This is a genomic window from Clostridium sp. Marseille-QA1073 (assembly GCF_054863625.1).
Map to the genome: position 1 here is coordinate 1 of NZ_JBSVQM010000006.1, position 57671 is coordinate 57671.

Consider the following 57671-nt stretch of genomic DNA (forward strand, 5'->3'; position numbering starts at 1 on the left):
GGTAAGGTGAATTATTATTTACTCAATTCTATCCAGACACAATATAGAATTTTTTCATCAGTACATAGTAATCATTGTGAACATTAGTTAAATAAATATGAATTTTTTCTCTCTAACAAAGTTAGAATAGAAATAATTATTATATTTTCTCATGTCTATAAAATCTTAATAAGCTTTTTCACTTTTAAATAATTTATAAAATTCTAGCAAAGTATTCTTTAATTCATAGTTATTTAGTTACCTTAAAACTTTTACTTATTATTTTATACCAACTGCATCAAATGCTTGACCAACTATTTTATACTCACGGCTATCTTTTCCATAAAGGTCTGAAGCTGCTTGAAGAGTAGATATTCTAGCTTGCGCAAAGTTAGTTGTACTTGTAAAATAGTGGTTAGCTCTATAGAAAAGTCTACCCATTTCTCTCATGCCTATTTGAGAGCCTATATTGTAAGCGGCCTTTAGGATTATACCTGAATATTTATGAACTCCACCATAATCATTGTATTGACTTGGATATCTCACATCACCTGGGTATGCACTAAAATGATCAGGTTGTCCACATCTTGTTGGATCTTGCATATCTCTTAAAGCATCTCCAGGAGTATTAGGTGTATACACGTCTTCTCCAATTTGCCAATCACCAGGTTCATTTTCACATGCAACTCCCATTATATCTGCAAGAGCTTCATTTAATGCGCCAGATTGATTTTGATATAAAAGCTTTGAACTGGAATCTATTACGCCATGAGTAGTTTCATGAGCTGTAACGTCAAGAGCTTCTGCAAGGGAACTGAAAATTCTGCCATCTCCATCCCCAAAAACCATAGCTTTTACGCTTGGATCCCAAAAAGCATTGTTATATTTATTGTCTAGATGAACACCTATCTTTACATCAGAACCACGACCGTCAATACCATCACGGTTAAATTCAGTTTTATAGTAATCAACAACCTTCGCAACATTATTATGAGCACTTACTGCAGCTTTCATTCTTTCAGTATTAAATGCATTATTAGCACTTGAAACTACAGTTCCATTAAAATTACCATATCTTGAAGAGTTAAAATAAGAGTTTTCACTTATATTATTTAAGTCAAAGGTTATTATTGAACCATTTGAAAGTCTTGTAGTATCCTTTAGATAGTATTTTCCATTTTCTTCGTAAGTGTTTATTGATACATTTTTACCTTTTAAATCAACACCAGTTCCTTGCGCTGGAGCTGCATTTTGAATAAAGCTTAACTTATTTACAATTTGTCCATTTTCTGCATTAACGAAAACTTGCCAACTAGTTGGTTCATTTTCTAGAGTAAGCAATTGAACAAGATACACAACATTGAATTTTCCTTCATGTTCATAAATATAAAGTTCAGGCTTAATATTTGCATCCTTTGGTAAATCTTTAATGTTTAAAAGATCTTTAGCTATTTTAAGAGCATCTTCTTGAGATATTTTTACAAGATCTGACCATTCTATATTCATAACATTTTCATTTATAATACCATTAACTGCATATACCTTATTATTTTTATCTACGTGAACAACTACGTCAGAACCATATACAGGTATTCCATCTCCAGTCATTACGCTTCTAAAATGTGTATATCCAAGTTCATCTTTTTCAGTATCTACAACTTCAAAAGTTCCTGTAGTTTTTCCTAAAAGCTCTTTATTGTTCATAAGAAAAGTTTGAGCTTCTATCTCGTTAGCTACTACTTCTTTAAATTCCTTATTTATAAATGTAAACTTATCTTCAGTAGGATTTTCAATTGTAGTAACCTTGTCATTTTGGCTCTCAACAGGCTTAGCTAGTACTGCTGAAGAAGCAGTATTTAATAACATTGAACTTAATATAATAATTGATAGTGTTTTCTTTTTTAACATAATATTTCCCCTCTCATTCAATAGATAAAATTTTTCGAAAATTTCATCTAACCCTGTTGTAAAGGGGATACAAAGGAGAAATAACTATCCCTATTATTTTCCTCTGCTTTACTTAGGTTAAGATTTACTTTTCAACAATAAAAAAAGAAATTTCATTGCGAAATGTAAACCTGATTTTTAAAAATTTATGGAGATTTTATATTATGATGAAAAAAGAAAACTTTAAAGAATGTAAGACGAAATTTTTTAGAAGTTCAAGAAGTATGTTTTAGTAAAAGGAATACTATGTTATAATCCTAATATTTTAAGAGATTATAAGAATTTTAACGAAACATATTGATTAATAGCAATAGCTATTAGAGATATAATACTAAAATTTAAAATATACTCTGGAAAATAACTTAAATCTTTAGAAATTAAGAATTAACATATAAAATATCATTCCTATACTTAAGAGAGTCAATATAAAAACCCTCTGTTTTCTAACAGAGGGTTTTTATCAAAAAGAAGAATGAGCAATTAATTCATTCTTCTTTTTTTAACTTTAAACTTCTAATAAGAATGCTTCATATGCTCTACAAGCTTCATATATATCTGCTTTGCTCGCAATTTCATATGGAGCATGCATATTGTGTAGAGCAACTCCTGAGTCTATAACTTCCATTCCGTATTCAGCTAAAATATAAGCGATTGTACCACCGCCACCTTGATCTACTTTTCCAAGTTCTGAAGTCTGCCATGAAACATTGTGCTTATCCATTACTTTTCTTAATTCAGCAATAAATTCTGGATTAGCGTCGTTACATCCACCTTTACCTCTTGCTCCAGTATATTTATTAAAAACAACTCCTTTTCCAAAGAATGCATTGTTTTGTTTTTCACTTACAGATGGATAATTTGGATCAAATGCAGCACTTACATCCGAAGACAGCATTTTTGAATTAGCTAATGATCTTCTAACTTTAAGATCACTGTAATCTCCCATTAAATTCACCAGTTCTGCAACAGTATTCTCAAAGAATCTTGATTGCATACCTGTAGCACCCATGCTTCCTACTTCTTCTTTATCAACTAAAAGAGTTATACAAGTCTTATCAGTTTCATTTAAATTCATCATAGCTTCAAATGAAGTATAAGCACAGACTCTGTCATCATGGCCATAAGCCATAACCATTGAGCTGTCTAATCCATAGCTTCTAGCTCTTCCTGCTGGAACTACTTCAAGTTCAGCTGATACAAAATCTTCTTCTGTAATTCCATACTTATTATTTAATAATCTTAATACATTTAATTTAACTCTATTTTTAGCTTCTTTATCTTCAACTGGTATACTTCCGATAAATACATTTAGTTGCTCACCTTCAACAGCTTTCGCTAAGGTTTTTTGCATTTGATCTCCAGCTAAATGAATTAATAAATCAGATATTCCTACTACTGGCTCATTATCATTTTCACCTATTACAACATTAATAGTTGAACCATCTTTTTTACAAACAACTCCATGAATAGCTAGTGGAATAGTTGTCCATTGATATTTCTTAACTCCACCATAATAATGAGTTTTTAATAATGCTAAATCAGAATCTTCGTATAGTGGATTTTGTTTTAAGTCTAGCCTTGGTGAATCAACATGTGCTCCTAATATTTTAAAGCCTTTTTCAACTGGTTCTGAACCAATTAAAAATAATGCTAAAGTCTTTCCCATACAATTTGCATAAACCTTATCCCCAGCTTTTAATCTCTTTCCTTCAGCAATATATGTGTTAATATCTTTATATCCTTTTTTTTCAGCAAGAGCTATAAATTCTGTAACACACTCTCTTTCTGTTTTGCATTTTGACATAAAGTCTATATATCTATCAGATAATGCGAAAACTTTTTCTAAATCTTCTTTAGAATACTTGTCCCAAGCTAGCTCATACTTTTTAATTAAATCTGTCATTACACGCTCCCCTTTCAACACTTTATATACTTTACTTATATTCTACATTCTACTAAATAATTCTATAAATTACAAATATATTTTGGTCATTTAAAGCAAAATACATTAAGAAATATTGGCTAATTATTTTGCTTTAAATAAATAATAGGATTTTAAAAAATAATGATAATTTTTTAGTTCTTATTATGTATAATAATATAGGGTATGCCCTGTATATCCCTATATTATAAATTCAGATTATTTAATTCACTCATTCTTTTTTCTATAGTATCTACTGCAGTAATATTTGATGTATAGCTATATCTGTAGTTAGCAGCTGCTGCTTCAATTATTACTGCTATGTTCCTTCCAGGTCTTACAGGTAAAGTTAATTTTTCTACCTCTGTGTTTAAAATTTCTATATAGTCTTTATCTATCCCTAATCTCTCATAATTTTCATTACTACTCCAATTTTCTATTGAAATTACTAAATTGATTTGTTTCTTCGATTTTACTGAACTCATACCATATATTGCAGGTACATCAATGATTCCCATACCCCTAACCTCAAGCATACCTTGAGTTATATACGGACAACTACCATATAAAAATCCATCTATTTCTTTAATATCTACCGCATCATCAGCAATTAATCTATGTCCCCTCTTTATAAGTTCTAATGCTGTTTCACTTTTACCTATACCACTTTCTCCAATAATAAGTATTCCTATACCATATACATCTACTAATACTCCATGAATTCTTGTTTCAGGTGCTAACTCAATATCAAGAAAATTAGTTAATTTACCAACAAAGCGCGTGGCCTTCATATCTGTTCTCAATACCCATGAATTATGTTTTTCAGCAGCTTCTAAAACTTCTTTATGAATTTCTAATGAGCGAGTTATGATGGTACAAGGAGCATCATAAGAAAAAAATTTATTCATTCTTTCTTTTCTGATTTCAGGAGATAAAGATTCTAAATAGCTATATTCTGTCTTCCCTATTATTTGAACTCTTTTTTCATCAAAATAATCATAAAAGCCAGTTAACTGAAGTCCCGGTCTATTAATACCTCCTAATATTATATTTTTATTCGTTTCTCCCTTTAACATTACCTCTAGATTAAAATTATTTATCAGCTTTTCAACAGTTACTATCATAATCTTGCACCCTCACTTTATAACTATTTTAATTTAAATTTTTTGGCGGCACTCTCTTTATTCCATCTAATTGAGCCCTAAAATTTCTCTTTACATTATCTATATATCTTTGTCTTAATTCCTGTTGTTCTACTTTTTCTTCATCAGTTAACCCTTCATTTTGGCTTTTTTTATATAAAAAATTGATTCTTTCAATGATTTTGTCAATATTCATTTTATTATTCCTTCTTTCTAAATAAATATTTTATAATCTGACATTTTTGTATTTTACATTTTATTCCATATACCTATAAATCAACATTTAATTTTATCTTCCAAAAAATGTATATATCATTTAATGGAAATTATTTATGGTTTTATGTATAATTTGTAATAAAATACATAAAAATGGCAAATTAAAATGATTAACATTTCTTGTCTAATTTGTTAAAATTAAAGTATAAATTAAATGATAGTAATTATAGATTATTTAATTGTGTGAGATAAAGTATGTTTGTTAAATCAAAAATTTTAAAACAAAAAATTAATTCTTTTAAGACTTTATTGCATTTACTTCTTATGTTTAAAAAACCTACAGATAAAATTGTTGTAAGTTGTTCTCAACATTTAGACGAATATATAGTTGAATATCAAAAACTTAAAAAATTCGGAGCATAACTTTATTATTAAATTGTACAAGCTTCAGAAACTTGTTAAGTTTCTGAAGTCTTGTATGTTTTATTTTTCATCTAAATATAAGATTATATCATCAATATTATTTATCTCATCTTTAGAAAAAACAACTACGAAATTATTATAATCATATTTTTTCTCTGTAAGTTCATAGGCTATAAACTCATAATTCATATCATATTCTTCAGTACACTCATCTAATATATCTTCTACATTATCTAATGCAAAATCACTTAAATAAGGTAAAAAATATTCATAATACCAATTTTCATCCTTTATTTCTCCCTCATATTCTTCATTGGCATATTCATTAGCAGCTTCAATCTCAATATCATCAAAATAATATTTAAAAGCTATTATTAATTCTTTACTTTTATAAGATACTTCATTTATATCAGATAATTCGTTTTCTTCTAAAAAATTAAGTATTCCTTCCTTGTTCAATATATTACCTCCTTAAAGTATTATAACTATTTATTATTCTACATACAAATAATAAATCCTTTAATATATTATTGACTTAAAATTCTATATTTTATTAATAATTTTAATAATACACTTTTTGAAAAAAGACTTATATTTTGTTGAAATTTGTTATATAATTTAAAATCGCAAAGGATAGAATGCAAAGGAGGAATTAATTATGAATATTAACTTAATCGGAGTACCAATATTTTTTGGTTGTGACAAAAAAGGTGTAGATTTGGCGCCAAATAAATTAAGAGAAAAAAACATAGCTCAAATTATTAAAAATAATAATCACACTGTATATGATTTGGGAAACTTATATGTTCCAGAGAAAAAAGATTGTGACAAGTTCTCAGCTCATAAAAACATGAAATATGTTGACAGTATCATAGATGTAAATACAAATTTAGCTCATACTGTTTACAGTTCATTAAAATCCGAAAGTTTTCCATTAGTTATAGGAGGAGACCATTCTTTAGGATTAGGTAGTATTTCAGGTGCTAGTAAATATTACAATAATCTTGCAGTTATTTGGGTGGATGCTCATGGTGATATTAATACCCATGAAACATCACCATCTGGCAATGTACACGGGATGCCTTTAGCTGCTGCTATGGGTATAGGTCATGATACTTTAACAAAACTTTATTTTGAAGATAGAAAAGTAAACCCTAAGAATGTATTTATAGTAGGTGCTAGAGATTTAGATACTGGAGAACTTCAATTAATAGAGGATCATAAATTAAATGTTTATACCACTGAAGAAGTTCAAAAAAGAGGGGTAGAAGATATTTTAAATGATATTAAAGAAATTTTAATTGAAAATAAAGTTGATGCAGTGCATTTAAGCTTTGATATTGACTCTATAGATCCTAAGTTCCTTCCTGGAACTGGAACTCCAGTTGATAATGGATTAACTATTAATGAGGCTAAATTTATATTAAAATATCTATTAGAAACTAGATTAATAAAATCTATGGATTTTGTGGAACTGAATACAGAACTTGATAAAGGTAATGATACCATTGAGTTTTGTGTTGAACTCATTGATTATATATCTAAATATTTGTAAAAATAAAACCGTGATTAAGTCACGGTTTTTTAATATACTTTTCACAATTTAATTTTGCGATAAAAAACATTAAAATAATTTAATTGTAATAAATCCAAACTTCTTATTAATTCATTATCTTTTATCTTATTATTTAACTAATTGTAAGAAATTATCCACAAAAGATTCTGCTGCTGTAAAATCTTCTTCACTTGGAACAAAATTAAACTTTAGTCCTTCTGGTAACGTTTTAAATTTAAGTTCCTTTAATCTATTATTTAGCATTGGAACTGCTTCTCCACTCCATCCATAGGATCCAAAAGCTGAAGCAACTTTTCCCCTATTTACTATAGCACTTACATGGGATAATAATTTCCATGTTGGTTCTACTGCATCCTGATTAATGGTTGGAGAACCTATAATAATACCACTTGACTTATCTACAAGTTCAATCATTTTATTAAGATCAGTAGTAGTTATTTCATGAGCTTCTACTTTAATTTGCTTATCTTAATAGTCTTAGCTAAAAATTTTGCCATTGACTCAGTATTTCCATAAGCTGAAACATAAAATATTTGAATATTCTTTTCATCTACAGTAGTTTCTTTAGCCCATTCTCTATATAATTTAGTAAATTTCTCTATGTCATCAATATGAACTGGACCATGACTTGGTGCAATCATATTTTTTTCAAGATTCTCTATTTTATCTAATCCTGCATTAACAAACTTTTTAAACGGTCCCATTATCACATCAAAATAATATTTCATTTCTTCAGTGTAATCTCCACTACAACTATCTGTTATACAATTTTCAGGACAATAATGGCATCCCATAACATCACAAGTGAATAGAACCTTATTGATTTTATCATATGTGAATATTGTATCTGGCCAATGTAAATTTGGTGCAGAAATAAATTCTAAAGTTCTGCTACCTATATTTAATTCGCCTTCAGCAACTTGATTATGAAAATTTGAATTTAATATTCCCCCTAAATATTTTATAGCAGCTCTAGATCCAATTATTTTAGCATTAGGATAATGTTCTAATAACTTTATTAAGGAACCACTATGATCAAGTTCCGTATGTTGTACGATTATGTAATCGATATCTCTATTTCCTATAACACTTCTTATATTCTTCAAATATTGATCAAAAAACTTATCTTTAACAGTATCAATAATCACAACCTTTTCATCATCAATTAAATAAGAATTATAGGTTGTTCCTTTTTTAGTTTCCATTATAATATCAAATACTCTTAATTCTGGGTCATTAACACCTATCCAATATAATTTGTCTTTTAATTCAACTGGTTTCATATACAAGACCTCCACTATAAGATATTTTTCCCTTAAATAATACCCTTTATATGGTAACACATAAAATGGTTATTTTCAAGTAATAACAATTATCATCATATGAAATTATAACAATTTTGATAGACTTTTTTTATACATTATATATTCTCTATGTAATGCTCTTGTTAAATTAACATAGAGTAATTTTTTATCAAGATTATTCTCACCATAATTCTCTTCATCACAATTATAAACTATCGTAGCATCAAACTCTAATCCCTTTGTCATATAACTAGGAATTATTATTCTATTCCCTTTAATACCACTATCATTTTCATCAATCATACTCCACTGATATTTACTTTGCTTTTTTAACTCTTTTAAAACCTCTGTACATTGCTTATAAGTCTTACATATAATTGCAACAGTTTTTTTATTTATATCTTCAACTTCTTCAACAATTTTATCTATTTTATTTATTCCATCTAAGGTATTTTCAATTTTTATAATCTTAGGTTTATGCCCATGTCTTAAAACTGGTTTTGCAGGAATTAAATTTAAATCTTGTTTATCTAGCACTATGTTAGCAAAATCTATAATTTCTACCGTAGATCTATAACTTTGTGTTAGAGAAATATAGGTTGCATCACCTTCAAATACAGCTGCTATAAGTCTTTCCCATGAGTCAATACCTTTATGACTATAAATTCCTTGTCCTAAATCTCCTACTATGGTTAAAGAGTTTTGTTTTGATAATAACTTTAATATAAGCATTTCAAAATAACTATAATCTTGAGCTTCATCTACAATTACATGTATATATTTACTATCTATCCCCTCTAATGCTATTTTTAAATAAACCATATGCGGTAAATCTTCACTGTCAACAATTTTGTCTTTAATATTTTTCTGCGCGCTATTAACTATGTATTTTACCAGCTTTGAAGGAATCTTATTATCAGTAATCTCATTAAAAATCTCTTCATTAGAATACAAATTATAATAAATAGAAATCAACTTTTCATTCTGCCACTTATTAAAAAAGTCTTTTAAAGCTTTATTTCCTTTTTGTTTTAATTCTTTGATAAATTTATCCCGTTCATCATAAAGCTCTATAATTACTTTTCTTTTCTCTTCATTATTTAAACTTTCTTCACACTTAATATCTTTTATTTTAAAGCCATAGTTATCTTCAACCTGACTTTGTATATTTTCAAGTCTATCTTTTAATTTTTGTTTAAAATATCGATTAATTTCATTTTTACGTTTTACAATTGATAGATGCTTTAAATCTCTTATATATAATTTTTTAATTTCCTTTGAACTATATAAAATATACTCATCTATCTTTATATCATCAACTTCAACATCTTTTTTCTCTAAATATTTTATATATCTATCTAATATAATTTTAAAATTTAAAGATCCTTTTATTTTACTTACAGCAGCTAAATATTTTTTATCTTCCTCATTACTATCTTCCATTAAATAAGATAACTTTTTATCTTTAGTATAAATTTTACCTTTGTAATTTATTAGTGATGCACATAAACTTTCAAAAGTGTTTTGAGTAACGGTATAGACACCTAAATTAGGTAATACTTCAGAAATATAATCTAAAAATATTTCATTAGGTGCTACCACAAGTATTTCTTCATGCTCTAAAATCTCATTGTATGTATATACTAAAAAAGCTAATCTATGTAGTGCAACAGTGGTTTTTCCGGAACCAGCAGATCCTTGTATTATCATAGCTTTATTTTTATATGCTCTTATTATCTCATTTTGTTCCTTTTGTATAGTAGCAACTACATCTTTAAGCTTACTACTTATACTTTGTTCAAGGTTTATTTTTAAAAATTCATCTATTAATTCATTGCCTTCTACACTATTCTTTAATATAATTTCATTTATTCCTTCATCAAATGCATCTATAAGTTTTTCATCTCTTACTAAAAATTTTCTTTTAAGCTTTAATTCTCCTTCAATTATCCCCTCTGGAGATATATAGTGTGATTCACCATAAGTTCCACTGTAATATAAATTGGCAATAGGTGCTCTCCAATCGATTACAATTTCTTCATTTTTTAATTCGTCATTTAATCCAAATTTTCCAATATAAAAAGTTTCTGTATCATATCGTTTTTCTCTAAAATCGATTCTCGCAAAATATGGTTGCTTACTTGCTTCCTTATATTTATTTAAATTCTTTTCTGCAAATTGAAAAATTCTCTCTGCTAATATTAAATCATTACTAAAACTTCCACCACTAGACTTTTTCAAATCAGAAATCTTTTTTTCATATTCTTTATATTTCTTTGAGGTCTTATGTTCTTCTATAATAACCCAATCTCTAACTTCTTCAAATTTTTTAAGTTCTAAATTCATTTCACTTTTTTCTATAGCCATATTAACACCTCAATTTCTTATAAACCTTATAATAGAAAAAGCATTATAGATTTTTTCTGCACTTTATATGGTATAATGTTATCATTAATTATTGGAGTTGATAATATGATTTATGTTGAAGATAATGCATACAATTACGCATTAGAAAATAACTATTCTTTTGTTATTAAAATCATCAATGTAAATTTATGTTGAGGAAATACCACCTCTAAAACACTTTGGGTAGAGTGTAAAAATTTTCATGATGATATTACTAATTATACATCATTTGAATATAAAAATGTTAAAATTTATGTAGAAAAATCGCTAAAACTTTCCTCTAATATAAAGATATACAAAAATAAAAAGAGCTATTTTAAAAGTAATAGCTTTGGAGTATATGGAATTGAGATTTCTGAAAATAAAAGTTGATTATTTTAGCCTTACCATATTTTATATACAATAAAAAGACGTGAAATAATCACGTCTTTACTCTTCATCGACAAGTTCATACATCTCAGTAGCCTTTGACATATATAATATTCCGTCTAAATGATCTATTTCATGACAAAATGCTCTAGCTAGAAAATCTACTGCTTCATATTGAACTTTCTGTCCATCTACATTCATCCCCTCTACAACTACTGTAGTAGGCCTTACCACTAAGCCTTCATGATCTTCGTAACTTAAGCATCCTTCATAATCTTCTTCACTCCCTGAGCTTTCAATTATCTTAGGATTCAATAGTACTATTGAATCAGATCCATCTCTTAAATCTATCAATATAGCTCTTTTTAATATACCTATTTGTGGTGCTGCTAGACCAACTCCACTACAATTATACAAAGTATCTTTTAAATCCTGCACTAATGCTAGTATTTCTTCATCAATTTTAACAATAGGTTCACATACTTTATTAAGTTTTTCATCACCATACTGAAGTATCTTTCTTACTGCCATAAATATATATTAAGACATGTATTTGTCTTAAATCCTCCTTTCACAAGGTAATCCTTCTTTTTAAATTATATAATAGTTAGTTATATTACTCAAATACTTTTTAAATAAAAATTATTTATCAATTTATTTTTAAAAGCAACCGTTATAATTTTTAAGTATTAAAAAACTGAGACAAATAAGTCTCAGTTTTGTTGTTGTGCTCTTTGTGTTTCTTCCATTATACTTTTAACTTTCATTAATCTAGTTAAAGCTCCTCTTTCATTTTCATCAAGCTTCATCTTTATATATTTTATAGTTTCTTGAAGCTGAGGTATTGTCATATATTCAAGAGCATTAACCCTTCTTCTAGTCTTTTCAATCTCATCAGCCATCAATTGACAAGCTTTTTCTACTTCTGCTAATTCTAGAAGTTTAGGTAATATTAAATACAATTTTTCAATTGCTTCATCTAACTCTATTGTAGTAGATGCAAATCCATAAGGATAAATACTTCCTGGATCACTTTCAAGTTTTCTAATGAAATTCATTACTGGCACATTAACACTCATTACATTTTTAGTTTCAACATCTACAGATATACTTTCTTTAGGGCAAGATAATGCAGCCTCTAAAAATTGAGGTGGCATTGCTGCACTGGCCATAAAGAAATTTTTAAAGACTTCTTGGAGCTTTTCTTCAACTTCACTTCTTAATTTGTTATTATATTTAATTAAATCAATGAATCTTCTCATAAGCTCATCTTGCTTATCTTTTAATAATTTATGTCCTCTAGTAGCGGTGGCCAATCTTTTTTTAAGCCTGGTGAGCTCCATCCTGGTTGGATTAACATTTAGTTTTGCCATAGTTAATCATCCTCTCTTAGAGGTAAATACTTCTCTAAATATTCATCTCTAATTCTTTTAAGCTCCGTTCTAGGTAATATAGTTAATAAATTCCACCCTAATTTTAACGTTTCTTCTACAGTTCTATTTGCTTCAAAACCTTGAGAAACATAATTTTTTTCAAAAGCCTCTGCAAATTTAGCATACTTTTTATCTGCTTCAGAAAGTGCAGATTCTCCCAATATTGCTGCAAGCTCTTTTGCCTGTTTACCTTGTGCATAAGCTGAAAATAATTGATTCATAGTATCTGCATGATCTTCTCTTGTTTTACCTTTTCCTATACCTTTATCTTTAAGTCTTGATAATGATGGTAAAACATCTATTGGAGGCATTATTCCCTTCTTATATAGCTCTCTTGAAAGGATTATTTGTCCCTCTGTTATATATCCAGTAAGGTCTGGGATTGGGTGTGTTTTATCATCTTCTGGCATCGTTAAAATAGGAATTTGAGTAATAGAACCCTCTTTTCCTCTCAATCTTCCAGCTCTTTCATACAATGTTGAAAGGTCGGTATATAAATAACCAGGATATCCTCTTCTACCTGGAACTTCTTTTCTAGCTGCTGAAACTTCACGTAATGCTTCAGCATAGTTAGTTATATCTGTCATTATAACTAATACGTGCATTCCTTTTTCATAAGCAAGATATTCAGCTGTTGTTAGTGCCATTCTTGGAGTAGCTATTCTCTCTACAGCTGGGTCATTAGCTAAGTTCATAAATAGAACTGATCTATCTATAGCTCCTGTTTTTGTAAATTCTTCAACGAAGAATTCCGCTTCTTCAAAAGTAATACCTATAGCTGCAAAAACCACGGCGAATTTTGAATCAGAATTTAAAACCTTTGCCTGTCTTGCTATTTGTGCAGCAAGTTGAGCATGTGGAAGACCTGATCCTGAAAACACAGGAAGTTTTTGTCCTCTAACTAAAGTATTAAGTCCATCTATAGCAGAAATACCTGTCTGAATAAATTCTGATGGATAATTTCTTGCTACAGGATTTATAGGCTCCCCGTTTATATCTAGTCTCTTCTCTGGAATAATTTTAGGACCATTATCCTTTGGTCTACCCATACCATCAAAGACTCTTCCTAACATGTCTTCTGATACTCCAAGTTCTAGAGGTCTTCCTAGAAACTTAACTTTCGTTCCTTTTAAATTTATTCCAGTTGACCCTTCAAAAAGCTGAACCATGGCATTGCTACCATTAATCTCAAGAACCTTACCTCTTCTCTTTTCTCCAGTTTGTAATTCTATATCAACTAATTCGTCGAACTTTACGCCCTCAACACCTTCAACAACCATCAAAGGTCCTACTACCTCTGCAACTGTTCTGTATTCTTTAAGCATCTAGAACACCTCCTTCGCTGATTAGCTTTTGGATTTCATTTTCTAGCTCTTCCTCAATTTCTTTTATCTTATCTATTTCGGTTTCTGATATATACTTACTTCTTGCAATTTTATCTCTTACTGATATATTAAGTATTTTTTCTAAATAAACTCCGGCATCAAGAGCTTTATTTGCTTCTTTCATAAATTTTAAAACAAGTTTTAAAATCTTATATTGTTTATCTAGTGAAGCATAAGTATCAACTTCATGGAAAGCATTTTGCTGTAAATAGTCTTCTCTTATAGATTTAGAAACTTCTAGCTTTAATCTATCTCTTTCAGATAGCGCATCTATACCAACAAGTCTTACTATTTCTTCTAAGTTTGCTTCCTCTTGAAGAAGTGCCATTGCTTCTGTTCTTAACTCAGACCAGTCGGAAGATACATTTTCATTCATCCAATTTCCCATCTTATCTAGATATAAAGAATATGAATCTAACCAATTAATCGCTGGGAAATGTCTTCTATAGGCAAGATTGGCATCTAATCCCCAGAATACCTTAACTATTCTTAAAGTAGCCTGTGTAACTGGTTCTGATAAGTCCCCGCCTGGTGGTGAAACAGCTCCTATTGCAGTTACTGCTCCTTCTCTACCATCTGAACCTAACGCTATAACTTTACCAGCTCTTTCATAATAATCAGCAAGCCTTGAACCTAAATATGCTGGATATCCTTCATCACCTGGCATCTCTTCAAGTCTTCCTGACATTTCTCTTAGAGCTTCAGCCCAACGTGAAGTAGAGTCTGCCATTATTGAAACAGAATATCCCATATCTCTAAAGTATTCTGCAATTGTTATACCAGTATAAATTGAAGCTTCTCTTGCAGCAACGGGCATATTGGAAGTATTAGCTATAAGTACTGTTCTCTTCATTAAACTTTCCCCTGTTTTTGGGTCTTTAAGTTCAGGGAATTCGTTTAGAACGTCAGTCATTTCATTTCCACGCTCTCCACATCCAACATAAACAACTATTTCTGCATCTCCCCATTTTGCTATTTGATGTTGAACAACAGTTTTTCCAGCTCCGAATGGTCCTGGAACTGCCGCTGTTCCACCTTTTGCTACTGGGAAGAAAGTATCAATAACCCTTTGTCCTGTTATCATTGGTTCTACAGGATTCAATTTTCTAGAATATGGTCTACCACGTCTTACAGGCCATTTTTGAATTAAATTTAATTCTTTATCGTCCTTTTCTGAAGAAACTATACAAACAGTTTCTTCTATAGTAAATTCTCCTGATTTTATATCCTTAACTGTTCCTTCTACTCCATAAGGTACCATTATTTTATGAAGTACTACTGGTGTTTCTTGAACAGTTCCTATTATATCTCCAGCTACAATTACATCACCAACTTTAACAGTAGGTTTAAATTCCCATTTTTTATCTCTATTTAGAGATTTTACGGATACACCCTTTGATAAAAAGGATGATTTTGCAGCCTCCATAAATGCATCTAAAGGTCTTTGTATTCCGTCAAACATTGACTCTATAAGTCCAGGTCCAAGCTCAACACTTAAAGGCTCTCCTGTAGTTGTAACAGGATCTCCTGGTCCTAAACCTGAAGTTTCTTCATAAACTTGTATAGAAGCTTTATCGCCTCTCATCTCAATTATTTCACCGATAAGACCTTTTTCACCAACTTTTACAACGTCATATATATTGGCTTCATCCATGTCCTTAGCAAGAACTAAGGGACCTGAAACCTTAACAATTTTACCGTTCTTCAAGTTACATACCTACCTTTCTATAAGATATTCACACCTACAGCCTTCTCAACATTATCACTAATTCTTTTCTTACCAATGTTTAAAGTCCCTTGATTACTTGGAATTAATATAATGGAAGGAAGCAACTTTTTATTATATCTTTCTATAGTTTCATCTAAGTGCTGTGCTAATTGCTCAGTTACAAATATTACCGCATAATCGTTATAAGCCATTTTATCTATTGCTTTTCTAGCTTCTTCTATTTCTACTACTGGAAAAACGTCTATACCTATGGCTTTAAATGCTAATACAGAATCCTTATCTCCTACAACGCCAATTTTATGCATATATATCACGCAACCTTTCTCTAATAACATTACTATCAACTTTATTAAGTTTACCAGCTAATATTATTCTAATTATTTTTATTTCGGTTTCTTTGGCCATTATATATGCAATTATAGGTTCTGGACCAAAATTAATTTTCTTAGCATTTTTTATAAAACTCATTAAATAATTATCTGAATAAACTTCAAGAGAATTATATTTACCACTGCTTGAATATTCTTCCATTAGAGCTTTTAAGACAGTTTCATATCCATATTTAGATATTCTATTGCTGAAACTTTCCAAATTATCATTTAGTCCTTGTGTAAAAAACTCTTTAGGTATATTGCCATTATCCAGCAATACACCTTCTAAAAATCTAATATCTTTATTTTGTGTTTTAACTCTTATCATTGTTTTTATATTAGTTAAATCTATTGATTTTCTTATAAAATCTACAATGAAATCAAAGTTGGATTCCTTAGCTTTTTCAATTGTAGCTTTATACATATAATTATCTAAAATTATATCTACACTTTGAGAATCCTTATTTTCTTCGTAGTTCTTTTGAACTTCTACAATAGCTTCCCTCATTATAGGTTCCAACTCTTTTAACTCATTAGTAACTATAGAATTTCTTAATTTATCAAATTCCACAGTACCAATAGGAATTAATAAAGAAGATAAATCTCCTCCTAAAATCTTAGATTTCTTTAAAACTTTAATATTATGATAGTCATACTTAATACTCATAATATCAACAATTAATTTTTCAGGAGAAATTTCATACATAAGAGAGTAAAGCCTTTTTAACTCCTCACTTAATAATAGCTCATAGTCCTCATTTCTTTTCAATAAGGCTATATTATCTCCATATTGAGTTTCTTGAAGAATTTTTATAGCTTCTTCTAAAGAACTACTTTCTATCATTCTTTCTATTTTCATTTTATCAAGGAGCTTTTTTTCTATAACTCTTAGCCTAGCCACAGCATGAGTAAAGTTCATTCTATCCATATGGCTATCCTCCTTAAAAATTAATCAAATAACATCATTGCTACTTCATTTTCTATTTCATATCTTAAAGAATTTACTAAAGCCTCATAGGAATAGTTAAATTCTATACCACTTCTTGCTAAAATAAATCCTCCATTCATTTGTCTAGTATTTTTACTTAATATGATATTTGCCTTTTCAACATCTTTAGCAATGGTTCCATTTAATTCCTTTATAAATTCTTCACCTATTTTATCTTTATCATTTTCAGAAACTATTATTTCTTCATGTCCTTGAAGTTTAATTGATTTAAGATTATTTCTTATATAATTTAAATAATCCTGAGAGTTCATATTATTAAGTTCTTTTATAGCTTCATCAAAAACTTTATCAATTACTTGTTGTTTTGCAAATAATTTTTCATTTCTTACTTTTAATTCACTTTTTGATATAGCTCTGTCAAAAAGATTCTTACCTTCTAAGTTTGCTTTTTCTATTATACTTTTTGCAAGTTTTTCAGCTTCTTCTTTCTTTTTAGCTATTAACTCTTTTTCTTTTACTTTAGCATCATTGATTATACCAGTAGCCTTTTCATTAGCATCAGTTATAATTTTTGAAGTTAAATTTTCTAAATTTGACATTATCATCACTTCCTTAATTAAAAGTTAGCGTTGATTATTAATAATAGTGACATAACAAAGCCTAATAATGCATATGTCTCAACCATAACTGTTAAGATGATACCTTTTGTGTTATGTTCTGGCTTTTTAGCTAATATTTGAATTGCTGCTGCTGCTGTTCTTGCCTGTGCTATTGCTGATTTCCATCCTGCGAAAGCTATTGGTAAACAAGCAGCGAATAAATATAAACCATTTGCTAAAGTAATATCTGGGTTTATTTGGAATAGCACCATAAGAGCTATAACGAAACCATAAAGTCCTTGCGTACCTGGTAATAATTCTAATATAAGTGCCTTACCGAACTTTTCTGGTTCTTCTGTAATTAATCCTGAAGCAGCTTCTCCAACCATTCCAACACCTCTAGCTGAACCTATTCCTGGCATAATTGCAGCTAATGCAACACCTATTGCTGCAAAAACTATTCCTCCATTGTCTACTAAAAATCCCATTAAGTTTGTCATAAAAATTCCTCCTTAATCCTTAACAACTTTTACATATTTTGAACTAAATTTTAATGGTCTAAATGTTTTACCTCCGCCTTCATAGAACTTATTAAAATACTCAAGATATTGTAACCTACAAGTATGAACATAAGCTCCTAAGGCATTTATGAATAAATTAAATATATGGCCTACTACAAATATTAGTGATCCAGCTAAAATTTTTGCTATTGGATTTCCTAACATTCCTATCATTAAGTTAAATGCTGATCCAATAAATCCTGTTGCAAGTCCAAGAGCTGCAAGTCTAGTATAAGATACTAAATCCCCTACATAACCTGTTATTCCATATAATGAATATAAACCTGCACCAAGTTTTGCACCTATTCCCTTCTCGCTTCTTCCATGAGTTAATAAAATTAATATCATGCCAGTAAATGTAGCATATTTTGCAATTGTAGAAATATTCCCACTTGTAGATAGACTACTTACTGCGCCTGAAGCTGATAATAACCATAGAATACTTCCTGTTAAAGTCAGATACCATAAACCTACATCTAATAATGCATCTAATGGTTTTCCATCTCTAATCAGCATATACCCTTTAATTCCTAAACCAACATATATTTGAATTAATCCGAAAGCTACTGAAACTATCATCAATAAAATTACATTACTATCTGGTTTCATCCATATTGGGTTAATTTTAATTGCATCTCCGAAGTAACTACCATACATTACTCCCCAAAAAATTGTGGATATACTTAAATAGAAGAACATTTTGATGGATTTTCTTTTATCTTCATCTAGATTGAAGAATTTTAACGCTACCAAAGAACCGATGAACATAACTAATCCATATCCAGCATCTGATAACATCATACCGAAGAAGATAAAATAGAAAGGCATAAATAATGGTGTTGGGTCTATCTCATTGTATCTAGGCATACTATACATTTCTGTAATTGGTTCAAAAGCCTCTGATACTGTTCCATTTTTTAACAATATAGGAACATCTTCACCCTTTGCATCTTCTAACTCTAAATAGTATTCATTATTTAGGCTTTTCCTTATTGTTTCTTCAAATTTATCTATAGTTTCTTCTGGTAACCATCCTTCTATTGTTAGAATATTTTTGCTTCTTAAGAAATTGTTACAACTCTCTAATCTAAGCAAATGATTTTCATTATACTCATATATAAGCTTAAAATCATTTATATATTTCACATGTTCTTCAATCTCTTTTTTTATGTTTTTTAGCTCATTTTTTAGCTCTTTTATTTTAGTTTTAAAGTTTCTAATAACTTCCTTTGGTGGTACTTCATAATCATAATTTACCTTGCTAAAACTATATCTCTTTAGTAAAGTTTCTATTTCACTTTGTAACTCTTTATGGAAGATTATTAGAATATTACTGTCTCTACTATCTTCATTTACAACCTCAATATAACAATTATTATATTGAAAACTTATATCTTCCCTTAAATTATCTATGAAATTTTTTGGAACTACTCCTAAATAAGCAATGCAATTTTTAAAATTATTTACTTCATTCATGGATATATCCAAATTGCTCCATTTACCTATTTCTTCAATTTCACTAGATAGTTTTGAGATATGCTGTTTTTTCTTGTTGATAGTGTTTTCTTTTTCTTTTAAATAATTATATTGTTTTTCCCATTGTAAATCTTCGACTGCTTTTTCAAGTTCATAATAGGTAACAGTGTTTTTTCCCTCTTTTAAGCTCTGAATCGTCCCCTTTTTTTCTTCATACTGGCTTAAAAAATCAATAGCAAACTTGATCTTTGCTTGCTCTTCTTCAATTTCTGATATTTCAATATGAGCGGAGTCTTTTTGTAAATATTCTTCAAGTTCTTCTCGTATTAAAACCTCAGAAAATTGAACACTTTCTAACCTTTGTAGATCTTGTAATAGCTTTTGCTTTTGTGACTCAAAGGCTAAAAGCGTAAACTTCTTCATTTTAACTATTGCCATTGAAATTCACTATCCTCTCAATTACTAATTTAACAGCACTATTAAATTTATTAGCATCTACATTTAGTATATGATCTACTTCTTCCCTACCTTTTTTCAATATCGGTTCAGATTCAGTCTCACTTTCACTTATAAACTTAGATTTTATTTGCTCTGCTTCTTTATAAGCTTCAGTAAGTCTAGCTTCATATTGCTTATCTGCCTCTTTTTCTGCATTTTTAATTATATCTTTACTTTCTTTCAATGCTTTTTCTAATATTTGTGCTGCTTGATCTTCTGCTGTTTTAACTTTGTTTATAGCTTCTAATGCCAAAATATCACCACCTTTTAAAATATAATTATATGGAAAGAGAGGAATAATCTCCTCTCCAACACAATATCATATACTTTATAAAACATCACAAAATACTTATAAAAGGTTTATGTTTACCACTTATTATATATAGCTAAAATTTATTGTACAAGATGTGAAAACGTGCTAAGTGATAAAGTTAACTAATTATTAACCTTTTGTTCATTATTTGTTCATCATTTAGGATTTTTTTTCTATTTTTTTAAGTATATTCCTAGATCTATTAAAACATTATTGCTATTATTAGAGAACCCTACATAGAAATCCTTCCTTGTTATCAATTTATTTACAAAATATTGATTTAAGTCATAATTGAACTTTTCAATATGTATATCATTAACAGAACCTATTAAATTATTGTCAATCAGTTTCTCTTTAATTTGCTTTTCTACGTTTTTATCACTTTCTCTATAGATAAAATCTGGAATTCCTCTTTTTTTATTATAGGTTAAATAGTCAAACTTAATTATGTCACATAATAATCCGCTATCCATTCTTAATATTTCATTATTGAAGTCAAAAAATACCTTATAATATTCACTTGAAGAAATATTTCTTTTAAAATATCCCTTTTCTTTGTAAAATAATGATAGCTGTTCATAAAAATCAAATGGAGTATCAAAAAAATTACTTTCTACAAAATAATTTAATATATTATTAAATTTTCCGCTGTTTAAATATTTATCGACCATATGTTCAATATGCTTTAGTCTAATTAATTCATTATAACTTATATTTTTAGTTTTCAATATTTCGTAAGGAGGATATGGACTATAATACATATCCCACTTTTCTGCTTCTTCTCTCATACTTGATCCCTTTAAAAGTTTTAGAAAACCTAATTGAAGTTCATCTGGCTCTATTGCGTATACATCATTAAAAGATTTTTTAAAAGAATTAAAATCTTCTCCTGGAAGTCCTGCTATAAGATCTAAGTGCTGCATGATATTTTTTAAACATTTTAATTCTTCCACTTTTTCTTTTATTGTAGAAAAATTAACATTTCTATTTATATTCTTAAGGACTTCATCATTAGTGGTTTGTACACCTATTTCAAATTGAAATAATCCTTTTTTGGCTTTGGATAGTGTATCTATAGATTTACTGCTTAATAAATCAGCAGATATTTCAAAGTGAAATCTAGTATCTCCACCTAATTCAATTAAATAATTCCAAATTTTATTTGCAAAACTTTCGTTACAGTTAAATGTCCTATCTACAAATTTCACTAATCTAACTTTATTATCAATAAAATATTTTAAGTCTTTCTTCACCTTTTCAATGTCTATGAATCTAACTCCATGAAAAGTTGAAGATAGACAATATTTACAGTTAAATGGACATCCTCTAGAGGCTTCATAATATACTATTTTATGAGCTAGATCTTCATTTTCTTCATAAGGAAAGACTATTTTATTCATGTTCATTAAGGGACGATTTCCGCCATAGTAAATTTGTCCACTCTTTTTAGAATAAAGTCCTCTGATATTGCTATAATCTATTTCTTCATTTTTATATTCTTTTATTTTAGTATAAATAAACTCTCTGTAAGTTTCTTCTCCTTCGCCTTCTATAACATACTCACCATAGTTAGATTTTAGAAAATTCTCCGAATCATAACTTACTTCTGGTCCACCATAAAATATTTGTATACTATTATCTATTGACTTTATTAAGGTTGTTATTCTTGTTATATATTCAATATTCCATATATAACAGGAAAAACCTAGTAATCTAGGTTTTCTCTCCATTATTTCCTCTACAATTCTCTCAACCCTATCATTTACAGAAAACTCCATAATATCACAATTATAATCCATATCTTTAGTGTAAGCCTTTAAATATCTCACTGCTAAATTACTATGAATATACTTAGCATTTACCCCTATTAATAAAACATTCATCCATTATTTCTCCTCTTTCTACAAATTATATTGTATACTCCATTGTTACTTTTAAAGTTCATAACTTCAAATCTTTTATCAACTAAATCTAATATTTTTTCTTTAGAATTATCTTTTAAAATATTATAATCTTTAATTTGAAATTCCTTTAAGCTTTTATCTGGCATATATACTTTTATATTATTTTCATAAGTTTTTAAAAATTTTTTATCTATATCCCATATATATAAAATTCCATCGTTTTTTAGATAGTTACCGACTTCATCAATAAGTCTCCTTTTTTCAATATTTTTAAATATTGAATTCAAACTAAAAAAAAGTATACAACTATCATAACTCTCTTTCTCAATATTCCTTCGTGCTCTTTTTTCAAAATATTGAATGTCACATTCTTCATCATAATACTTGAACAGATTATATATTACTCCATAATTATCATGGCCTATATCCAACAAGTTTCCATGTAAAATATTATTTTCTAAATTAATAAATACAGAATTATTCATAAACTCTTCACCTCATTTAATATCTATATAAGATTATTATAGATACTATTCAACGAAGAATTTACATTTCCTTCCATAAGTTTTAATTAATTATTTACATCATTATAAAACATTAATAATAATCCTGCTGTACTTTGATTTGCTTTTAATAATACTTTATCTAGAATTTTAGCATATCTTTCATTTTTATTTCTAACATTCCTATACATACTATCAATCCTATTAGAGTATTTAGCATTTTCTTTAATATATTCCTCAACTGTATTATAATTTATAGCTCCTTGTTTAATAGGATGAGTATATCCATTTTGTATAAGTTTAATAGCCCATGTTTCAAAACTCTTATGATTCCTCAAATTTACATTGGCATGCGCAGGTACCGTTGTATCTTGAATTAAATGGCATGCTGCTCCTAAATAAAATATAGCTTTAGGAATATTATTACAGTGGATATTCTTTAAAGCTTTATTATAATAAATTTCACATTCAATTAATGCATTAGAACAGCCATATAAACCTCTTCCACCTTCATGATGATAAAAATGATTAGCACTTTTAAAATCTGAATCTGCCCATATTACACCTTTGTTTAAAATTTTAATATATTTTTTAAAAAATTTGTACTGTTTTTCATATCCATCATTTCTTAAAATTTCCAAAGCTTCTTTATTTATGAATTGATGAACAATACATTCTGTCTTTTTAACCTTTTTCTTTATGGGGTTAAAAGCATATAATAAAAATTTTAATGTATAGCCATAAGTATTTTCAATCTTTCGCTTAATTATATTACCACCTTCTACTGTAAAATTTAATACAGTATTATTATAAACAAAGTTTTCAAAAAAGATAGCTAGATTTTAAATTTAATTTATTTACTTCTAGAAAATAACCTTAAATCTTAATTTCCCTTCTTTTTCTAAAAAAATCTTAAGACTTTAAGATAATTTTAAAATTTCTAATTTAAATTTAAATAAGTTTTAAAAAAATTTTTAATTTATTACTATATAAATAATATAATAATCATAACAATAAGAGTTAGTGCAATAAATAATAAATATCTGAACAATTCCTTTAATGATATTACATTATTTTTATTTTCGCAAGTCTTTAATTCATATAATACACCTTGATTATTTTCTAAAATATTAAGTTTATTATCTAATATTTTTATACTTTCAACTTGTGCTTTATCACCAAAAGCTATATATTCTTTAGATGTTTTAAATTTATTATAATTATATATTTTTTTATCTAACTGATCATAAAAATATATATCATCCCTTTCCCCCAAATTTCCTTGTGAATCAACTGCAATGGTTCCTAATGCTGATACTTTATTATATTGATATACTGGTCCTGGTGGAGTTTGGGTTGGATGTTTTTCTAAAATAAATTCTGTAGTTTTGTTATCTTTATCCAAAAATCTTAAAGAAGTTACAGGATCTCCTCCAGAAAAATCTGGAAACCCATGCCATACTCCCTTTTGAATTTCGTAGATATAATCACTATCATTACTTATTGGTCTTAATCCCCTATACTCCATTCCCCCTACTGTAGCAACTAATTTTCCCTCACTTGAAAAATCCATCCCCATTATATTTCTAATTCCCCAAGCAAATGTTTCATAGACCTTTGTGTTTATATTATAAATAACTACTGTAGAATTTCCTATTTCACTTTTTTCTATTATATGCCCAACTAAATTTGACTTACCATACTCTACAAATGCCCCAGCGTTTTCTTCTCCAAAGTTATTTCCTTTTAAAATTATGGAGTTAGGACTATAATCATGTTCTGTAGGATAATTTTTCTTCCAGAGGTTATCTTCACCTACTACACCTGAATTGGTAGCTGATCCTATAGCAATAAATAGGTATTCTCCTCTTAATTTTAACAATACCTTATTATAATCTCCTATGTTAGGTATTCCTTTAATACATTCACTATGTTCTTTAGTTTTTAGATCATAACAAAAAATTGAAGAATCTGAAGCATAATAAATTTTTTCCTTATCATACACAATGCTAGTTATATTTAGTGAATTTTTTGAGAATAAACTGTAACTTTTACCACTCTCTTCTATTATTATAATTCTATCTTTAAAAGCTATATAATAATTTCCTTTTTCATCTTTATCAAAATCTCTTGAATTAGATAACCCTTTATATTTAATCTCTAAAGCAACATTATTTTCTTTACAAGATATTCCATAGTCATTCTTATTTCTATTAACAAAAATAAAGATTGAAATTGAAAATATTATCAATAAAATCCACCCATAAATCTTTTTCATAACCTCACTCCATTATTTATATATTTATTAATATATATTTTTACAATTTACATTAAATTACTAATCCTTTTCTTTATTTACTAAATTGAAAAATGGTTGTTAAAAATAACACATAAAAATCTGTAAAGTGTTAATTAGTATATATAAAATTGTTATTATATTCACTATCTTAACTATAAGTATATTTATTAAAGTTTAGATTGAGAAGTAAGTTTATGAATAAACTATCTAGAAGTTAGTATATAGTTAATATCTATGCTATTAATTATTTTAATTTACAACTTAAAAGTTAGTTTTGATTAACTTAACTTCTTTAACTAATAAAAAAGCTATAGAATTTCAATGGTTAATTCCTAGAAATTTTAAATATTAAAATAAGAATATAAGTCTGCTCGTCTACATATAAGTATTAATATATTACTTTAGTGGGGGTTTTTATGGGTAATGATACATTTTATAAAGATACCTTTGTTTTAACCATATCTAATTTAGCTATGGCTATAATAAGATTTGTTTTTTCTATTATCCTTTCGGACAAACTAGGTCCAGAGGGAGTTGGCTTATATGGACTTATAATGCCTATATATGATCTATTTTGTTGTCTAGTATGTGGTGGTTTGGTTGCTGCCATATCTAAAGAAGTTTCTTCTTATTATGGGACAAGTCATTATAAAAATTTAAATAAAAGCATTCATGTAGTACTTACCTTCTCATTAATTTGGTCTGTTTTTGTTACAATAATAATATTCATACTATCACCAATTATTAGTAGTCATATAATAAAAGATAGTAGAACTCTATATTCATTGTGGGTATTATGTCCTGCATTGATTTTTGTTGCTATTTCTTCTGTATATAAAGGTTATTTTTATGGTGTATTAGAAGTTAAGACACCAGCAATTATTGATATCGTTGAAAAAGCAATAAGAATGTTTATTACATTATCTGTAATTAATTATTTTTTATTAGAAGATATAACCTCTACAGTTACTGCTACTTATACCTCTTTTACCATAGGTGAATTTGTGAGCCTTATACTTTTATGTTTATTTTATAAAAGAAGTAGGGTTAAATTTATGGACATACCATTAAATAAAGAAAGGACCGAAAACAGTGCTCAACTATTATTTAATATATTAGTAGTGGCGGCACCTTTAGCTATTAATGGCTTATTGACTACAGCGATTTCAGGATTTTCTACATTATTAGTGCCTAGAAGATTAGTATTAGCTGGATTAGAATATACTGCTGCACTAGAAATTATAGGGAAGTTTAGTGGTATGTCTTTAACCATTATATATTTTCCAATTGTGATTGTAGTATCTATGGCTACAATATTAGTACCTGATATATCAAAAAATTTAACTAGAAAAGATTTTACTGGATTAGAAATAAGAATTAATGAAGTTATTAAAATGTGCTTTTTATTGGGTGTTTCTACTATGATAATATGTCTTACAATTCCAAATAATCTTGGAATGTTATTCTACAAAAGAAATGATCTTTCATTATATATTAGAGCTGTATCTATTTGTGCACCTTTTCTATATGCCTCATCTTGTACCTATGGTATTTTAAATGGCTTAGGAAAGCAAAAGACTATATTGATAAGTTCCTTAATTACATCTTTAATCCAATTACTACTGATATATATATTGATAGTAATTCCTGAAATTAATATATTAGGATACGCTATTGCATTAATTGCATCTTCTATTATTGGCTTAATAATTAATATGATTGAAATTAATAAAGTGGTATCTATATCTATGAATTTAGGTGAGTTCTTAATAATTATATGTTTAACTATCTTAACAGCATTAACTTTAAAAATATTGAACATAATAATTCCAAATGATATATTTATTATTAAGAATGTTATTTTAATAATAATTGGATTTTCACTATTCATAACCTCTACCTTTATGATAAGAAAATCATCATAAAAAATCGTGACTAATAGTCACGATTTTTTATATTATAATTTACAGTTTACAGTAAAAAATAATTTAAACAAATTTCACTTTATTTCTCACCTATTTTATTATAAATAAATACAATATTAAAATATTGTTCCTACCTTATCTTTAGTAATAATTTCTTAGGAATAAATTTTATTAATTTTCTAGGTAGCACTTGAAGGTCTCTTTTTCTAATCCCACCTATATATATTAATGATACAAAATACACTATAACAGCAACAAATATAGTAGTAGCTATAGATAATGCATTTGCTATATATCCTTTTGATAACATTAAAAACACTTTATATACTAGGTTGTACCATATTAATCCTACAGTAGCCATAACTGCCGATGCAATAAAAGGTTTAATTATTGGTCTTACAATACTAACTTTAATTTTAAGACTTTGATTTATTAATAATTGATTTAAAATAAGCATTATTAAAAATGAAATAGCATTTCCTATTATTGCTCCTAATATATTAATTTCTGGAATAGCTACAAATACATAATTAGCAATAATTTTTCCTATAAGCCCTATTACTGAAAATATTGTTACTGCTTTAACCTTTCCTAGTCCCTGTAATATAGATGTTTGTAAATACACTATTGTCATTAATATTATTACATAAGATCCATAAAATAACAGGTTAGATATATTTAAATCAAGTTTTAATAGTTGAAGTATCTGTAAACTAAATACAGAAAGACCTACAGCAGAGGGAACTGTGATTAAATAAGTTGCTTTTACACTAGTATTAACACTGTTTCTTAAAGATTTCTTATCTTTAGTTGCACTATGAGCTGAAATTATAGGAACTATTGAAATTGATAGTGAACTTACTAAGGCTAAAGGTACATTTATTAATACAGTATATTGGCTTAATATTCCCCATAATATTTCTATATTTGACTTATCAAAACCAGCTATATCTAATCTGCCTTTCACCAATTTTAAATCTACCAAAGTTCCTGCTTGTTGTATGGCTATACCAATAGTTATAGGTATAGCATAAAATAGAATTTTCTTTGCAATTTCTTCATTTGAAGCTCGTTCTATACCTTTATGACTATAACCTAATGGTATATTATTAGCTCTATTTTTTTCATAGAATCTAAAAAAATATATTGCTGCTACTAGAGCCCCTAAGGTTGTACCAACAGTACCACCTGCTGCTCCATATTCATTTCCATATCCAATTAATAAATAAGCAAAAATCAAACTAAAACCTGTATTGAATACCTGTTCAATAACCTGTGAAATTGCTGTAGGAGTCATATTTCCTCTACCTTGAAAATAGCCCTTATAAGCACATAATATAGTAGTAATTAATATAGTTGGTGATAATGCCCTAATTGCATATGTAGATTGCTCACTATTCATACTTTTTGCTAAAGGTTCAGCAAATAAAAATAGTAACAATGTTAGTGCAAGCCCTAATATAAAGGCCATAGCTCTTGTCATTTTAAAGGTTTTAACTGCATCTTTATAGTTACCAAGAGCTACAAATTCTGAAACTATTTTAGAAATAGCCACTGGTAGCCCAGCATTAGCTATTATATAAAAATATTGAAATATTTGATAAGAAGAATAATATACACCTATACCCTCTTCCTTTAAAATAGCTCGTAATACTGGAACATAGAAAAGAGACATTAGCTTTACAAAAAGCATTGCCATACTTAATATAGCAACACCTTTAGCCGCAGATTGTGTGTTTAACTTCGAACTATTTCCCATAATACACCTCCGTTAGAATTTAAAAACATCATTTTTTATCTTCTTAAGTATTGGAGGTAAAGATTCTGCAATTGTTTTATTTTCTAAATATGACAACGTATCAGGAGTATTCTTAAATATAACTTTATAGGCATATAAGAATTGATAGTTTAATCCATATCTGTTAATAAAAAAACTATTTAATTTTTTATCACCGTATTTGATATCTCCTACTATTGGATTTCCTAAAAAGGATAAGTGAGCTCTAAGTTGATGGCTTCTTCCTGTCAATAGATCTATTTCTATTAGTGAAAAAGTTCCACAGCTTTGTATTGTTTTAACTTTCATAGCTATCTTTTTTGTGTTTGGCATTGGTTTATCATAAACTTTAGATATGTTTGCATCTTCATTTTTAGAAATATATGCTTCATACAATCCATCCTTAATTCTATTTTTCACTAATGCCATATAATATTTTTCGATTTTTCTCTCTCTAATCATCTCATTTAATTGTTTTAATGCATTAAAGTTCTTACCAAATAATACAATACCAGAAGTATTTCTATCTAATCTATTACAAGGTGCAGGAGTAAAGGTTACTTCCTTCTCCGGTTGGTAATCCCCTTTATCATATAGATAGGAAAGTACATAATCTGTTAATGTAGCTTCTCCATTTTTTTTATCACTATGTACTAGGACTCCTGGCCATTTTTCTACTAATATCATATTTTCATCTTCGTAAGTTATTTTTAGTTTATTATCAATTCTGTCAAATTGTTTTTTCTTATTAGTATTTGCTTCAGTTTTAATTTCTCTAATTTCAACTATATCCCCTTCTTCTAAGGAATATTTTTCTTTTACCTTTTTACCATTTACTTTAATGTCTCCCTTTCTAAAAGCTTTGTATATTGCACTTAAAGGGACATCCTTTAGTAATTTCCTTGCAAATTTATCACATCTTTGCCCTGCTTCATTTGGTCCTATATCTATCCTCATATTTTCCTCCTAAGGTAAAACTTATTTTTTATAATTATTTATTTAAAAAGTCCAAAGCCATTTTACAATGCATAGCTACTCCTATAGCTAAGCAATTTTCATCTATATCAAATAAACTACTATGAGCAGGATGTACAACTCCCTTTTCTAAATTGCCACATCCAAGCCAATAAAACATTGAAGGCTTTTCTAAGGAAAAATAAGCAAAACTTTCAACTCCCATAGTCGGTTCATTATAGACTTTAATTTTATCCCGTCCCAATAAGCTTATAGCACTATTTTCAAATATATTATACATATTGTCATCATTTAAAAGACATGGATAACTTTCATCAATTTTTATTTCACAATTTCCTCTCATAGATCTAACTATACCATTTACTATTTCTGACAATCGTTCTTTTACATATTTTCTATGACTTATTTCCATAGTTCTAAGTATTCCTGATATTTCAACTTCTTCAGGTATAATATTTTTTGCTGTGCCACCTTTAATTGTTCCTACTGTTACTACCGCTGGAGAAGTAGGAGAGATTTCTCTACTTACAATAGTTTGGAGTGCTAAAACTATATGGCTTGCAATGACAATTGGATCTACTCCTTTATGAGGACTTGCACCATGTGCACCTCTTCCATATATCTTTATAGTAAAAGGATTTGAGGCTGCATAAGCGGTTCCTCTTTTAATTCCAATTTTTCCACATTCTAAATTTTCATCTACATGAAGACCTATAACTCCATCCACAGAAGGATTTTTAAGGACACCTTCTTCAATCATTAATTGAGCTCCTCCTACAGTTTCTTCAGCAGGCTCAAAGAAAAATTTTATATTACCACTAAATTCATCTTTAATAGAATTCAATACTTTTGCAGCACCTAGAGCTATAGTTGTATGAGCATCATGACCACATGCATGCATTCTTCCCTTTATATTAGAAGTATATACCGTAGTTTTCTTATCCTCTAGCGGCAAAGCATCCATATCTGCTCTTATAGCTATAGTCTTAAAATTCTTTTCTTCTGAGTGTTTTCTTCCCTTTATAGTAGCCACTACTCCTGTTTTAGCCACTTCAGTATAAGAAATATTTTCACTCTTTAAAAAAGCTTTAATCTTTCCTGAAGTTTGAGGCAAATCGAAACCTAACTCAGGATTTCTATGTAAATCTCTTCTAATTTCAATTAATTCATCTTCTATATTCTTTGCCATATTAAGAAAATCCATAACTATGCCTCCATAAAAAAATAATAGACCTTCTTGCCTATTATTTTTAAGCTTAATCTTTTTTACCGTACTTTAAACTTATTTAAGATTATATACTATTATTAAAAATACTTCAACAAATCCTTAATTATTGTTATTTATTAATTCTATTAAATTATACGACATTATAGTTAGAACTTCACCGTCAAAGTCTTTGGAATTTTTTAGAATAAATTTTATTTTAAGAAATTCTTTAATCTTAATTTTTTAAAGATTTAAGCTATTTTTATAGGAAATTTATTTTCCAGAGTATATCTTAAGTTTTCACATTGTATCCCTATATGTAGTTATACGGGAACCTTATTTAAATACATTTTTTTATATTTTTATCTCTTATTTTAGTTTACTTTAAATTATAAAGTTCATAATTGTGATTATGTAAACTATTGAACTGCTCATTATTAAATAAATACTAGCTTTTTAATTTTATATAAAATTATTTACCACATCTATAACAGATTAAAAGACCAACGGTATAATTAATCTGTTGATCTTTATTTTTAAGTGTATGAATATATATTTATACATCATGCTTGTTTTTATAAGTATAATTTTAATTTTTTATAAAAACGTATATAACACTCTAATCCTTTCAAATTTATATGCCACCATAAGTTGTGAAGTTATCTAAATATTTTCCATACGTCTCTAAATTAAGAATATCTACTATGAAGTATATCATATAATCTTTTTTTCATTTTAGAGTTCCATTTGTTGATATATATGTGTCTTATATCTTCTTCAATATTTACATGTATGGAAAGAATTAAACTATTTATCTACTAATTCTATTAAGTTATAATCACATACTATATTTAAGTCAAATCTCTTAGTTATATTATTAAACTCAATTTCTATTGTACTTTCATCTATATATGTAATCTTACCCCTACCGTGACTTTTATGAACTACAAGATTATTCAATTTAAATGGAAGTGAATTTTTGTATTCACACTCCTTTATAAATTGAGAAGGTCTATAACTTTGACTTTGTATTTTCTTAGGTATAAATAGAAAGAGATTTTCAATACTACGAGTCATAGCTACATAAAATAATCTTCTTTCTTCTTCTATACTATTTTCTATATTGTTTTCATGAGGAATATATCCCTGTACCATGTTAATTATAAAAACATTTTTAAATTCCATTCCCTTTACTCCGTGTATAGTACTTAATATTACTGCATCATCTTTTTTATTTTCATTTTTATTTGTTATATGATTTTTATATTCTTCTATATAGGCCAAAAAAGAAATAATAGTTCTATGTTCATAAGCAGAAGACTTAAATTCTTCTAAAATATTTTCTAAATCCTTAAGGCTACCTTTAAACTTTGAAGAATAATCTTTTAAGTAATCATAATAACCTAAATCTTGAATAATAAAAGCAATTGCAGTATTTAATGACATTTTATTCAAACTATGTATATCGTTTTTTAATTTATCTATATTTTTTATTTGAAAGGCCTTAATATCATTACTAGATTTTAATATTTCAAAACAGTCTTCATCTGAAGTACTGTATCTAATTTTCTCCAATAAAATTTTGCTAACATATCTATAAGGTTTATTTATAATTCTTAAAAAACTTTCTTTATCTCTATTATTGATGCTTAATCTTAAATAGGATATTATATCTTGACAAATAAAATGTTCAAAAAAATTATATTCTTTATCTAAAAGCCTAAAAAGTATTCCTTTTCTAATGAAAGTATCAATTATATTTCTACTTTCAATATTAGTTCTATAGATTACAGCAAAGTCACTGAGTTTCTCTTTATTAGTTATTATTTTCTTTTCTATATACGAAGCAATGTAATCAGCCTCTAAATTTTCGTTGTCGCTATTTACAATTTTTATTTCACCATTATATTTTTTATGGGCTATTATATTTTTTTTACTTCTTAAAAAATTCTTTTTTATAACTGTCATAGAAGTTTCTACAATATTATTAGTACATCTATAATTAGTAGAGAGAAATATTTCTTTTGCATTTGGAAAATACTTGTTAAAATTCACCATGTAATCTGGTCTAGATCCCCTAAAACTATATATACATTGATCTTCATCTCCTACTGCAAAGATTTGATTATTTCCTTTAAGTAATTTTAAGATATCTATTTGAATTTCATCACAGTCTTGAAATTCATCAATTAATATATATTTAAATAAATCTCTATAGTTCTGAAGTAACCTAGGATTCTTGATAAATAAATTCTTACACATTATTTGTAAATCATCAAAATCATATATGTTTTTTTCATTTTTATAGCTCTCATATATTTCATAACAGTTTTTAAATATATCCTTATCTAATGTTGTCTCAAATTCATTAATTTGTAAGTTGCTACTTTTAAATAAGGATATGTTATTTATATATTCTTTTACTTTCTCATCCCCTACCTCATCCATATAGGTTGATAAAAAACTTCTAATTATTTTATAGGTTTCTTGTGATTCTATGATATCTATTTTCCCATAATAAGAATTTAATATTTTATAAAATAGTCCATGAAATGTACCAAAAAAAGGACTGACTTTTTCTTTACTTAAATACTTATATCTATTTCTCATATTATTTGCAGCAGCTTTAGTAAAAGTTATAACTATAACATTTTTAGGATTAACATTCTTATATTTTATCAAATGATGAACTTTATTAACTATTACAACAGTTTTACCACTACCTGGCCCAGCACTAACTAATATATTCTCTTCCTCACAAACTATTGCTTTTAATTGCTCATCACTAAGCTTTTCATATTCTTTATAACACATATTATTACCTCATAATTTAAATAGATTTTATTCTTTAGCAAAATTGCATATAATATACTTTATAGTCCAATAACTTTATAGATTATATACTATGATTATGTTATAATATAACACACAATTTATAAAACAGTAAGGGGATAAAAAATGAGTACTTCACAAAGTTTTAATGTAAAAAATCATAGAAATTTAACCATGCTAGTAGATTTTTATGAATTTACCATGATTAATGGATATTTAAATAATGATGTTCAAGATACCATTGCTTATTTTGACATGTTCTTTAGAAGAATTCCTGATGGCGGTGGGTATTGCATCATGGCCGGTGTACAACAGGTAATAGAATTTCTTTCAAGTTTAAAATTTACAAATGATGATATAGAATATCTTAGAAGTAAAAATATCTTTAGTGAAAGCTTTTTAAAATATTTAGAGGATTTTGAATTTGCTTGTGATGTTTGGGCTATACCTGAAGGTACACCTGTATTTCCTGGTGAACCTTTACTAACAGTAAGAGGTCCAGTAATGCAAGCACAGTTTATTGAAACAATGATACTTCTTACTATAAACCATCAAACATTAATCGCTACCAAAGCAGCAAGAATTTGCGAAGCAGCAAAAGGCCGTGTTGTCATGGAATTTGGTTCTAGGCGTGCACAAGGATACGATGGTGCTATATATGGAGCTAGAGCAGCTGTTATTGGAGGTTGTAGTTCTACAGCATGTACTATAGCAGAGGAAATGTTTGGTATTCCTGCTGTAGGTACAATGGCTCACTCTTGGATACAATTATTTGACAGTGAATATGAAGCCTTTAAAGCTTGGGCCCTTACTTACCCAGACAACACCGTTTTACTTATAGATACCTATAATGTTTTAAAATCTGGAGTGCCTAATGCAATAAAAGTTTTTGATGATGTACTAAAACCAATGGGTAAAAGACCTAAAGCAGTAAGAATTGATAGTGGAGATATAACTTATCTTACAAAAGAAGTAAGAAAAATGCTAGATGAAGCCGGTTATGAAGATGTGGGAATTACAGTTTCTAACTCTTTAGATGAGTTTATAATTAGAGCTGTTCTAGAAAATGGTGCTGCCATTGATAGCTTTGGAGTAGGAGAAAGATTGATAACTGCTAGAAGTGAACCTGTATTTGGCGGTGTTTATAAGCTTGTTGCAATAGAGAAAGATAATGTAATTATTCCTAGAATTAAAATCAGTGAAAATATCGAAAAGATTACAAATCCTGCTTTTAAAAAATTATATAGAATCTTTGATAAAAAAACAGATATGGCTATAGCTGATTTAATTTGTCTTAATGATGAGGAAATAAATATTGATGAACCTCTAGAAATTTTCAATCCAACTTTTACATGGAAACGAAAGAGACTAAAAAACTATTATGTAAAAGAATTAATGGTTAAAATTTTTGATAAAGGCAAACCTATATATAATAGTCCTTCTGTAATGGATATAAAAGAATATTCTAAAGTTGAAACTCAGAAACTTTGGCCTGAAGTTCTAAGACTTCAAAATCCACATAATTATTATGTAGATTTATCTAAAAAACTTTGGGAACTTAAGGAATCATTATTATATGAATATTCTTCTAAATATCATGAATAATATAAAGATTTAGGTGATTAATATGTATGATAAACCTAAAATAAAAATATCTAATAAAGCCTATGATAGTTTAATTTCTTTATTACAAAATCATATTGAATATGACTTTGTTAGATTTAAATATGTCAATGGCTGTTGTAGATCATCAAAAGTGGAAATTTTATTAGATAATGAAAATCATAATGATATTAGAGATAATATAGAAGATCTTAATATACTTTATGATAATGAAGTTATAAATTATATTAAAGAAATTATTTTAACCTATAAAAATAACTCTTTTATGGTTAAAACTATTCTTAAGGATGGAGTTAAAAATAATTGTAATAAAAAACTCCAAGGAAATTGCAGTGGTTGTAGTAAAGGATGTAACTTAACATTAAAAAAATAGCACCTAATAGTGCTATTTTTTTATACCCTTTATATCTTTATAAATTTATACAGAAAATCCAATTAAATATATCTATTTTCTTAACCCATTTAAAAAATATAATATTTTCAATTTATAAATTTATAATGCTTTTATATTTTACAATTTATATTCAGGCGAAGTAAGTTAATCATGTATCTATAAGTAACTTTCATTATAAAGTATGCTTATAGGAGAAGTTTTATCATCTTTAAACAAATCATACTCATATATATTTTTAATTACCAAAGGTTTAAAATTTTTCAATTCCGCAAAGGGACATTTATTTTCATTTTCCGACCATTTATATAGTGCACATTCTTTAAAACATTCAACTTCTTCTTCAAAAGTAGTCAATAAAGGACATTTTGACATTATATCACCCCATCCTGAATTATTAAAGTCCTGTCTATATTATAAGCTATAATAGCAATAAGATAAAGTATTTTTAGAAAATTATATTATTTTAGAATATTAAACTTAATTTAATATAAAAAATCGTGACTAAACTATCACGATTTTTTATAATCATATTTAAAATTTTAATTTAAAATCCCATTTCTTCGCCAATAATTATAACACTTATATCACTTAGCATAGGTTTTCTCTTTAATATGGAATAAGCTCTACAAATTCTATTTTTACTATTACAATCCATACAACTTCCTGTAATAGTGCAAGGGTTACTATAAGCTAATCTCTTATTATTCTGAGGTGATGCTATATTTTTAATTCTCTCAAAAGCAGCTTTTTCATCTTTTACTATTTTATTTACTCCTACTACCATTATAACTTTCTTCGGACCAAAAGTTATAGCTGCAACTCTGTTTCCAACACCATCAACATTTACTATTTCTCCATTTAATGTAACTGCATTGCTACTACAAAGAAATAAATCACTTACTAACTCTTTTCTCATTATATCCATTTTTTCATCTTGAGTAAGTCCTGGTTCTCCATGGTCTATAATAGTTCCTCCAATTTTCGTAATCTTCTTTTTAAGATCCATAGATTTTATTGTCACTGATCCCCCAAAAGCGACTACATCTCCAGATTTTACATGATACATTATAAAATTTTCTGCCTGCTCCTTTGTTTCAAAATAAATAGCATGAAATTGATTTTTTTCTAAGGCTTTCACTACTCTTTCACCTATAGCTTGATTATGCCATTTATATACATGCTCCATATAATCACACCCCTAAAATCATCATTATTTATACCATAATATAAATAAAATTTTAAATAAAATATTATGTTAATTTTAATTAATTATTATATATTCCCTATTATAGCATAATATTACTATTACTCTTAACAATATCTATAAAAGACTTTATAATTTGCGCTGTAAATCCCCATATTACATAATTATCATATTCATAAAAATATTCTTTCAATTTACCCTCTCTGAATTTATATTCTTCACCACCATTTATAAGATGAAAAGGAAATCCTTCTTTATTTATTGCTCCAATTTCTAGTTCATATAATAATGGAGTACTTTCCATAAAAAATTTTAGTGGCACTGTAAAGATGTGATCTACCTCTTCTTTACTTGGTATAATTTTTTCTAATTTAGTTTTTGATATAAATGGATACATAAACATTCCATAGGGACTTATGAAATAATCCATATCACCTATATACTCTATATCCTTTTTGCTTAAGTTAAGTTCTTCCATAGTTTCTCTAATGGCTGCTTCTTTAGGAGTTTCTCCTTCTTCAATCATGCCACCAGGTAAACATATATCACCGGGCTGAGTTTTTAACTTATTAGATCTAACCTCAAATATTATATTTAAATCATGATTTTCCTCATCTTCACAAAGTAAAATCATAACTGCACTATTTTTATATTTACCAATTGGTTTTGCTTCTCTATCTTTAAAAATATATTTTATGTTATTTATCAAAATTCACACCTCACTAGGTTTATTATATCATAAAAATTATAAAAAATAATAATAATCTCCATTTACCTTGTCCATTTAATCTTAAAATGCTATACTAATTTTATGTTTTAACATAAATTATGTAAAGGAGAAGTGTAAAGTGAAAAAAATAACTAAATTTATAGCATCTACACTAATATTTACTTCAGTATTTTCCACCATTGCCTTTGCAAAAGCACCAGAGCCAGAGCTTATAGGTACCTCTGCATTAGCTGTGGATTTGGAAACTAATGAAATAATATACGCAAAGAATATTGATAAAAAAATGTATCCTGCAAGTATTACAAAGCTTATGACTGCATTACTTTTAGCAGAAAATAAAAGTCCAGGAGATCTGTTAACATACCCTGAAGCTGCTAAAAATGAGGCTCCTTACTCCTACGGCTTAAATGTTCATCCAGTTAACGCTGGTGATACTTTTACTGCTTCAAATGCAATGGATATTCTTTTATTATATTCTGGTAATGATATAGCTTATATGATTGCTGAAAATGTAGGTGGAAGCGTAAATAATTTTGTTAAAATGATGAATGAAAAAGCAAAAGAGCTAAAAATGACTAACACTCATTTTGTAACACCTAATGGATTAGACGACAATACTCCAGACCATTTAACTACTGCTTACGACTTAAGTATACTTCTTAAAGCAATAATGTCAAATGATTGGACTAAATCCGTTATAAATAAGAAAGAAGCATCAGTTCAATCTACTAAAGGTCCAATAGCTAAAATTGAAAATAGAAATAAATTACTTGGAGTTAATGGAAATATAGGTGGAAAAACCGGATATACAGATAAATCTGGGCGTTGTTTAGTTTCCGTTTATGAAAGAGAAAATCGTAAAATAGCTACAGTGGTTCTAAATTCTGAATATGATTTTCCTAAGGACACAAAAGTATTTGAAGATATGGAAAAATTAGCAGATTATAGTTATAGTGCAGAAAAAGAACTCCTTCTTGAAAAGGACAGTGATCTTAACACTATTACATTAAAATATAATGCTATTCCATTAATAGGACCAGAAAGAGCAATTAGAGTTCCTGTAACTATTCATGAGGATATTACATATTATGATACAGAAGTAAAGCCTGAAATTAACTATAATGTTAATAACTTAAGCGCTTGGAAATTAAACAAAGACAAGTCAGTTGGACAAGTATCTGTAAAAATTAAAGACTCTGAATCTAAATATGATTTATATCCTACAATTTCAAAACTTGATATAATTAAAGAAAATATTTTAATATACTCAATTATGTTAATTGTAATAATTTCGTTGATAGTTCTTACAATTTACTTAATTAATAAGAGAAAACGTAGTAAAAGAAGATATACCCGTTATTACTAGTATATAAGCCTATAGGTTAAAACCTATAGGCTTATAATATTCTATAAATAGCTTAAAATGTCTATTTATTTATTAACATATTTTATTTTTAAATTTCTTTGTCAAATACTAAGGTTTATTGAGTATTATATAAATTATTGATTTATATAAAATTCTATCACCGCACCTCCATTTTCATCATTATGTGCCAAAATCTTGCCATTATGCTTTTCAACTATAATTTTACACATATATAGTCCTAATCCTGAATGCCCTTTCTCTAAAGACCTAGAACTATCACCTTGATAAAAACTTTTAAATAAATTATTCATATCTTTTGTAGAAAAGCCTATTCCATCATCTTTAATAGTAAATTTTATTTTGCCATCATATATAGATAGAATTAGATTAATATTTCCACCACTTTCAGTAAAACGTAGTGAATTTATAATCAAATTATCCAGTACTTGTGAAACCTTATCTTTATCAAAAATTGCTATATTATTATTTTTGTTATTATAAATTTTACAAATAAAATTTATATTCTTTTCTTTGCAGAGCAATTTAAATTCAGTTTTCTTTTCAATAACAAAATCTTTTATGTTCACTTCTTCTAAAATTAAATTAAAGTCTGCTCTATTTATTTTAGAAATATAATTCATATTTTCGATCAATTTAGTTGTTCTATCAGTATTTTGTCTTATAACTTTCAAATGTTTTTTTGTTTTTTCTAGATTTTTTAAATCCATTTCTTCTAAAATTTCCACATGACCTCTAATTATAGTAAGAGGAGTTTTTATATCGTGGGCAATAGCTGATATTATATTGTTTCTCTCCTCCTCCATATTCCAGTTTTTAATTAAAGTATTCTTTAATTCATCTTTCATGTTATTAAAGGATGAAATTAAATCTCCTAACTCATCATCACCTTTATAATTAATAGTAAAATCTAAATTCTTATTTTTAATATTATTAGAAGCGTTTATTAACTCATTGATAGGCTTATTAATCCTTTTATTTAATTTACCTATGAATATTATAGTAAATATTATTAAATAGACAAATGGACAAATAAACAAGTAAAGATTTATAACTTTCATTAAGTTATTATTTATAAATAATGATGAAATTCTATAATTGTATTTTATAACAGCAACAGCTTTTAATTCTCCATTATGTTCTACAGGTATATATTTTATACTTGCATAATTAATAGGTATATTATTTGTATATCCCTTCTCTATATTCCAATTTTTTCTATGATCAATGGTATTAATCTTATACAATATGTCATTAGGCTCCATTTTTAGAAAGTGTGACGTGCCGTGAATATAATTTCCTCTCAAATCTAAAATCTCATACTCCATTCCATCTTCATCTATAAGCTTCAATATATCCTCTTTTTTTTCTACCTCCAATACATTATATCCATTATTTTTTATATATTGTTCAAATTGAGGTACTAATTGTTCATAGTGATTTTCTGGATTTATAAGTTTTAAATTAATTGCTGTAAAAAGTATTAATACTGTTATAACAGTAGCAACTATACTAAAAAATAATATGATGAAAAAATTAAAAACAAACTGTTTTTTTAAAGAACTTCTTTTCATTATCTTATTTTCTCCCATCTATATCCTACACCCCAAACTGTAGAGATATATTCAATTTTATTATCTATCTCTTTAAATTTAGCTCTAATATTTTTAACATGCTCTGTAATAGTACTACTATCACCTTCAGCATCATATCCCCATAGTGATTCATATATTCTTTCTTTAGAAAAGATTTGCCCACTATTCATAGCTAATAATTCAACAATTTCAAATTCTTTTTTAGTAAGGTTAATTAATATATCCTTTATAGTTATTTTATGATTAGCTATGTCTAAGCATAAATCTCCAAATCTCATTTTACTTTCTCTAATGTTATTTTTATTATGTCTTTCTTCTCTCCTTAAATGAGCTGCAACTCTTGCTCTTAATTCTTTTAAACTAAACGGTTTAGTTATATAATCATCTCCACCAATTGAGAAAGCTTTTATTTTGTCTAACTCCCCTTGCTTTGCGCTTAAAAACAAAATAGGGCATTGAATTTCTTCTCTAATTTTTCTACAAAATTCATATCCATCTATACTAGGCATCATTATATCTAATAATATTAAATCTGGATTACTTGTTATTTTAGTTAGTGCCTCATTTCCATCATAAGCAGCTATGATATAATATCCTTCCATTTCTAAAGCTTCTTTAATAAAAGAGACTATTTCCTTCTCATCATCTATAACTAATATTTTATGCATATCTATCTCTCCACTAAACTCTTAATATTTATAGTAATTATAATATAAAATTGTTAACTAAATTAACTTAACACTGATAATTAATAAGTTAATTTATTAATTATTACATATTTATATTAAAATGAAATTATAAAGATTGTATAAAGAAAAAAGACATCTCAAAATAAAAGATGCCTATATGTACAAACTCAATTTTTATTCAATTTATTTAGATTTTGAAGCTATTTCAATATTTTTTTGATGCTCTGGATCAGAAACTGCTTCCACGCTACCATCTTTATGTCTAGTACTATTTAAAAAATGGATATCACAAACACCATCCATATTATTATCTTTAACTACGTCTAAATTCTGTCCTGTGCCATATCCATCTGATAAATCAGGAGCCTGGGAAAGTGCAGGATAGGCATCATTCCCAGCATGAGGCATTCCTGCCATAGATGCTGCAATTCTTCTGCCATTAATTTTTACAACTATCGGTCTTCTCTCCCAAGAAAACCCTCCCCATATACTTTTAATTACTTCTGTATCATTAGAAGTCAATGCTTCAACATCTGCATGATTTGTACCAAAGGTTCTTTTCATCTTAAAGGTCTTACCAGTATAAATATCCTCAATTTCTGCTACTGATCCAATAGGATATAAGTATTGTGCTTCACCCCACCAATCCAAATTTTCTATTTTCGGTTTAGAAGGCTTCTGAATCATCTTCTCTGTTGATATAGTAGCACCTTTAGGTAATATTTGCTTTCCATCAATATCCTCCATATTACCACCTCTTGAAAATGCTATCCTTTCCTCTTCATTATATGTATTACCACTAGGCTCAATTTTTTTTGTTCCTTTAGGAATTTGATCTTCTATACTATTATTTTTTACTGGAATGGATTTTTCCAAAGTAGATTGTTCTTCTATCGTTGAACTAATTGCACTATTCATAAATCTATCATATATATTAAAATCCTTATTACTTTCTATTTTTACAAGGCTAGTTAAAATCACAGTGCTAATTAATAAACTCGACGATAAAATAATCTTTTTTACTTTGTTCATACTCAATTATTCTCCTTTTGTTCATAAGATACTCAATATTTTTCTTCAGGTCTTATGAATTTTTTAAATATATTTTGGATTAAATTTCTATAATTATTCTTATTAATTATAATGTAATGTTTTTGTAATCAAATCTTAATAAATTTGCTTATTTATTATTATATAATAGAATTGGGTAAATTTTAAGTAGAAATTTTATGTAAATTAAGTCAAAAGCACAGAATTTATAAATTTATATATATTCTGTGCTTTTAATTATTGGCGAGTATCGCAAATTAAATCTGCTCTATGATTCTTAATTTTAATTACGCCGTCTTTAGTAAATTTATATATGTAATTCAAAAACTTATCTCTACTAGCTTTTCCTTTTTCCATATCAGCCAGTGCTTTTTCCATTCTTCCAGTATAGTCAGTATCTAATAATTCTTTTATTGGAAAAGTCTCTATAAGTTTTTTGCCTTTTTCAGTAATTAACAATGATTTTCCTTTTGGTTTTATATACCCTGCAAATTTAAGCTTATTTATAATTTCAGCTCTAGTTGCAGCAGTACCAATAGAGTATCCACTTAACACTGATGAATTATCTTCTTCCTCTTCACTATTACTATTTACACTTTTACCACAAGTTTCCATAGCTTTAAGTAAAGTTTTTTCTGTATGATGGGCAGGTGGTTTTGTTTTCTTACATTCTATTTTTAACTCTACTGTCTGAACTATATCATTTTTGTTAACCTTAGGCAACAATTCATCTTTTCCCGTATAGTTTTCTACTTTTAAATACCCTTCTTTTATTAAAATTTTACCTTTTGTACTAAACAATCTATCATATTTTTCACCTTTAATACAAGTTATAATTTCAGTATGCTCAAATTCAGCAGGGTCCATAAATTGAGCTATAAACCTATTTTTTATAGCTTCATAAACTTGCTTTTCATCTAGGGACAAATCTTTAGGTAGTACATATGTAGGTATTATGGCACTATGACTTTCTACTTTATCATTATTAAATACCTTTTTTGAAGTATTAAATTTAATTTCTTCCTCAAAGGGTAACCCCTTTTTTACCACTTCTAATACCTTTTTAGCTTTATCTTTCAAACTCTCTTCTAGCGCAATACTAGAGGTTCTTGGATAAGTTATATGTTTTTTTTCATATAGACTTTGTGCGATTTTAAGTACTTTATCTGCAGTATATCCTTTGTATTTACTTGTAATATATCCTTGTAGATTAGTTAAATTAAAAAGTGGTCCTATATAATCCTTTTTAACTTCAACTTTTTTTTCTATTATAGTACCTTCTTTGTTTTCAATCTCTTTTTTTAGTTTTTCTACACTTTCTTTATTAGTAAATTTGTCTAATTTATTATGAAAAAATTTTCCTTTATAGCTTCCTGCCTCATTCTCAAATTCACCATAAAGCTCATAATATTTTTCTGCTTTAAAGCTTTCTATCTTTATATCTCTATCATATACCATTTTAAGAGTAGGCATTAGTACTCTACCTATATTTAGTAGATTTCCCTTTCCCCTACAATATTTCATTGTAGCTACAGAAGTAAAATTTATACCTATGACCCAATCAGTAAGCTGTCTACTAACGCCTGCATCTTGAAGAAATCTCATTTCCTCATTAGATTTTAAGTTAATAAGCCCTTTCTTTACTTCTTCTTCAGTCCACTCATTTAATAATAATCTATAAATAGGTTTTTTCACATTAATATAATTAAATATTAATAATGCTATTACCTCTCCTTCTCTATCATAATCGGTAGAAGATATAATTTTTTCTACATCCTCTCTTTCTATTAAAGACTTTATTATATTTAACTGTTTTTTAGCTCCACTATCTTCTTTGTTTCTATTTTTATCATCAGGCTTTACTTTATATTTAAACCTTTCTGGTATATAGGGAAAATTTTCAAAACTCCATAGTGCCAACTTGCTATCATAGTCCTTACAATCGTATAAAGTCAATAAATGACCAAAAGCCCATGTTATTATATACTCTTCTCCCTCTATATATCCATCTTTTCTAATTTTACAATTTAATGCCTCTGCTATATTTCTAGCTACAGAAGGCTTTTCTGCTAATATAAGACTTTTCATTTAAATCACCACTTGTAAATTTATATATTATTTTTTATTATACCATATTTGGGATTTAATATTTTCTAATATAATGAAATAAATTATAATAGATGTTATAACTATAATATTTAGGGGGAAAACGTATGAGATTTATAGATTTAAGAAGTGATACTGTAACAGAACCTACTGACAATATGAGAAAAGCTATGTTTGAAGCTATAGTAGGAGATGATGTTTATGAAGATGATCCTACTGTTAAAGAACTAGAACAATATGCTGCTAACCTAGTAAACAAAGAGGCTGCATTATTTGTTCCTAGTGGAACCTTTGGAAATCAACTTGCACTTTTTACTCATTGTAATAGAGGTGAAGAAGTAATTTTAGGAGATAATTGTCATATTGTAGCTCATGAAGTAGGAGGCGCTTCTGTAATTGCAGGCGTTCAGTTAAGAACTATTGATAATCCTAAAGGTATATTAAGCACATCTGAAATTGAAAGAAGAATTAGAAAAGAAGAGGACATTCATTTTCCTAATACTAGTCTTATTTGTATTGAGAATGCTCATTCTAGCGGTGTAGTTGTACCTTTAGATAATATGAGAGATATTTATAATCTAGCAAAAAAATATAATCTTAAAGTACATTTAGATGGAGCAAGATTATTTAATGCTGCTACTTATTTAAATATTCCTCCTTCAGAAATTACAAAATATACAGACTCAGTAATGTTTTGCTTATCTAAAGCATTATGTGCTCCCATAGGTTCTATATTAGCAGGTTCTAAAGAATTTATTGATAAAGCTAGAAAAAAAAGAAAACTACTAGGTGGAGGATTAAGACAAAGTGGATTTTTAGCTGCAGCTGGCTTAGTAGCTTTAAAAGAAATGATAAATCCTTTAAAATTTGATCATGAAAATGCATTGTTATTAGCTAATGAACTTGAAAAAATTCCTGGCATCGAAGTTAATAAAAAAGATATACACATAAATATGGTATTTTTTAGCTTAAAGAATACTGGAATTGATGGACAAACAATTGTAGATGAATTATACAAAAAAGGAATTAAAGTCAATGAGGAAGAAGATGGCTTAATGAGATTTGTTACCCATCATTGGATTACTAAAGAGGATATTTATTATACTTGTAACTTGTTAAAGGATATTATTAATAAAAACAAGTAGTTTTCTTAATTGTTAACAGAAAATTAAGAATACGAAAAGTTCTTTTGGTAACTATATTAGTATACAAAGGATGTAAAGTGGTTGAGCCAAGAGTGTTTGTAGGCTGGAAATGGCTTTATAACATTCGGTCAAAGGTGTATATAGGAGTGAAAATTCTTATATAGGCTGGAGAGAAGACTATTGTAGGTGGTGAAGTGCTGTGTATGTGCATAACTGTATATACAGGGTTTTAAACTATGTATAATGGTCGAGCTAAGATAACTTAGGTTGCCGCAGGCAGTAAGGTATCTCTTCTAAAAAATAATGAACCAATATTTTAGACTATTTTTATCATACTGTGTTGTCAGTACCGCCCATAGCTTCACTATGAGCCAAATCTGACACTTTGTTTGATATGAGAGACATATTGAAAAAATAACTAGCAAATATACTCATAGATTTTGTATCATACTCTATCGTCAGAACTTAATAATAGATACCATCACAAAACCCTGTCGATCTGCCTGGTGCAAAATGTATGACCTATCTTTAACTAGATATTTTATATGCTTAAAATATGCTAACATCTTTGGTTTACTATTTTCTTTTAGATGCCTAATTAAAAGCTAAGGGTGTTACTTAGTCGAAAGATTAATTAATGCTCTACAGGTATTCTATTTTGTCGAGTAAAGATGTGTGTAGGTTGTGTAATGTTTGTATGTAGTCGAAAGATTATATATGGATATGTAATGATGTACACATGTTGTAGCGTAGACTACTTTAGGTTCTCAAAAATCCCTAGGGTAAAGACAGGCACCTGTTAATAGCCTGTCTTTTAAACCTTTATAATAATCTTAGCTTAAATATAATTATTATTTCTTCATTACTAATTAGAGTATATTTAATAATTCTCTCATATCATCAATAGTATAATCAGGTTCATGTTTTAAGACCTCTTCTAAAGGAATAAATGTATATTTAACTAAACAAGTTTTTGCATTAGCAGCCTTTCCAGATAAAATATCATTATGACTATCTCCTATCATTATTGCTTCCTCTGATTTTACACCTAAAAGCTCTAGAGCCTTTAACACTGGTTCTGGATTAGGTTTATGCTTTTTAGTATCTTCTGGTGTTACTATTACATCAAAATATTTTTCTAGCTCAAACAATCTCAATCCTCTCAAGGCAGTGTTACGCCTTTTTGATGTTACTACCGCTAATTTATACCCTCTATTTTTTAACTCTATAAGTGCTTCTTCTACACCATCATAACCTTCTGTATAATCATCATGTATAGTTGCACAGTACTCTATATATGCATTTACAAGTTCTTCAGTTTTTTCTTCACAGTATTTAGACATAGTATATGAAAGTGGTTCTCCAAAATATCTAATAAGTTCATCATCCTCAACTTTTAAGTCTAAACTATTATTTAAAACATACTTAAAACTTTCTAATATTAATCTGTTCGTATTAATTAAAGTTCCATCCAAATCAAACAATATAGCTTTAATCACAACATTTCTCCTCCTTCTAGATTATTTTTTATTTTATCTAGTGGTACATAATACTTAGAATATCTATTATTATATTTATCACTATACATCCCTTTATTGTCACTAACCATCACTACAGCATTCTTATTTATTTTATAAAGTATTCCTTTTAATAAAAGTCCATTATGCTTAAAGGTCACAATACTTCCTAAGGTAATGTTAGAATTCTCCATAAATATCTCACTCTCAGTAGGTAATCTATGATAAATATCGCTATGACCAAAAAGATCTCTGCTTAAAGATTTAAATCTTGCAGTTTTACAACTTGACTTTTTATATTTGTAAAACTCGATTAAATGACAGATTTCATGTTCAAAGACTATTATCATTGCCTCAATTACATCTTTCGTTACAATTCCTGAAACTATTTTTTCTCTATTAGTTTTATTATAATTCTTTAAAAAGTTTAAGCTTAATTTTATCTCAAAGCTTTCACTTATTGAGCTTCTTTTATATATGGTTTTTCCTGCTGCCTTTGTCATTTTATTTGATAGTGAAAAACTAATATTTTTAATAAAATCTTCACTAAATAATTTGATAAGAAATTACTATTGTAAAGCTCAAACAAAACTCTTAAATATAATGGTTTTATGCTTACAATATTGCTACTATTTAAACCTGTGACTTCTTTAAATATACTATATGTTTTATATCTTAAATCATTAATTTCTTCTTTCTTCATTTTAATTACCCAAATGCATTCTCTCTTAAATAAGTTATAATTTATAGTATATCACAGTATGCACTTATTGGTCTAATAGGGCATCTTCAAAAATAAAAAGTCAGTATGCTAGAATATTTTGTGACATACTGCGTTGTCAGACCCTAGTGATAGCATAACTATCGCTGGAACCTAACGCCTTGTCTGCCACAAAATATTCCTACATCTTTGACTAATTATTTTATTTCAGATACCTAAAATAAAACTGCTGAATTTTCAGCAGTTTTATTTACTAGCTTTTTAATATTGCTTTATCAATTAATGAGCTTAAAGAATGATCTTTATTTTCAGCTTTTTCTATAAAGCTTATAAAACGATTTTCTATATCTTCTATATTAATATCTCTAAGCTTAATGATTTCTTCTAAAGATTTAATTTTTCTTTCAAACTCCTCTTTCTTTTCAGATTTTATGATTCCCCTATTTAATGAGGACTTCAATGCTAAATATAAAAAGCATATAATATTATCATCATAATCATTCTTTGATTCTTCAAAATTATTTACAATAAAATTTAAAGATTTATTTAATAAATTTTTATATATAGAAATATCCTCTTTACCTAATGTAAAAGCTAATATACCTTTTATTGTAGATATCACTTTATTAATTTGATCTTCTTGTAAGGAGTTTGCGAAGGCTCCACTAGCAAATTGATGTGATGCTAAAATTCTTAATAATTCTCCCCTTAATGCTTTTGATAATTCTGATTCATCAAATTGAGGCTCATCAAAATAGTGCCTGTAATAAAAGTTAGATGCTAACTGTGTACCATCTCCCTCATCATACTTAATTTTTACTGGTAAAAACTTTTTAAATCCTATTCCTAATACAGGATCATAAAGTTGTTCCATTAATATAAATGATGTTTCACTGCTCAATACTCCTATACGTTTTGATATCTCTATAAGCTTATTTTTCATAGCATTATAAGTTTCTCCACGTTCAAATCTTATCCTATTCTGTAAAGACTGTATCCTCTTTTTATACCATACTTTTTCAATTAAATTCATATTTTCTTCAAGTTCTAAATTACTCAAACTTATTCGTCTCTGAACTCTTCTATTTCCGACTTTTCCTCTTAAAGTTACAATTCCTTCTACCTGTCCTTGCACTTTAGCAAAAATAGAAAATAGTTCCCCATCATACATATATTCAATGGTTCTTGGATAAGTTCTTTCAACTTCAACCAAACCCCAATCAATTTCAATATCCGTAATTTGTAATCCTCTAATTCTATTAAATTGTTTTAAAATACTATCTTCAATTCTTTCATTGCTATTAATAAATTCAGCTTTACCATAAGTAATTTGAGCTAATTTATTAATAAAATAAGTATTAACAGAGGCATCTATGCCAAATGGGAAAATTCTACTTTCAATGCAATGTTCATCTACATAATCTAATATTTCTTTCTCATTATCTACAATGTCATCAGTAAATAATAAAATAGTATTTTCTTCTTCTAAAGCTTCATTTTTTAAAGCGTATTTAATTCCTTCAAAGATAACTGCATCATCTTCACACTGTAATTCATCTATCCACATAGAGGCTTTGATTAAATTTTCTTCATTATATTCTACCCTTCTATCTTCTGAGAAATAATTAAGCTTATCTCCCATTGCAACTATATTAAAAGTATCTTCTTTAGATAAATTTCTTAAGCAAAGTTGAAGTGCATTTTTAGCTTCTAGAAGCTTTTTCCCTTCCATTGAGCTTGATATATCTACCATAAATATATAATTATTAATTTTCCTTTCCTTGGAAGGCTCTATATCAGGTATGAATCTTAAATAAATTATGCTATTATTTTCCTTAGAATTTTCATATATCATTCCAGTAGTTTCTTCAAAAGTCTTTTCCTTTAAATAAATTATCATATCTTTATCTAGATTTTCCTTAGATGAAGCTAAAGTAATTTTATATAAATAATCATTACCTTCTTCTACTTTTATTTTATGAGTATTGCTTATAAACTCCATATCAGTAAAAGACTCAACTAATAAATTTAAGTATAATTTATAATTATTCTTTTTAACTAAATTTTCATTTGAGTCTACATTGGTTGGTGGTATTATTCTAGGAATAGTTAATTTTAATTGTTCATTATCATAAGCCAATTCTTCAATATATGATATCTTTATATTAATACTTTCTCCAGCTAATATTTTTCCCATAGAAATTCTAAAATCATTAGCATTAAACTCCTCTAATAAAAAATTAGAATTGTCATCCTTTATATTATTATAGATTTTATCAACTTCTTTTTTATCTTCTATAATACCTTTTATACTTCTTCCTCCAATATTTGCTTCAAAGCCTGACAATACTGATGTTTCTGGTATAGGAAAAGTGTAGATTGCCTCTACATCACTCTTACCTTTATTTTCATATATATGATCTATAGTAAATTCTACAAACTCGCCACATACATTACCAGTAATGTTTACCTTTCTAAGTACTATATTGCTTTCAATCCTGTCATATGAAAATTTTGGATATTCCATTCAAACCTCTCCTTTTTTAAACTGGAAACTCTATTAAAAATAATTATATATATTTAATTCTACCAAATAAATAATGAATTGCATTAAGACTTTTGTGAATTTTCTTTAAATTTTAATAAAAATAGAGCAAAGTTTCTTGCTCTATTCTCAATCTATTATATATTATACTAATTTTTCATATAAATATGCTATTTCATTACTTCTTTAATAACCCTAAGGGCATTTTTATAAAAGATTTTTTCTATTATATCGTCACTAAACCCTTCATTATTTAGTGCAACCAATAGTTTATCCATATCACCAATATTATCTATCTCTAGCCCTTTAGCATCTATTCCATCAAAATCAGTGCCTAGAGCTACAACTTCACTTCCACCTATATTAATTATATGCTTTATATGCTTTACTATATCTTCAACAAAGCTCCTGCCTTTATTGTTTAAAAAACTTTTTTCGAAATTTATTCCTGTGACTCCGCCTTTTTCCGCAAGTACTCTAATCATATCATCATTTAAATTTCTAGTATGATGACATATCTGTCTAGAATTAGAGTGAGATGCTACAAATGGTTTATTAGAGTATTTAGCAACATCATAAAATCCGCCATCAGATAGATGAGAAACATCTATTATCATTCCTAAATTGTTCATTTCTCTTACACAATCTATACCAAACTCAGTTAATCCTTTGTTTTGTAATTCACTTTTGCAATTTGGAAATCCAATTTCATTAGTATAGTTCCAAGTTAATGTTATAAGTCTAACACCTAATCTATAGAAATTTCTTAGATTGCTAAGTTTACCTTGTATTACTCCGCCTTCTTCAATTGTTAAAAAAGCTGATATTTTATTATTATTAATATTTTCTATAAGTTCTTGATAATTAGTTGCTAATCTTAACTTATCACTATTAGCTTGAATCTCATTATAAAATCTATCTAACATATCTAGAGCATATTTTAAAGGGTCATCTACCTCTTGTGCGTCTACAAACAAAGCAAAAAATTGAGCCATTGAATCACTTTTAACCAGTTTTTCAACATCTACAGAAAAATTATTTCTTCTTAAATTAACTTTATCCCCAGTATACATAAGCCTTCCTATAGTATCGCAATGTAGATCAATCATCTTCATATCATTCATCTCCCATTATAATCATTTATTTAATTGTATCATAAAAACTATTTTCACAGTATTATCCAAATTATATTGATTACAAATTTAAAGGCTACTATTCTTAAAGTATACTTCCGTCTTTTTTAATATACTGAGGTATTTCATTAACTATAACTTTAGCAATTCCATTGTAGAAGTTTTCAACTTCATCAAAAATAGGTTCTATAGCAATATGATTATTTATATCTATATAACCCCATTTTTCATGAATTTGAACAGAAAATAATCCTTCACTATAATCAAAAACATTGTCATACTCTATGGGAATTACAACATTTCCGCTTTTATTTATAAATCCATATTTTTCACCAATTGAAACTACTGCATATTCTCCAGTGAAATTATCACTCCAATCATATTTAGGTTTTATAATAAAGTTTCCACTTTTATCTATAAATCCATATTGATCTTTGAAACAAACAGCTGACAATTCCTCATTAAAACTATTTGCAAATTCAAAGTCTTTATCAAAAATCTTTTCTCCATTTTTATCTATGTAAAAAAACTTATCACTTATAGCTACTGCTGCTAAACCTTCATCGAAATCACTACCATAATCAAAGTGAAAATCTATGGCTACATTACCATCTTTATCAATGTACCCAAATTTTTCACCTTTTTTAACTAGTGCTAATCCATTTTCAAATTCATTTGCATCGTCAAAAGATGGACTTATTATCATTTTTCCTTCGTTATTTATATATCCAAATTTCCCTAGAATTTTAACAGCTGCTAACCCTTCAGTAAAGCCTTTTGCTTCTTCAAATTTTGTTTTAATAACCAAATTCCCATTTTTATTTATGTATCCATATTTATGATTTATTTCAACTACTGCCATATCTTCATTAAAATAGTTTACATCATCATATTTAGGCTCAATAACCATTTTTCCATCTTTATTTATAAAACCGCATTTACCATCCAATTCTACTAGAGCTATATCATCTTCAAACTCATCTGCAAAATCGAACTTAAAATCTATAATTGTTTTACCATTTTCATCTACATATCCATACATATCATTATTTTCTTTAGGATATAATCTATTTTCCATAACCTACACTCCTTCTATAATTATATATAGATGTACTACTTCCAGATTTAATCTATATACTTATATACTTATATACTTATGTTATTAATTATTTGGATTTCTACTCTACATAATTGAGAATTGACTATTGACAATGGAGAATTAAGGATACTTCTCTTTTATAAGAGAAGTTTTAAATTGATTTCTTCTTGAAGTTACACAATAGCTTCTTAGTAAAGGACTATATATCTAGTCTTTTCATAGTATTAGTTAGACTTATTTGTATTGTTCAAAACTATACTGCACCTCAGGGGAACCCTAAAGGGTTTCACTACTGTTCCCCAGAGGTGGGAAACTAACAATTATATTATTAGTAAAAAATCTATTAAAGAAATTAATTTGTAAAAATTAATTTCAACCATAATTGTCAATTGTCCATTTTCAACTCTCAATTGAATAAAGTAGTTCATCTAAATATACATATTAAACTATTGTTATCATAATACAATATTCGTTATTTTACTACACAATATGATAATATAATTGTAGCTACCACTATTATATATTATAATAAAATATGGTGTATATAATAGTGAGAGGAGATAGTTAATATGAAAAATTGTTTAGTGGCCCAGTCCGGTGGTCCTACTTCTGTTATCAATTCAAGTGCTATCGGAATATTTGAAAAAAATTTAGAGTGTAAATATTATGATAATGTTTATGCTGGATTAAATGGTATTGAAGGTATTTTAAATAAAAATTTACTCAACTTGTCAAAAATGCCAAAGGAAGCGGTAAGTGGGCTTAAATACACTCCTTCTTCTGGACTTGGTTCTTGTAGGTACAAGCTCAAAAATTATGAAAATCATAAGGATGAATACGTAAAATTATTTGAAATATTAAAAGAATATGAAATTAGCACTTTTTTCTATATAGGTGGAAATGATTCAATGGACACAGTACATAAACTTAGTAATTATGCTAAAGAGCATAATATCAACATTAAATTTATAGGTGTTCCAAAAACTATTGATAATGATTTACCTATTATGGACCATACCCCTGGATTTGGTAGTGCTGCTAAATTCATTGCTACCATAGCTTTAGAAAACAGTATAGACGCTAATGTCTATAACACTAAAAATGTATTTATAATTGAAACAATGGGAAGGGATACTGGTTGGCTAGCTGCTAGTTCTTGTATTGCCACTATAAACGGAAAATCTGTAGTGGATTATATATATCTTCCCGAAATTCCTTTTAACATTGAAAAATTTGTGAAAGATGTTACTGCAAAACTTGAGGAAAAAAATACTGTTGTAATAGTTGTATCTGAAGGTATTAGAACTGCCGATGGAACTTTTTTAGGAGAAATGTCTTCAACTGGATTAGATAAATTTGGTCACGCCCAACTTGGTGGAGTATGTAATTATCTTAAAAATTTATTAAAAGAAAACGGAGTTAAAAAAGTAAGAGCTATAGAGCTTTCTACAATGCAAAGATCAGCTATGCATTTTGCATCAGAAACTGACATTCAAGAGGCTTATAATATTGGAGCATTCGCACTAGAATATTCTAAAGAAGGCGAAAGTGGAAATATGGTTGCTATAAAAAGAATTTCTAACAGTCCTTATAAATCAGAACCTTTTGCACTTCACACATCGGAAGTTGCAAATAAAATTAAATATTTCCCTAAAGAGTGGATAAATCTAGAAGGTAATAATGTTACTATAGAAGCTTACAATTATACCTTACCACTTATTTTAGGAGAAGCAAAAATTGAATATGAAAATGGACTTCCAAAATATTATACTATAAGATAATACTGAAAAATTTTAAATTATTTATTTATTAAGTAATATAGTCATTTCTTACTATAATGTAAAATTGAAAAATAATAATGAGCAATTATAGTAAATTGTTAACAAAACACGAGATTTTTTTAACTGATTTATTTTAAAAAAGATTTAATATAATAACTATCAATAAAATTTCTAATAAAAATCGTTATATAAAATTTAAATTGAACATACAATAACCGCTTTTAATTATTTAATGATAAAATAATTAAAAGCGGTTTATTCTTGATTTTCATATTATTATTAAATTAATAATTTATCTAATTTTGATCCTTAATAAATTAAAGTTTTGCTGTTTCTTTTTGATTTTTTATCTTTAAGTAAACATAAATTGGCATTCCTGCTACTGCTAATAAAACTACATAAAATGCTACTTTCAATCCTGAGCCATAAATTGCCCATACTGTATATATTAGTCCTATTAATGGTATTATACTCTTTTTTACTATCTGTTTTTTTGTTAAAGTTCCCTGTTTTCTCATAATAACTAAATCTGCCATTATTGTTATCCCATATATAGGTAGATATGTCAATGTTGCAATTAAAGTTATTATATTTAATGCTCCTACAAAGCCATTAGAAAAATTAAGAAGTAAAACTAAATTTGTAATTACTGAACTCAATATTAATGCTTTATATGGAGTCCCATATTTCTCATGACTAGATGAAAATACTTTAGGGAATATTCCATCACTACCAGCAGCATAAGCAATTCTTGCTGAAGAGAATATCCATCCTATAGCTGTTCCTATTATGGATATAACTATTGATATATTAATAAAATATATAATTCCTTGTCCAAAATATTGAGTTAATATGTCTGATATTGGAGCTGTACTTTTAGCTATTTCACTTTGTGGCATTGCTCCCATTGCAAAAAAGCTTAGTGCTAAATAAAATAAACAAGCTAATAATATTCCGAAAATTGTACTTTTAGCTACATTCTTTCCTGGATTTTCAATATCTCCTGCCGCAATACTTGAAGATTCAAGCCCTATAAATGCCCATAGTGTTACTGTTGCCGCTGTTGATATTGTATTTACCCCTTCACCACTTGGGAACATTGGTGTTATATTATTTACATCAAAATGAGTTCCAGCTACTACTATAAATATTAATAATATAGAAAGTTTAAATACAGTTATTATGCTCGCTATATTACCTGTTAGTTTTACACCTTTTATATTTATAAGAGTTAATCCCCAAAGTATAGCTGAACAGAATAAAAATCCAACTAAATGATTATTAGCTATAATTGGGAAAACGGCACCAGAATAGCTTCCTATTGCTATAATTACTGCTGCGTTTCCTATAACTGAACCAGTCCAGTATAACCATGCATTTGTAAATCCAACAAATTCACCAAAAGCTTCTTTTGAGTATTCATAAGGTCCTCCAGTCTTTGGAATAACACTTCCCAATCTTGCAAAGCTTAATGCTATAAAGACTGAACCTATTCCAGTCAAAAGCCATGCTATTAACGTTGAACCTGGCCCTGCCGCGTTTGCTAAAGTAGTTGGCAGCATAAATATTCCTGAACCAATCATATTTCCTACAACTAGTGCAGTTGCTGCAAAAAGGCCCATTTTCTTCTTTTGCGACGTGCTTGAGTTTTTCATCTTTTGTCCTCCTCGTTAATTTTCATTAGTTAATTATAGCTAAATAGTACTACTTAATTTACACTATGAGTTTTTTAGCACATGTAGCTATTTTCTTAGTATTAAAATCTATAATTTCATATGGAATAATTAAATTAATGTCAGTTGCATTAAATATAGAACGGTTCACTAAAATCTATATGTGGATTAGTAATTAGATAATTTCTTTAATTAATCCTAATTTAAAATTGAATCTATTATTAATCTCTAATATTAAAAATCTTTATTTCTAAACCTGTCTAGAATCTAATAAAATTTAAATTATAATACTCGTTGTGCTAGTTAATCATTAGCAATATTTACAAATAGAAAAACTCTAGCATTTTTGCTAATCTATCATCAAAAGAACCAACAATCAATGATAGGAGGAAAGCAATATGCTAGAGCTTAATAAAAATTCTACCATAACAATAAACAACTTAAAAGATTTTATTACTGTCATTTATGTTATAATTGATGATATTTACCAAAAAGTAACTCCAGCATACATAAAGTATCGCCGCAACATTGATAAAGCAATAATGTCAGATAGTGAAATTATAACTCTATCCTTAGTGGGTGAACTTTTAACTATTGATTCTGAAAAAGCATGGTTTGGATTTTCTCGAAAAAATCTAAGAGATTTATTTCTAAATTTTGTACTAGAACAAGATTTCATAGAACTAGAAAATCTCTTTTTAAAGTAGTTGAAGTTATTCAGTAAGGAACTAACAAGTTTCCTTAACTATCAACATGATCAGGTTAGAATCATAGATAGTATGCCTATACCAGTATGCGCTTTTGGTAGGGCACACTTTCACAGATCTTTTAAGCCGGAGGCTGCCTACGGTAAATGTGCTTCCAGAAACAAACTTACTATGGGTTTAAATTACATGCTATCATAGCTCTAGATGGATATATATCAGATTTCATCTTAACCAGCTGATACGACGATAGAGTCGCAATATAGGACTTAACAGCTACCGCTCCATTTACAACAGTTATTGGAGATAAAGGCTATATTGGAGAAAGCCTAGCTTTACATTTGAAATCTGAAAATCACATAAACCTATTAACTATAAAACGTACTAATTCTAAAGTTAAAGTTTCAAAACAGTTCAGAAGAATGATTTTTAAAGCTCGTCGGAGAGTTGAAACTTCTTTTCTCAGCTTTCTGGACAATTAAATATCCAAAGAGTTTTAGCAAAATCTATGTGGGGACTAATTTCTAGAATAACAAATAAAATTTTAGCCCATAATCTTT

Annotated in this window: 45 protein-coding genes and 2 pseudogenes (1 of these 47 running past the window's edge); 9 read left to right on the forward strand and 38 right to left on the reverse strand. The window is 27.7% G+C overall.

Annotated elements, in window-relative coordinates:
* Window positions 1-258 precede the first annotated feature (258 nt).
* The 4 genes from ACY1IQ_RS06900 to ACY1IQ_RS06915 all read right to left on the reverse strand — a co-directional run bounded on the left by ACY1IQ_RS06900 (window position 259) and on the right by ACY1IQ_RS06915 (window position 5185).
* Entirely contained in the window at window positions 259-1887 is a 1629-nt protein-coding gene (locus tag ACY1IQ_RS06900) for a M4 family metallopeptidase (RefSeq protein ID WP_461613256.1), read from the reverse strand.
* Between the two features lie 544 nt (window positions 1888-2431).
* Window positions 2432-3829: an aminopeptidase gene (locus ACY1IQ_RS06905; protein ID WP_461613257.1), complete on the reverse strand. Its 1398-nt coding sequence runs from the start codon at window positions 3827-3829 to the stop codon at window positions 2432-2434.
* 224 nt (window positions 3830-4053) lie between these two features.
* On the reverse strand, window positions 4054-4971 hold the full coding sequence (gene hprK, locus ACY1IQ_RS06910) for an HPr(Ser) kinase/phosphatase (protein ID WP_461613258.1): 918 nt from the start codon (window positions 4969-4971) through the stop codon (window positions 4054-4056).
* Window positions 4972-4999: 28 nt separating this feature from the next.
* Entirely contained in the window at window positions 5000-5185 is a 186-nt protein-coding gene (locus tag ACY1IQ_RS06915; RefSeq protein WP_291584327.1) for a DUF896 domain-containing protein, read from the reverse strand.
* A 275-nt stretch (window positions 5186-5460) separates the two neighbouring features.
* Between ACY1IQ_RS06915 and ACY1IQ_RS06920 the strand changes: the two genes are divergently transcribed.
* Window positions 5461-5628 carry a Spo0E family sporulation regulatory protein-aspartic acid phosphatase gene (locus ACY1IQ_RS06920; protein WP_461613259.1) on the forward strand — a complete coding sequence of 56 codons (168 nt, stop codon included), beginning with the start codon at window positions 5461-5463 and terminating at the stop codon, window positions 5626-5628.
* A gap of 60 nt (window positions 5629-5688) precedes the next feature.
* Here ACY1IQ_RS06920 and ACY1IQ_RS06925 read toward each other — a convergent pair whose 3' ends face one another.
* On the reverse strand, window positions 5689-6087 hold the full coding sequence (locus ACY1IQ_RS06925) for a hypothetical protein (RefSeq protein ID WP_461613260.1): 399 nt from the start codon (window positions 6085-6087) through the stop codon (window positions 5689-5691).
* Between the two features lie 199 nt (window positions 6088-6286).
* Between ACY1IQ_RS06925 and rocF the strand changes: the two genes are divergently transcribed.
* Window positions 6287-7183, forward strand: a complete 897-nt coding sequence (gene rocF / locus ACY1IQ_RS06930; protein ID WP_461613261.1) for an arginase — start codon at window positions 6287-6289, stop codon at window positions 7181-7183.
* A 129-nt stretch (window positions 7184-7312) separates the two neighbouring features.
* Here the strand turns inward: rocF and ACY1IQ_RS06935 are convergent.
* The 16 genes and pseudogenes from ACY1IQ_RS06935 to ACY1IQ_RS07010 all read right to left on the reverse strand — a co-directional run bounded on the left by ACY1IQ_RS06935 (window position 7313) and on the right by ACY1IQ_RS07010 (window position 25281).
* Window positions 7313-8487 (reverse strand): annotated as a pseudogene (locus ACY1IQ_RS06935) (FprA family A-type flavoprotein).
* 105 nt (window positions 8488-8592) lie between these two features.
* Window positions 8593-10875 carry an RNA polymerase recycling motor HelD gene (helD, locus tag ACY1IQ_RS06940; RefSeq protein WP_461613262.1) on the reverse strand — a complete coding sequence of 761 codons (2283 nt, stop codon included), beginning with the start codon at window positions 10873-10875 and terminating at the stop codon, window positions 8593-8595.
* A gap of 468 nt (window positions 10876-11343) precedes the next feature.
* Window positions 11344-11814, reverse strand: coding sequence for a peptide deformylase (def, locus tag ACY1IQ_RS06945; protein WP_461613263.1), 471 nt, complete (start codon window positions 11812-11814; stop codon window positions 11344-11346).
* 182 nt (window positions 11815-11996) lie between these two features.
* Window positions 11997-12656, reverse strand: coding sequence for a V-type ATP synthase subunit D (locus ACY1IQ_RS06950; RefSeq protein ID WP_461613264.1), 660 nt, complete (start codon window positions 12654-12656; stop codon window positions 11997-11999).
* Window positions 12657-12658: 2 nt separating this feature from the next.
* On the reverse strand, window positions 12659-14041 hold the full coding sequence (locus ACY1IQ_RS06955; protein WP_461613265.1) for a V-type ATP synthase subunit B: 1383 nt from the start codon (window positions 14039-14041) through the stop codon (window positions 12659-12661).
* Window positions 14034-15809: a V-type ATP synthase subunit A gene (locus tag ACY1IQ_RS06960; protein WP_461613266.1), complete on the reverse strand. Its 1776-nt coding sequence runs from the start codon at window positions 15807-15809 to the stop codon at window positions 14034-14036. Before ACY1IQ_RS06960 ends, ACY1IQ_RS06955 begins: the two co-directional genes overlap by 8 nt.
* A 17-nt stretch (window positions 15810-15826) precedes the next feature.
* A complete protein-coding gene (locus ACY1IQ_RS06965; RefSeq protein WP_191739589.1) occupies window positions 15827-16135 on the reverse strand; it encodes a V-type ATP synthase subunit F in 309 nt (102 codons plus the stop codon).
* The gene (locus ACY1IQ_RS06970; protein ID WP_461613267.1) at window positions 16128-17129 is read right to left on the reverse strand and encodes a V-type ATP synthase subunit C; all 1002 of its coding nucleotides are present in this window, start codon (window positions 17127-17129) and stop codon (window positions 16128-16130) included. Before ACY1IQ_RS06970 ends, ACY1IQ_RS06965 begins: the two co-directional genes overlap by 8 nt.
* Before the next feature lie 20 nt (window positions 17130-17149).
* Complete coding sequence (locus ACY1IQ_RS06975) at window positions 17150-17749, reverse strand: V-type ATP synthase subunit E (RefSeq protein WP_461613268.1); 600 nt, start codon at window positions 17747-17749, stop codon at window positions 17150-17152.
* 17 nt (window positions 17750-17766) lie between these two features.
* Window positions 17767-18249: a V-type ATP synthase subunit K gene (locus tag ACY1IQ_RS06980; protein ID WP_461613269.1), complete on the reverse strand. Its 483-nt coding sequence runs from the start codon at window positions 18247-18249 to the stop codon at window positions 17767-17769.
* A 12-nt stretch (window positions 18250-18261) separates the two neighbouring features.
* Window positions 18262-20208, reverse strand: a complete 1947-nt coding sequence (locus ACY1IQ_RS06985) for a V-type ATP synthase subunit I (protein ID WP_461613270.1) — start codon at window positions 20206-20208, stop codon at window positions 18262-18264.
* Between the two features lies 1 nt (window position 20209).
* Window positions 20210-20536: an ATPase gene (locus ACY1IQ_RS06990; RefSeq protein WP_461613271.1), complete on the reverse strand. Its 327-nt coding sequence runs from the start codon at window positions 20534-20536 to the stop codon at window positions 20210-20212.
* Window positions 20537-20769: 233 nt separating this feature from the next.
* Complete coding sequence (locus tag ACY1IQ_RS06995) at window positions 20770-22479, reverse strand: B12-binding domain-containing radical SAM protein (RefSeq protein WP_461613272.1); 1710 nt, start codon at window positions 22477-22479, stop codon at window positions 20770-20772.
* Window positions 22476-22985, reverse strand: coding sequence for a class I SAM-dependent methyltransferase (locus ACY1IQ_RS07000; RefSeq protein ID WP_461613273.1), 510 nt, complete (start codon window positions 22983-22985; stop codon window positions 22476-22478). The genes ACY1IQ_RS06995 and ACY1IQ_RS07000 overlap by 4 nt, the downstream gene beginning before the upstream one ends.
* 86 nt (window positions 22986-23071) lie before the next feature.
* Window positions 23072-23773 (reverse strand): zinc dependent phospholipase C family protein, encoded by a 702-nt coding sequence (locus tag ACY1IQ_RS07005; protein ID WP_461613436.1) that lies wholly within the window; start codon window positions 23771-23773, stop codon window positions 23072-23074.
* A gap of 215 nt (window positions 23774-23988) precedes the next feature.
* Window positions 23989-25281 (reverse strand): hypothetical protein, encoded by a 1293-nt coding sequence (locus ACY1IQ_RS07010; RefSeq protein WP_461613274.1) that lies wholly within the window; start codon window positions 25279-25281, stop codon window positions 23989-23991.
* Window positions 25282-25718: 437 nt separating this feature from the next.
* Between ACY1IQ_RS07010 and spoVB the strand changes: the two genes are divergently transcribed.
* Window positions 25719-27227, forward strand: a complete 1509-nt coding sequence (spoVB, locus tag ACY1IQ_RS07015; protein WP_461613275.1) for a stage V sporulation protein B — start codon at window positions 25719-25721, stop codon at window positions 27225-27227.
* A gap of 130 nt (window positions 27228-27357) precedes the next feature.
* Here spoVB and ACY1IQ_RS07020 read toward each other — a convergent pair whose 3' ends face one another.
* From ACY1IQ_RS07020 to ACY1IQ_RS07035, 4 genes are all read right to left on the reverse strand, one after another.
* On the reverse strand, window positions 27358-28986 hold the full coding sequence (locus ACY1IQ_RS07020) for a putative polysaccharide biosynthesis protein (RefSeq protein WP_461613276.1): 1629 nt from the start codon (window positions 28984-28986) through the stop codon (window positions 27358-27360).
* 12 nt (window positions 28987-28998) lie between these two features.
* The gene (locus tag ACY1IQ_RS07025; RefSeq protein WP_461613277.1) at window positions 28999-29961 is read right to left on the reverse strand and encodes an RluA family pseudouridine synthase; all 963 of its coding nucleotides are present in this window, start codon (window positions 29959-29961) and stop codon (window positions 28999-29001) included.
* A 34-nt stretch (window positions 29962-29995) separates the two neighbouring features.
* On the reverse strand, window positions 29996-31183 hold the full coding sequence (locus ACY1IQ_RS07030) for a M20 metallopeptidase family protein (RefSeq protein WP_461613278.1): 1188 nt from the start codon (window positions 31181-31183) through the stop codon (window positions 29996-29998).
* Between the two features lie 810 nt (window positions 31184-31993).
* Window positions 31994-34000 carry an ATP-dependent helicase gene (locus ACY1IQ_RS07035; protein WP_461613279.1) on the reverse strand — a complete coding sequence of 669 codons (2007 nt, stop codon included), beginning with the start codon at window positions 33998-34000 and terminating at the stop codon, window positions 31994-31996.
* Window positions 34001-34144: 144 nt separating this feature from the next.
* Here ACY1IQ_RS07035 and ACY1IQ_RS07040 point away from each other — a divergent pair, with 144 nt between their 5' ends.
* Both ACY1IQ_RS07040 and ACY1IQ_RS07045 read left to right on the forward strand, forming a co-directional pair.
* Window positions 34145-35623 (forward strand): nicotinate phosphoribosyltransferase, encoded by a 1479-nt coding sequence (locus ACY1IQ_RS07040; protein ID WP_461613280.1) that lies wholly within the window; start codon window positions 34145-34147, stop codon window positions 35621-35623.
* A gap of 22 nt (window positions 35624-35645) precedes the next feature.
* Window positions 35646-36014, forward strand: a complete 369-nt coding sequence (locus ACY1IQ_RS07045; protein ID WP_461613281.1) for a hypothetical protein — start codon at window positions 35646-35648, stop codon at window positions 36012-36014.
* A 177-nt stretch (window positions 36015-36191) separates the two neighbouring features.
* Here ACY1IQ_RS07045 and ACY1IQ_RS07050 read toward each other — a convergent pair whose 3' ends face one another.
* The 3 genes from ACY1IQ_RS07050 to ACY1IQ_RS07060 all read right to left on the reverse strand — a co-directional run bounded on the left by ACY1IQ_RS07050 (window position 36192) and on the right by ACY1IQ_RS07060 (window position 37948).
* On the reverse strand, window positions 36192-36407 hold the full coding sequence (locus ACY1IQ_RS07050; protein WP_461613282.1) for a hypothetical protein: 216 nt from the start codon (window positions 36405-36407) through the stop codon (window positions 36192-36194).
* Window positions 36408-36579: 172 nt separating this feature from the next.
* Window positions 36580-37221 carry a lactate utilization protein gene (locus tag ACY1IQ_RS07055; protein ID WP_461613283.1) on the reverse strand — a complete coding sequence of 214 codons (642 nt, stop codon included), beginning with the start codon at window positions 37219-37221 and terminating at the stop codon, window positions 36580-36582.
* Between the two features lie 100 nt (window positions 37222-37321).
* Window positions 37322-37948, reverse strand: coding sequence for an NUDIX hydrolase (locus ACY1IQ_RS07060; protein ID WP_461613284.1), 627 nt, complete (start codon window positions 37946-37948; stop codon window positions 37322-37324).
* Window positions 37949-38087: 139 nt separating this feature from the next.
* On the opposite strand from ACY1IQ_RS07060, the gene ACY1IQ_RS07065 reads away from it, so the two are divergent.
* Entirely contained in the window at window positions 38088-39335 is a 1248-nt protein-coding gene (locus tag ACY1IQ_RS07065; RefSeq protein ID WP_461613285.1) for a D-alanyl-D-alanine carboxypeptidase family protein, read from the forward strand.
* A gap of 134 nt (window positions 39336-39469) precedes the next feature.
* Here ACY1IQ_RS07065 and ACY1IQ_RS07070 read toward each other — a convergent pair whose 3' ends face one another.
* The 4 genes from ACY1IQ_RS07070 to ACY1IQ_RS07085 form a co-directional block, all read right to left on the reverse strand.
* Window positions 39470-40945, reverse strand: coding sequence for a HAMP domain-containing sensor histidine kinase (locus ACY1IQ_RS07070; RefSeq protein ID WP_461613286.1), 1476 nt, complete (start codon window positions 40943-40945; stop codon window positions 39470-39472).
* On the reverse strand, window positions 40927-41616 hold the full coding sequence (locus ACY1IQ_RS07075; protein ID WP_461613287.1) for a response regulator transcription factor: 690 nt from the start codon (window positions 41614-41616) through the stop codon (window positions 40927-40929). The genes ACY1IQ_RS07070 and ACY1IQ_RS07075 overlap by 19 nt, the downstream gene beginning before the upstream one ends.
* Before the next feature lie 204 nt (window positions 41617-41820).
* The gene (locus ACY1IQ_RS07080; RefSeq protein WP_461613288.1) at window positions 41821-42669 is read right to left on the reverse strand and encodes a hypothetical protein; all 849 of its coding nucleotides are present in this window, start codon (window positions 42667-42669) and stop codon (window positions 41821-41823) included.
* A 255-nt stretch (window positions 42670-42924) separates the two neighbouring features.
* Window positions 42925-44775 (reverse strand): type IA DNA topoisomerase, encoded by a 1851-nt coding sequence (locus ACY1IQ_RS07085; RefSeq protein WP_461613289.1) that lies wholly within the window; start codon window positions 44773-44775, stop codon window positions 42925-42927.
* 125 nt (window positions 44776-44900) lie between these two features.
* Between ACY1IQ_RS07085 and ltaE the strand changes: the two genes are divergently transcribed.
* Window positions 44901-45938, forward strand: a complete 1038-nt coding sequence (gene ltaE / locus ACY1IQ_RS07090; RefSeq protein WP_461613290.1) for a low-specificity L-threonine aldolase — start codon at window positions 44901-44903, stop codon at window positions 45936-45938.
* A gap of 869 nt (window positions 45939-46807) precedes the next feature.
* On the opposite strand, the gene ppaX is transcribed toward ltaE, so the two are convergent.
* From ppaX to ACY1IQ_RS07115, 5 genes are all read right to left on the reverse strand, one after another.
* Window positions 46808-47437, reverse strand: coding sequence for a pyrophosphatase PpaX (gene ppaX, locus ACY1IQ_RS07095; RefSeq protein WP_461613291.1), 630 nt, complete (start codon window positions 47435-47437; stop codon window positions 46808-46810).
* Window positions 47434-47958, reverse strand: a complete 525-nt coding sequence (locus tag ACY1IQ_RS07100; RefSeq protein WP_461613292.1) for a hypothetical protein — start codon at window positions 47956-47958, stop codon at window positions 47434-47436. Before ACY1IQ_RS07100 ends, ppaX begins: the two co-directional genes overlap by 4 nt.
* Window positions 47959-48429: 471 nt before the next feature.
* Entirely contained in the window at window positions 48430-50703 is a 2274-nt protein-coding gene (locus tag ACY1IQ_RS07105; RefSeq protein WP_461613293.1) for a VIT and vWA domain-containing protein, read from the reverse strand.
* Between the two features lie 188 nt (window positions 50704-50891).
* Window positions 50892-51836, reverse strand: coding sequence for a dipeptidase (locus ACY1IQ_RS07110; RefSeq protein ID WP_461613294.1), 945 nt, complete (start codon window positions 51834-51836; stop codon window positions 50892-50894).
* Window positions 51837-51939: 103 nt separating this feature from the next.
* Window positions 51940-52932, reverse strand: coding sequence for a WG repeat-containing protein (locus ACY1IQ_RS07115; protein ID WP_461613295.1), 993 nt, complete (start codon window positions 52930-52932; stop codon window positions 51940-51942).
* Window positions 52933-53522: 590 nt separating this feature from the next.
* Here ACY1IQ_RS07115 and ACY1IQ_RS07120 point away from each other — a divergent pair.
* Window positions 53523-54734 (forward strand): 6-phosphofructokinase, encoded by a 1212-nt coding sequence (locus ACY1IQ_RS07120; RefSeq protein ID WP_461613296.1) that lies wholly within the window; start codon window positions 53523-53525, stop codon window positions 54732-54734.
* Between the two features lie 317 nt (window positions 54735-55051).
* Here the strand turns inward: ACY1IQ_RS07120 and ACY1IQ_RS07125 are convergent, their stop codons facing one another.
* Entirely contained in the window at window positions 55052-56389 is a 1338-nt protein-coding gene (locus ACY1IQ_RS07125) for an APC family permease (RefSeq protein ID WP_461613297.1), read from the reverse strand.
* 416 nt (window positions 56390-56805) lie between these two features.
* Here ACY1IQ_RS07125 and ACY1IQ_RS07130 point away from each other — a divergent pair.
* Window positions 56806-57671, forward strand: a pseudogene (locus tag ACY1IQ_RS07130) (IS982 family transposase); it runs 70 nt beyond the window's last position.

What these genes read in the sequence shown, in the direction of transcription:
- ACY1IQ_RS06900 (WP_461613256.1), bottom strand. Translation starts at nt 1,887, where the DNA reads ATGTTAAAAAAGAAAACACTATCAATTATTATATTAAGTTCAATGTTA.
- ACY1IQ_RS06905 (WP_461613257.1), bottom strand. Translation starts at nt 3,829, where the DNA reads ATGACAGATTTAATTAAAAAGTATGAGCTAGCTTGGGACAAGTATTCT.
- hprK (WP_461613258.1), bottom strand. Translation starts at nt 4,971, where the DNA reads ATGATAGTAACTGTTGAAAAGCTGATAAATAATTTTAATCTAGAGGTA.
- ACY1IQ_RS06915 (WP_291584327.1), bottom strand. Translation starts at nt 5,185, where the DNA reads ATGAATATTGACAAAATCATTGAAAGAATCAATTTTTTATATAAAAAA.
- ACY1IQ_RS06920 (WP_461613259.1), top strand. Translation starts at nt 5,461, where the DNA reads ATGTTTGTTAAATCAAAAATTTTAAAACAAAAAATTAATTCTTTTAAG.
- rocF (WP_461613261.1), top strand. Translation starts at nt 6,287, where the DNA reads ATGAATATTAACTTAATCGGAGTACCAATATTTTTTGGTTGTGACAAA.
- helD (WP_461613262.1), bottom strand. Translation starts at nt 10,875, where the DNA reads ATGGCTATAGAAAAAAGTGAAATGAATTTAGAACTTAAAAAATTTGAA.
- def (WP_461613263.1), bottom strand. Translation starts at nt 11,814, where the DNA reads ATGGCAGTAAGAAAGATACTTCAGTATGGTGATGAAAAACTTAATAAA.
- ACY1IQ_RS06950 (WP_461613264.1), bottom strand. Translation starts at nt 12,656, where the DNA reads ATGGCAAAACTAAATGTTAATCCAACCAGGATGGAGCTCACCAGGCTT.
- ACY1IQ_RS06955 (WP_461613265.1), bottom strand. Translation starts at nt 14,041, where the DNA reads ATGCTTAAAGAATACAGAACAGTTGCAGAGGTAGTAGGACCTTTGATG.
- ACY1IQ_RS06965 (WP_191739589.1), bottom strand. Translation starts at nt 16,135, where the DNA reads ATGCATAAAATTGGCGTTGTAGGAGATAAGGATTCTGTATTAGCATTT.
- ACY1IQ_RS06970 (WP_461613267.1), bottom strand. Translation starts at nt 17,129, where the DNA reads ATGGATAGAATGAACTTTACTCATGCTGTGGCTAGGCTAAGAGTTATA.
- ACY1IQ_RS06975 (WP_461613268.1), bottom strand. Translation starts at nt 17,749, where the DNA reads ATGTCAAATTTAGAAAATTTAACTTCAAAAATTATAACTGATGCTAAT.
- ACY1IQ_RS06980 (WP_461613269.1), bottom strand. Translation starts at nt 18,249, where the DNA reads ATGACAAACTTAATGGGATTTTTAGTAGACAATGGAGGAATAGTTTTT.
- ACY1IQ_RS06985 (WP_461613270.1), bottom strand. Translation starts at nt 20,208, where the DNA reads ATGAAGAAGTTTACGCTTTTAGCCTTTGAGTCACAAAAGCAAAAGCTA.
- ACY1IQ_RS06995 (WP_461613272.1), bottom strand. Translation starts at nt 22,479, where the DNA reads ATGAATGTTTTATTAATAGGGGTAAATGCTAAGTATATTCATAGTAAT.
- ACY1IQ_RS07000 (WP_461613273.1), bottom strand. Translation starts at nt 22,985, where the DNA reads ATGAATAATTCTGTATTTATTAATTTAGAAAATAATATTTTACATGGA.
- ACY1IQ_RS07010 (WP_461613274.1), bottom strand. Translation starts at nt 25,281, where the DNA reads ATGAAAAAGATTTATGGGTGGATTTTATTGATAATATTTTCAATTTCA.
- spoVB (WP_461613275.1), top strand. Translation starts at nt 25,719, where the DNA reads ATGGGTAATGATACATTTTATAAAGATACCTTTGTTTTAACCATATCT.
- ACY1IQ_RS07020 (WP_461613276.1), bottom strand. Translation starts at nt 28,986, where the DNA reads ATGGGAAATAGTTCGAAGTTAAACACACAATCTGCGGCTAAAGGTGTT.
- ACY1IQ_RS07025 (WP_461613277.1), bottom strand. Translation starts at nt 29,961, where the DNA reads ATGAGGATAGATATAGGACCAAATGAAGCAGGGCAAAGATGTGATAAA.
- ACY1IQ_RS07030 (WP_461613278.1), bottom strand. Translation starts at nt 31,183, where the DNA reads ATGGATTTTCTTAATATGGCAAAGAATATAGAAGATGAATTAATTGAA.
- ACY1IQ_RS07035 (WP_461613279.1), bottom strand. Translation starts at nt 34,000, where the DNA reads ATGTGTTATAAAGAATATGAAAAGCTTAGTGATGAGCAATTAAAAGCA.
- ACY1IQ_RS07040 (WP_461613280.1), top strand. Translation starts at nt 34,145, where the DNA reads ATGAGTACTTCACAAAGTTTTAATGTAAAAAATCATAGAAATTTAACC.
- ACY1IQ_RS07045 (WP_461613281.1), top strand. Translation starts at nt 35,646, where the DNA reads ATGTATGATAAACCTAAAATAAAAATATCTAATAAAGCCTATGATAGT.
- ACY1IQ_RS07050 (WP_461613282.1), bottom strand. Translation starts at nt 36,407, where the DNA reads ATGTCAAAATGTCCTTTATTGACTACTTTTGAAGAAGAAGTTGAATGT.
- ACY1IQ_RS07055 (WP_461613283.1), bottom strand. Translation starts at nt 37,221, where the DNA reads ATGGAGCATGTATATAAATGGCATAATCAAGCTATAGGTGAAAGAGTA.
- ACY1IQ_RS07070 (WP_461613286.1), bottom strand. Translation starts at nt 40,945, where the DNA reads ATGGGAGAAAATAAGATAATGAAAAGAAGTTCTTTAAAAAAACAGTTT.
- ACY1IQ_RS07075 (WP_461613287.1), bottom strand. Translation starts at nt 41,616, where the DNA reads ATGCATAAAATATTAGTTATAGATGATGAGAAGGAAATAGTCTCTTTT.
- ACY1IQ_RS07080 (WP_461613288.1), bottom strand. Translation starts at nt 42,669, where the DNA reads ATGAACAAAGTAAAAAAGATTATTTTATCGTCGAGTTTATTAATTAGC.
- ACY1IQ_RS07085 (WP_461613289.1), bottom strand. Translation starts at nt 44,775, where the DNA reads ATGAAAAGTCTTATATTAGCAGAAAAGCCTTCTGTAGCTAGAAATATA.
- ltaE (WP_461613290.1), top strand. Translation starts at nt 44,901, where the DNA reads ATGAGATTTATAGATTTAAGAAGTGATACTGTAACAGAACCTACTGAC.
- ACY1IQ_RS07100 (WP_461613292.1), bottom strand. Translation starts at nt 47,958, where the DNA reads ATGACAAAGGCAGCAGGAAAAACCATATATAAAAGAAGCTCAATAAGT.
- ACY1IQ_RS07105 (WP_461613293.1), bottom strand. Translation starts at nt 50,703, where the DNA reads ATGGAATATCCAAAATTTTCATATGACAGGATTGAAAGCAATATAGTA.
- ACY1IQ_RS07110 (WP_461613294.1), bottom strand. Translation starts at nt 51,836, where the DNA reads ATGAAGATGATTGATCTACATTGCGATACTATAGGAAGGCTTATGTAT.
- ACY1IQ_RS07115 (WP_461613295.1), bottom strand. Translation starts at nt 52,932, where the DNA reads ATGGAAAATAGATTATATCCTAAAGAAAATAATGATATGTATGGATAT.
- ACY1IQ_RS07120 (WP_461613296.1), top strand. Translation starts at nt 53,523, where the DNA reads ATGAAAAATTGTTTAGTGGCCCAGTCCGGTGGTCCTACTTCTGTTATC.
- ACY1IQ_RS07125 (WP_461613297.1), bottom strand. Translation starts at nt 56,389, where the DNA reads ATGAAAAACTCAAGCACGTCGCAAAAGAAGAAAATGGGCCTTTTTGCA.